This window comes from Celeribacter sp. ULVN23_4 (genome assembly GCF_054788345.1).
In genome coordinates, this window is sequence record NZ_JBTVYO010000001.1 from 284,278 (window position 1) to 339,385 (window position 55,108).

A 55,108-nucleotide genomic window follows, 5' to 3' on the forward strand; every position below is an offset into this window, starting at 1 on the left:
GCTCGATCCGCACCGTGCGAAACCGACGGAAACCGAATTGGCGCGCCGCCGCGCAGCTGGGTTGACCGAACGGCAGAACGCGCTGTTGACGCAATGGGGCTATCCTTACGTGATGGAAGAATTCAAATTCCACCTCACATTGACCGGGAAGCTCACGGAAGACGACGCCGAGGCGGTCAAAGCCGCGCTCAAACCCGTTATTGCCCCGCTCCTTCCGAACCCCTTCCGGGTCGAAGATCTCTGCCTGTTTGGCGAGGCGCATGACGGGCGGTTTCATCTTCTGCACCGTTATACTCTTTCCGGCTGAAGCGCGGCGAGGAAAGCCTCCACGGCGTCCTCAAGCGCCCCGTCGTTGTTGACCCTGCGCACGGGCAGTCCCGGCGCGATGTCATAGCCTGCCCGAGCGAGACGTTTCTCGATCTCTGCCCGGCTCTCGCGCCCGCGCGCTGCCAATCGTTTGGCCAGCACGTCCGGCGATGCGGTGATGAGCAGCACGCCCATATTGGGATAAAGCGCATAGGCATCGGGCAGGATCGCCCGCGAGCCATTGAACAGAACGTCACGCCCTTCGCTCAAGGCCACGTCGATGGAGATCGGCACGCCGTATTTCAGCCCATGCGCCTCCCAGTGAAGTGCAAACTCTCCGGCCTGCAAACGGCGATCGAATTCCTCCACCGTGACGCCTTCAAAATCCTCGCCCCCGGCCTCCGTGGGGCGGGTGATCACGCGTTTCGCAACGGCCAGATCGCCGCGACGCTCCAACGCGGCTTCGATCAACGTGTCCTTGCCCACACCCGATGGGCCGACGATGGCGAAAAGGCGACCGACCATGGCTCAGGCCGCCTTCGCAGGTGTGAAAGCGGAGACATTGATCTCCCGATCCGCCACCCGCTCGCGCGCCGGGGCATCGTGGAAAATCCCGATAATCGCCGCACCGCGCGCTTTCGCTTCTTCAATGAGCGAGAGCACCGTTTCGCGGTTGGTGGCGTCCAAAGAGGCGGTGGGCTCATCTAAGAGCATCGCCGGATAGTCATGCGCAAAGCCGCGTGCGATGTTCACCCGCTGCTGCTCCCCACCAGAGAATGTCGTGGGCGACAGGCCCCAGAGCGTTTCCGGGATGTTGAGGCGGGACAGAAGATCGCGCGCCTTGGCGAAAGCAGCATCTTTGTCGACGCCGACTGTAAGCAGCGGCTCCGCCACCACCTCTATCGTCGGCACCCGCGGTACGACGCGCAGGAACTGGGACACATAGCCCAAGGTGGCGCGTCGCAGGGCGATGATCTCGCGCGGCTCAGCATTCGCGACATCCGTGTCACCGACCCAGATATGGCCAGAAGCCGACAGGTAATTGCCGTAGATCATCCGCATCAGCGTCGATTTGCCCGCGCCCGAATTGCCCGTGAGCGCAACGCATTCACCGGCCGCGACATCAAAGGTCGCCCCCTGCATCACCGGGATCACGGCACTGCCCTGATTGTGCAGGGTGAAGGATTTCGAGACGTCTTCAATACGGATCATCGAGGGCAGCGCCGAAGGCAGCGGATGTGTCATGAGATTACAGCCAGTTTTTCCATTTTGAGAAAAGGTAAGTGCCGAGCGCCGATCCAAACATCAAGGCGGTGGCAATGAGATAACCCAGAGGGCTGTCGAGCCCCGGAATATAGGGGAAGTTCATGCCGTAGACAGAGGCGACCAAAGTCGGCGGCAGGAACAAGACGGCCACCACCGACAGAATACGGCTGGTGTCACTTTGTTCGAGATTGATGAGGCCGAGGGTCACATCGGTGAGCTGCGCGATGCGCCCGGACAGGAAATCGCCGTGGACGGCCAGAGCCTGACAGTCTTTGACCTGTGCTTTCAGGATACCGGTCATGGCTTTGTCCTTGTCATCGACAAGCCCCAGCCCGAAGCTCGACAAGGCCCGCTCGATGGTCAAAAGCGCATGACGATATTTCGCCACCTGCTCGCTTTGACGCCCGAGCGCACGAAGCGTATCCGCCAGTTCGTCGCCACGCGGTTCGGGATCGCGAAACGCGACATGCGACTGTTGATCAAGCGCTTCCCCCACGCCTTCCATAAGGTCGGCGAGGCGCGCAATGATCTCTTCGATCAGCCCCAGAAACACCCGGCGTCGCCCGGCACAGCCCGCACTCGACTGCGCCGCATGCGTCGCGTAGGTCTCGAACGGGCGTGGCGTGTGATAGCGCACGGTGAACAGCCGCTCCGGCGTGATCAGAAACGCAACCGGCCCAAAAGACGGTTCTTTTTCTTTGTTCAAACCCGGCAACACGATGGTGAGCACTTCCGTGTCGCCCTCGCGGTAGAGCCGGTTCGACACCTCGATCTCCTGCATATCCGCCAGCGTCGGGACAGACACGCCAAGCGCCTCCGCCATCTCGATCTGCGCCGGTTGCGGGCTCAGCAGATCGACCCAAAGCGCCTCAGACAGATCGCCGTCAACGGGCAATCTTTCCAAACCGGTCTGGGAGGGACGATAGGCGAAAATCATGTCTCAGACCTGCAAAACAGAAGAGACAAGAAGTTGGGTATAGGCATGTTGCGGGTCATCAAGCACCTGATCGGTCAGGCCATGTTCGACGACATGGCCGGATTTCATTACCATCAGACGATCCGCCAAAAGCCGAACAACAGCAAGGTCATGGGTGACGATGATCGCCGACAGCCCCATCTCCCGCACCAGCCCGCGCAAAAGATCGAGAAGTCGCGCCTGCACCGATACGTCCAAGCCCCCGGTCGGCTCGTCCATGAAGACAAGCCTTGGCCCGGTCACAAGGTTCCGCGCGATTTGCAGACGTTGCTGCATGCCGCCGGAGAAGGCCGAAGGTTTATCATCCACCCGGTCCTCGTTGATCTCGACACGGCCCAGCCAATCGATGGCCTGCGTGCGGATATTCCCGTAATGCCGCGCGCCGACCGCCATAAGCCGCTCGCCCACATTGCCGCCCGCAGACACACCCATGCGCAGCCCGTCGCGGGCATGTTGATGGACAAAGGCCCAATCCGTGCGCGACAACATCCGGCGCTCAGGCTCGGACATGGTCAGCGTATCGACCATGCCGCGATCACGGGTATCGAAAAGAACCTGCCCGCTATCCGGCGGCAAATGCCCGGCCATGCAGTTCAGAAGCGTCGATTTGCCGGAGCCGGACTCGCCCACGATGCCCATCACCTCGCCGGGATAGAGATCGAAAGACACATCCGTGCAGCCGACCCGCCCGCCGTAGGTTTTGCGGATGCCTTTGACGGTAAGAAGCGGTTGGATCGTCATTCTGCAGCCTCCGGGGACAAGCGCCCGCGATGGCCCGCAGCCTGACGCTCAGCGCAATAATCAGTGTCGGAACAGACGAACATCCGCCCGCCCTCATCGTCGATGATCACCTCATCGAGATAGGTATGCTCCGCCCCGCAAAGATCGCAGGGGTGGTTGGCTTTCGAGGCCTCGAACGGGTGATCTTCGAAATCGAGCGACACCACCTTCGTAAAGGGCGGCACGGCGTAGATACGTTGTTCGCGGCCCGCTCCAAACAATTGAATCGCCACCATTTCCATTTTCGGATTGTCGAATTTCGGGATCGGAGACGGGTCCATCACATAACGGCCCTCGACCTTGACCGGATAGGCATAGGAGGTGGCGATATGGCCGTGTTTGGCGATATCCTCGTAAAGCTTCACATGCATCAGCCCGTATTCTTCGAGCGCATGCATCTTGCGCGTCTCGGTCTCGCGCGGCTCAAGAAAGCGCAGCGGCTCCGGGATCGGCACCTGATAGACAAGGATTTGGCCTTCAGTCAGAGGCTCTTCGGGAATGCGGTGCCGGGTCTGAATGACCGTCGCCTCGCGGGTTTTCTCGGTCACCGCGATCTCGGCGGTCTTCTCGAAAAACTTGCGGATTGAGACGGCGTTCGTCGTGTCATCCGCGCCCTGGTCGATCACCTTGAGCACGTCTTCGGGCATCAAACAGGCGGCGGAGACCTGCACGCCGCCGGTGCCCCAGCCGTATGGCATTGGCATTTCGCGCGAGGCGAACGGCACCTGATAGCCCGGCACAGCGATCCCTTTGAGGATCGCGCGACGGATCATCCGCTTGGTTTGCTCGTCGAGATAGGCGAAGTTATAGTCAGACATAGGCGCCTCCCAAACGCGAAGCCGCGTGCTGAGTGTATTTCTGGTCAAGGTATATTTTATGAGCGATCTTCAGGACCAACTTGTCTGTCAGGACCCTAAAATTCTCAGTCAATTCATGTGCGAGCAAATTTACGCGCATCCGAACCTTTTCGTACTTCTGACCGGTTTGGTCTTTGGCCTCATCGGGCTGATCTTTCACAACGCGAGTCACACGCCAAAGTCCCGGAACTCTACGCTTGGAGATTCCGGCATTCACAGCAGCACCGGTTTCGATGGGTTTGATGGTAGCGGTGACGGCGGTTTTGACTGACATCATTCCGCCGCCTCCTTCGCATTTTCTGCGGCGATTTCCGCGCGCATTTTGCGGACCAGCTCCATCTCGGATTGGAAATCCACATAGTGTGGCAATTTGATATGTTCGAGAAATCCGGTCGCCTGAATGTTGTCACAATGATACAGGACGAATTCCTCATCATGTGCCGGGGAGTTCGAAACTTCGACGCCAAGTTCCTTGGAGCGCAGCGAACGGTCGACCAGCGCCATGGAAATCGCCTTGCGTTCCGTTTGACCAAAGGTCAGCCCGTAGCCCCGCGTGAACTGCGGCGGCTCCACTTTAGAGCCCGCGAATTTGTTCACCGTTTCACACTCGGTCAGCTCGACCTCGCCGACCTCAATCGAAAATCCCAGCTCGGGAACATCCATCTCCACCGCCACCTTGCCGATGCGCAACTCGCCCACAAACGCGTGGCTGTTGCCGTAGCCGCGTTGCGTCGAATAGGCCATCGACAGGATGAACCCTTCATCGCCCCGCGTCAGCGCCTGAAGCCGAAGCGCACGGTTGGCGGGAAGTTCCAAAGGTTCGCGGGTCAGGTCGGGCGGGGTGTCCTCACCCTCCGCCTCGGTCTGGATTAGGCCCTCTTTATTGAGGAAAGACGTCACATGCGGTGTCGGTTCGATCCGGGGATCGGCCTCGGCAGCCTCCGGCACCTCGCCCTCCGCCATCAGTTTGAAGTCAAGCAAACGGTGGGTGTAATCGAAGGTCGGGCCAAGCACCTGACCGCCCGGAACGTCCTTGAACGTTGCGGACACACGCCGGTCGCAGGCCATCTTGTCGGTCTCGACCGGATGCGAATGGCCGATGCGCGGCAGGGTCGTCCGATAAGCCCGCATAAGGAAAATCGCTTCAATCAGATCGCCGCGCGATTGCTTGATCGCCAAAGCGGCCAGATCGGGATCATAGAGAGACCCTTCCGTCATCACGCGATTGACGGCCAAAGCCAACTGCTCGCGGATTTGCGGCACAGAAAGCTCCGCAATCGAGGTGTCGCCACGGCGTTCTTCGGCGAGCCAGGCATGCGCATTGTCGATGGCGCGCTCGCCACCTTTTACAGCCACATACATCAGTTGGCCTCCATCATATCAGTCACCTGCGTGCTTCGCGGCAGACCGGCGATCTGCGTGCCGGCAGTGAAATAGAAATCGAGCCCAAGCGGGAAGAGCGCTGCATTCATCTGAAACGGCTCCAGCGCGGGCAAGGACAGGTTTGCCGTGGTTTCAATGCCCGGTCCGGTCAGCTTTGCGCCCTGCTGAGACAGCGCCTCCATCTCAACGATCAAGGTCGTGGAGCGGTCGGGATATTCTGCCGTCCCGATGGGGAAAGCCGTGACGGGCTGCAACGCATCCCAAGTGCCCAGCGCGAACATCGCCTTGGCAGGACCGACGATCGGCGCGCCGATCTGGAACGCAATCCAATCGCGGATTTCCGGCGTGTCATGCGCGCCCATCAGACAGAGCGGCGTCTCCGGATCGCAAAGGGTCAGCAGCAAACTCGCCGCCGCCTCGGACACCGGCGCAGGAGCTTGACCTCCTTTGATGTCATGGATCGTGCCGGGACGCGCGAGCGCTTCCAACGCAGCGCGAAAGGCGCGCGCGGCATCTTGCGGCGGGGATGTGAAGGCCCCGATCAAGCTTTGCTCAGTCATCTGGGGTTTCAGCATCTGGGGTTTCGGCATCAGTCTTCCCCTCTCACCATGGTGAAGAAATCCACTTTCGTTGCGGCGGCTTTCGCGGCACGTGCGGTCCGGGTCGCATCTTGCTCTTTGCCAAGCGGCACCAAGATTGCGCCCCGCATCTCATCAGCCCGCGCGCCCTGCATCAATGCATCCACAAGCGCGGCGTGTTCGGCCTGCTTCTTATCGCGGCCCTGCACATAGCCATGTCCGACCGCGCCGTTGTCCAACCGAAGCGAACAACGGGTGACCGTCATCTCACCGAGATTGAACGGCGCGCCGGAGCCGCCCATGCGCCCTCGCACCATGACACCGCCCACTTCAGGGCGGCGCAGCCAGTCAAACGCGGGAAGGTTCGGCAGTTTGCCAATCAACGCGGCCAATTGCGCCGCGTCGGATTTGGCCAAAAGCCCCATCCACGCCTTGCGGGCCTCCTGTTCAGGGGTGAGTGCTCCGTCCGGCTTTCCCATTGGCGTCCTCTTCATCTAGACAGCTTGCGGAGTTGTCTAAACTCCTATACAACTAGACAAATCATGGCCGATCCAATGCGACTCGGCAAGGGTAAATTCGTGAAACTTTGGTAACGGACCACTCATGCCCCGCACGCCAGTCTGGAAATCCATCGCGGAAACGCTGTCTGAAGAAATCGCCAAGGGCCATTATCGCCCCGGCGACAAGCTCCCGACGGAATCCGAACTCTCCGCACGCTTTGGCGTGAACCGTCACACCATCCGCCATGCCCTGTCCGACCTCACTGAACGCGGCATCACCCGCTCGCGGCGCGGCGCGGGGGTCTTTGTGCAAAGCGCGCCCGTGGATTACCCGATCGGCAAACGGGTCCGGTTTCACCAAAACATCCGCGCCACAGGCCGCCTGCCCCAGAAAAAGGTGCTGCGCCTCGAAACGCGTCCCTGCGACGAGACAGAAGCCGCGACCCTGAATCTGGAACTCGGCGCTTCGGTGCATGTGTATGAGGGCCTTTCCCTCTCCGGTGACGCCCCCGTCGCGCATTTCATCTCGATCTTCCCTGCCGCGCGCCTGCCCGGTCTCGTCGCGGCGTTGGAAGAGATCAGCTCAGTGACAGCGGCCCTCAAATCCATCGGCATCGAAGATTATCTGCGCTCGGAAACCCGCGTCAGCGCCGAACGCGCGACGGCGACACAAGCCTTGCACCTCGGATTGCGCGAGGGCGATCCGCTGCTGCGCACCGTGAGCCTCAACATCACGCCTGAAGGCACCCCCATTGAGCGCGGGATCACTTGGTTTGCCGGAGACCGCGTCACGTTAACTGTCACACCGGACTGATCCAAACGTCATCTGCGCGATACAAAACGCGGGTATTTCAACCTGAAATGGCAAAATGCCACCGTTCGTATTGCAGGTACCACCATGTCCGTTCTTCCTCCGCTGAGCTTTTCAGGCGCCTCCGTTCTCATAGACGGAGCCTTTCAGGCGACCTCGCTCTCCGTCGCCGGAGGTCGGATTCGCGATGAGGCTTTTGCCGAGGTCGATCTGACCGGTTATCTGATCCTACCGGGCATCATCGACCTGCATGGTGATGCGTTTGAACGCCACATCGCCCCGCGCCCGCGCGCCCCTTTCCCGATCCGCTCGGGGCTGGCGTCTGCGGCGCGCGATGCGGCGGCACATGGGGTCACGACCGCTTGGTTTGCACAGTGCTGGTCTTGGGAAGGCGGGCTTCGCGGCCCCGATTATGCCGAAGAACTTCTCGCCGAGATGCAGGCTTTCGAGGCCCATGCGCCCATCGACATTCGTCTGCAAATCCGCTGCGAGACCCATATGATCGACAGCCGCGAACGGCTTCTCGCCGCCATTCGCCGCTTTGGTGTGGATTACGTCGTGTTCAACAACCACCTGCCGGAAGCCATCGAGATCGCCAAGAAGGAACCGATAGAATTCGCCGCATGGGCAAAACGCGGCGGACGCACGTCGGAAGAATTCATTAAAGTGCTGCGCGAGGCCAAGGATCGCAAATCCGAAGTGCCGCGTCATCTCTGGCAACTGGCCGAGGCCTTCGACGCATTGGGCGTGCGCTACGGCAGCCATGACGATCCGGACGCCGAAACCCGTGAAGAATTCCGTCTTCTGGGCGCGCATATCGCGGAATTCCCGATCTCTGAGAAAGCCGCCGCCGCCGCCAAGGCCATGGGTGATCCGGTTTTGATGGGCGCCCCGAACGTCGCGCGCGGCGGCTCGCAGGCGGGCAATATCTCGGCGCAGAAACTGATCGAGCGCGGGCTTTGCGATGCGCTTGTGTCGGATTACCACTACCCCGCCCTGCCCGCTGCGGCTTGGGCGCTTGTGGACAAGAAGGTCAAAACTCTGGCGCAGGCCTGGGCTCTGATCTCAACCCATCCGGCGCAGATCATGGGCCTGAAAGATCGCGGCACCCTCGCGCCCGGCAAACGGGCGGACTTCGTGGTGATCAACGCGGAAACGCGCGAGATCGAAGCCACCATCTCCGGCGGGCGCATCGCCTATCTGACCGGGCGTGCGGGTCAAAGACTTGCAAGCGCGGGCGGCGATCTGCGCCTCGCGGCGGAATAAATCACTCGTATTTTTCGATAAAGGCTTCGGCCTTGAGCGCGCGAAAATCCTCAAGCGCCAGACGCAGACGAGCGTGATCCCAGTCCCACCAGCCAAGCGCCTCCATCCGATCCGCGATCCCATCGGGATAGCGCGAGCGCATCGGAGCGGAAGGCACACCGGCGACGATCATATAGGGCGGCACATCCTTGGTCACGACAGCGCCGGAGGCAACGATGGCCCCGTTCCCAATGGTGACTTCGGGCTTGATGATCGCGCCGTGACCGATCCAAGTGTCATGCCCGATCACCGTGCGCCGCGAAGCGCGTCGCTCAAAAAAAACGGCATCGTCCGCCGCGTCCTCCCAGTAATAGGACGAGCGATAGAGAAAGTGATGCAGCGACGCGTTTTCATAGGGGTGATCGGTCGGCCCGATGCGGGTAAAGGCCGCGATGTTGGAGAATTTGCCAATCGTCGTGTTGGCGATATCCGAATATTGCTCGCAATAGGAATAATCCCCAAGCTCCGAGTTCAGAACCCGCGCGCCCTTGCCGACCTCGCAATAGGCTCCAAAGGTGGAATTCTGCACCTCTGCCTCTTCGTGCAAAAAGGGCTCAGTCGCGCTCAGTTTCGGCATGTCTCACCTGTTTGAAAATCCGGAAGGCCTCCGGCGGGAGTATTTCGACCACAAAGGAAACCCGGTTTCAAACCTTGTTTCCAGCCGCATTTCCTTTGTGCCGAAAATACTCACTCACCCTTGATCAGTTTACGCCGCAGCCAGCTGGAGAAGCTGTCCATCGCCATGACCAGAAGCACCACGAGGACGATGTAATAGGACACCTCTTCCCAGTCCTTTTGAGTGATCATGGCCTGCGTCAGCAAAAGTCCGATCCCGCCCCCGGTGATCGCGCCGATGATGGTCGCGGAACGGGTGTTGGATTCAAGAAAATAGAGCACCTGCGAGAGCAGCACGGGGACGATCTGTGGGATCACGCCAAACCGGTAGCGTTGCAAAGGTTTTGCGCCTGTGGAGGCGACGCCTTCGATCTGTTTCTCGTCGACGTTTTCGAGCGCCTCGGAAAAGAGCTTTCCGAAAGAGCCCGTGTCCGTGAACAGGATCGCCAGCGCGCCGGTCAGAGGACCGGGTCCGAAGGCACGCGACAGGAGGATGGTCCAGATCAGCCCATCAACACCGCGCAGAAAGTCAAAAAGACGCCGCGCCGCCATGCGGACCGCGATGAGCGGCGCGAAATTACGTGCAGCGAGGAAAGCCAGCGGCAGAGCGATAATCGCCGCACCAAAGGTCCCAAGGAAGGCCATGAGAACCGTCTCAAAAAGCGCCCAAGCGGTGTCGCCATGACGCCAGATCGCGTTGTTCCAGAAATCCTGCCATGCGCCCGTGAGGTTCGAGCGTGTCGGATCGATACGTTCACCGAACAGGATGTCAGACAGGCTATGCCCGTAATAGGGGCTTTCCAGCGTGTACCAGAACAGTTCCCAGCCGAAGTCATAGACAAAGACCTCAGTCCGCGCCTTGGTCAGCGACAGTCGCGCGGCGTCGGTCGTCACCATGAGGCGGGTTTTCGACCATGAAATCCAATCCGGGAGCGTCTCCGTGTCCAGATTGATCGTCACCCCCGCGCTGCGGCTTTGCGTCGCCTCAATCACACCGAAGCCCGGCACGTCGTAGCGGACAACATCTCCGGCGATCTCGATGGTGCCGCCATCGTCGAGGGTGATGGTGGCGGCATCCTCACCGACCTTAACCCAACCCGGATAGTTGGAGGCATCATAGGTGCCTTTGCGCTCACCTTCGACGGCGACTTCAATGCCACCGGAACGGTTGTTGCGCTCGACATGGGTCTTGTAGCTGTAAGTGTCGGAGACCAGCGTGACAGCGTTGTCCCAGCGCATCCGCCCGGCAAGCCCCGCAAGGTCGAAAGCAAAGACAATATAGACGAAATAGGCCAGGATCACGACTGGCGCAGCAAAGGCCATGAGACGTTTGCGGGCGATCAGGGATTTGGCGCGTGCATGCATGTCAACGGGCGAGTTGGCGGCGGCAAGGCTCATTGCACGGCTCCTTTTTGCGGCCCTTTCATCGAGCCATGCGTCAGACGATTGCGCACCACGGAGGACATCTGGTCAAAGAACACGATGGTCAGGAACAGAAGGATGAAGACGGCGGCGGCTTCATCGAATTTGCCCTGCCCCCAAGAGATCGCGTTCTTAAGCTCGTAGCCAATGCCGCCCGCGCCCACGAAACCGAGGATCGCGGAGGCGCGGATGTTGATCTCGAAGCGCAAGAGCGCGTAGGAAAACCAGTTCGGCGCGACCTGCGGCACAAGGCCCAGCAACATGCGCTGCGGCCATGTGGCCCCAACGGAAGCGAGCCCTTCGAGTGGCTTTTGATCGGCGTTCTCGTTCACCTCGCAGAACAGCTTGCCCAGCGCACCAACGGTATGAAATGCGATGGCGATGGCGGCAGGCACCGGGCCGCCCCCAAGAACAAAGATCAGCACAAGCGCAATCACAATCTCAGGGATCGCACGCATCAGGTCCATCATGCGGCGAAACAGCGGAATGAGACGCGGCCACGGCGCCAGCCCTTGAGTGGACAGCAAAGAGAGAAGGATCGCCCCAAATGCGCCGGTCAGGGTTGCAACGGCGGCGATATTGACGGTCTCGATCAAAGCGGGCAGCGCATCGCGAAGGTGCTCGGGCAGGTTCGCGCGTTTTTCCCAGGCCTCAGCAATCACATCGGCAGGAAAATCGAAAATATGCGGCAAGCCGGGCAGAAATCCACCGGCGTTGCGGTCATTGGCGATGCCGAAACCGGTCGCCAGAAGAAGGACGAACACCAATAGCATGATCCCGCCATACAGACGGCGCTGACGGGTGAGCGCCATGTAATGGGCGCGGGTCGCGTCCAACGCGGCGCCCGTGGAAGCAGCTGTGAGATCGGCCATGTCGGGAGGTCCTTCAAGAGAAAGACCCCGCGCAAAACGCGGGGTCTGAGATCAGATGCGCTTAGTTGGATTTCGCCAGACGCGCAGCCACGATGGATTTGTAGGCGTCGTGGGAGATCGGATCGAAACCAAGGCTTTCGCCAGCAGCCACACCATAGGCACAGTCCGCATCGGTTTCCTGAAGACCATCAACCAGAGCGGTCATGGTGGCTTTCACGTCGTCCGGCAGAGCTTTGCGCAGAACAACCGGGCCTTCCGGGATCGGCTTGGAGCGCCAGATTTCCACGAGATCGTTCATGTCGATGAGGCCCGCGTCCACAGCTTTGCGCAGCGCGCCGGAGTTGTAGCCATCTTCCCAAGCGCCCTGACCATCGGCCCAGGTCACACCAGCGTCGATGTCACCGTTGTTCACAGCAACGATGGTCTGCTCATGACCGCCGGTGAATTTCACTTCACCGAAGTAGTCGCCGCTTTCCATGGTGATGCCGTCTTTGTACTGCGGGATCTCGATGGAGGGGATCAGGTAGCCGGAGGTGGAGTTCGGGTCACCGAAACCGAAGGTCTTGCCCTTCATGTCGTCGAGGGAGGTGATGCCGCTTTCTTTGCGGGCAAAACCGATGGAGTGGTAACCGTAGGACCCATCCAAGTTGATTTTCACCAGAACCGGCTCAACGGCATCCGGGTCTTGGATGTAAACGCCAGCATAGGAAGACGCGCCGAGCCAAGCCATGTCGATGGTGCCGCCCAGAAGGCCCTGCATCACACCGTTGTAATCAGCCGGGGCGAAAAGTTTCACCGGAACGCCCAGAGCGTCTTCCGCGTATTTGCGCAGACATTCGTTGGAATTCAGACGGTCTTGAGCGTTTTCGCCGCCCAGCAGACCGATGTTGAATTCTTTGATCTCCTGAGCATTGGCGGCACCGGCGAGCACGGTGGTGGCCAGAGCGGCAGCAAGCAGTTTTTTCATCATTCTCTCCAGTTGATAGACCCGCGTGAGTTCGGTTTGTGCGGGTGAAAGGGTCAGACAGTCACTTTCGCGAGGCGGCGTTCGACCTCCTCGACATCCTCGTGATCACGGATTTCGGTCGAGGTCGCAGCCTCGGAAAAGTCAGCGCCAGCCCCGTAGATGTCGCGCGCGACACCGGTGGTGAGCTGGGCGGGCGTGCCATCAAACACCACGCGCCCGTCGCGCATGCCGATGATGCGGTCGCAATAGCGCCGTGCGGTGTCGAGCGTATGAAGGTTCGCGATCACCATGCGCCCGTCTTCGTCATGAATGCGGCGCAGCGCTTCCATAACAGTCTGGGCGTTCATCGGATCGAGCGAGGCAATAGGTTCGTCGGCGAGGATCACTTTGGGGTCTTGCATCAGGGCGCGGGCGATGGCGACGCGTTGCTGCTGACCACCGGAAAGCGCTTCGGCACGTTTTTCGGCATGTTCAGAAATGCCAAGACGACCGAGAATGTCGATCGCCTTGTGAATGTCTTCTTCGGGATAGAGGTTGAACATGGTCGCCAAAGTGGAGCGACGGCCCAAGGTGCCATGCAGCACGTTGGACACAACATCCATGCGCGGGACGAGGTTGAACTGTTGAAAGATCATCGCGCAATCAGATTGCCAATGGCGCTTATCAGCCCCTTTGAGTGCAAGCACATTGCGTCCTTCGAACAGAAGCTCACCCTCGGAGGCATCGGTCAGACGGTTCATCATCCGCAGGAAAGTCGATTTCCCCGCTCCGGACCGCCCAATGATCCCGATCATCATCGACCGGTCGATGCTAAAGCTGACATTGTCTACGGCCGCTTTGGTGCCGAACCGCTTCGTCAGGCTTTTCACTTCGAGCATATTTGCCCCCCTCTTGTTCGCTGGCGGCGATAAAGCACAGGGACTGAATCGCTTCTGTGACAGGGGTGAAAAAGATTTGTGACAGCGCGAATGACGGCTGTTTTGGGACCAATCTGCGAGGCGAGCTGCCTATCTATCACGACGGATGCGCAAGACGTGTGCGCAATTCCCACTGGCGCACACCTTGCTCCGAAACAGGCGCACGTTATGTTGGCGCGACAAAATGTCTTCCATAGGACCCTGCTTTTGATTGCACTGCCCCCCAGAAAACGCCTGTTTCTCATTGGATTGACACTTTTGATCGGCACGGCGGGCGGTGTGGGCTTTCATCTCGCAAACATGCCCCTGCCTTGGATGCTCGGCCCGATGCTGGTGATCTTTGCCTGTGTGATGTCCGGCATCCCTCTGGAGGCACCGAACCAGCTCCGCCCCATCGTCATCCCGGTGATCGGCGTCATGCTGGGATCAAGCTTCGACACGGAGACATTCGCACATCTGAGCCGCTGGGGCCTCTCACTGGCCGGGCTCGCGGTCTACATCGCCATCTCCGCTGCACTTGTGGTTCCGTTCTATATCAAGATCGGTCGGCTCGATCCGATCACCGCGTTTTTCTCGGCCATGCCCGGCGGCCTCAACGAGATGACGGTGATCGGCAGCGCGCTTGGCGGCGATGAAAAGCGGATCATTCTGGCCCATGCCGGTCGGATCGTTGTGACCATCTCGATCATCGCGCTCTATTTCCGGGTCTTTCTCGGCTACGAGGTCACCGGCATTGCCCTCAAAAGCGACGGCCCAGCGATCACACTGTCGAGCGGTGTCATCCTTCTGATTTGCGCCATCGTGGGCGCATGGGGCGGCACCAAGCTCAAACTCCCCGCCCCCGGCCTTTTGGGTCCGATGATCCTGTCCGGCGCTGTTCACATGACCGGCCTCACCCACAGCGCCCCGCCCGCCCTTTTGGTCATCGCGGCACAAATCATCTTGGGCACGAACATGGGCAGCCGTTTTCGCGGCGCACGCCCCGCGCTGGTCTTCGCCACATTGGCGCTCACCTTCGGCGGCACTTTGATCATGATGGCGCTGTCCCTGGGCTTTGCCATCGGATTTCACGGGCTGTTCGGGCAATCCATCGAGCAAGTTCTTCTCGCCTACGCCCCCGGCGGGCTCACCGAGATGTCGCTTGTCGCGCTCGCGATGCATGCCGAGGTGGCCTATATTGCGATCCACCATCTGGTGCGAATCGTGATCCTCGTGGCCGTTGCCCCGACCCTTCTCTCCAAAATCGCCTCTCGGATTGGATATTGACCGCCGCCCGAGGCAAACTTGACTTGTTCAGGTCGGTATGAGACCAAAGTTCTCAGGGAAGAACTGAGTGCGGTCACACAAAGCGCCGCGCGACAGGTAGGTTGAGTTTGAAAACACTCGCAATCACATGCATCCGCGACGAAGCCCCTTGGCTCCTCGACTGGATTGCCCACCATAAAGCGGCTGGCTTTTCCCATTTCCTGATCGCTTCACACGATTGCACCGATGGATCCGACACGCTTTTGGATGCGCTTGATCACGCCGGGATCGTCACACATGTTCCGTTCCGCCCGGAAGGTGAGAAATCCGTGCAATGGCAGGCGCTCAAGCTTCTGTCCAATCATCCGCTCTATAAGAAGGCCGAGCTCGCACTGTTCTTCGACGTCGATGAATATCTCGTGCTCGAAGACGGGGCGACGCTCACCGGGCTTTTGTCCGAGAATGCCGATGCCGTGCCGCTCCGTTGGCATCTGTTCGGCAACAGTGGCATCGGGTCTTGGGACGACCGGCCCGTGACGGAACGGTTCACGATGTCCGCCCCGGACGAGATTGCCCTCCCGCTCGCGCATTTTTTCAAAACGCTGCACCGGCCCGCGGCGTTCAAAGGCCTTGGCGTCCATCGCCCCAAGCCGCACAAAGACCAAACCCCGCGCTGGGTCTCAGCGAACGGCAAAGCGCTTCCCGCCCAGTTCGCCGCGCAAAACAGCCGGATTAACCTGTTCGGCCTGCCGCAAGACGGCACCAAAGCCTGGCTCAATCACTATTCCGTCCGCTCGATTGAGGAATTCGTGCTCAAAGCCGCGCGCGGCCTTCCCAATCACATGCATAAGGCAATCGGTCCGGGCTATTGGGCCGAGCGCAATTTCAACACCGTTGAAGACCTCCGTATCGCGCCCATGCGCTCCGCCGCCGAGGCCGCCCGTGCAGAGCTTGCAGACTTCAACGATCTCCATGCAGCCAGCATCGCCCGTCACCGCGACCGTCTCAAAGCCTTGATCGCACACCGTTCCGTCGTCGAGCTGATGTGGCAACTCACACTTTTGCCCGGCTCGACGCCGCCCGGCCCAACACAATTGGCCGCGCATCTCACGCGCCTCAAAGCCTTGACCCAAGACAGCTGAGACATTCCAAGGACCAGAAATCCCGGTGAGGTGATCAGCGCGCAGCTTCGGCTGCGGCGCGGATCGCGCGGATGTTTTCGCCGTAAGGCACCGGGTTGATCACGGAACCGCCCTTGAACACGGCAGAGCCCGCAACAAGCGCGTCGGCCCCGGCAGCAGCCATCAGCGGTGCCGTGGTCGAGTCGATCCCGCCGTCGATCTCGATGTGAATCGGACGGTCGCCGATCATCGCGCGCAATTCTTTCACCTTCTCGATTTGCGAGTGAATGAATTTCTGCCCACCGAAACCCGGGTTCACGGTCATCACGCAGATCAGATCGACCATGTCCAACAGGTATTCAACGCTTTCCGCCGGGGTGCCCGGATTGAGCGCAACACCGGCTTTCATCCCCGCGCCGCGGATCGCTTGCAGCGTGCGGTGAATATGCGGCCCGGCCTCCACATGCGCGGTCAGGATATCGGCCCCGGCATCGGCAAACGCATCGATATAGGGATCGACAGGGGCGATCATCAGGTGCACGTCCATCACCGTCTTGATATGCGGGCGGATCGCTTTGCACATCGCCGGACCAAAGGTCAGGTTTGGCACGAAATGCCCGTCCATCACATCGACATGGATCCAGTCGGCCCCATGGGCTTCAACGGCCTGAATTTCGCGACCGAAATCGGCGAAATCTGCGGCAAGAATGGAGGGGGCGATTTTGATGCTACGGTCGAAACCCGGAACGGTCATCTGGCGAATCCTTGAACTTGGCGGCGTTGAAGCGAGCATCTACCCGATGCGCCCGCCTCTGTCACGCTGTTGCGACTGCTTTGGAATGCGGCAAACGGACCTTAGCGGCCCATTTTTCTGCTCTCTCTTCAGATAAAACATGCGAAATCGCGAATTTTCCATGCTAGTATGAAGACATGCTTACGACCGCATTGCGACAGGCCGACATCTTATCCAAAGGGGAAGATTTCCATTTTTCCCGCAGCGTCCTGTCCCGGTCGCGCCCGAAATCGCTTCACGATCAGGATTATTACGAACTGTTCTGGCTCCACAACGGCCGCGCGCGCCTTGTGACCGAAGGCGCCCGGCTGTCCCTCTCGGAAGGCGATCTCGTTTTTCTTGCCCCCGGCTTGCCTCATGCGCTTCAGGGGCTGGGCGAGGAAAGCCACATCGTCAATATCATCGTGCGACGCAAACGGATCAAGGAACTGGTCGCGCGCTTTCCCGAGATGCACAGCTATTTCCCAGACCCCGGCTCCATGCCCGTGCAGGTGCATCGCGACATTCGCCAGATGGCCCATCTGTCCACCGCCGCCAAAGCCCTCGAAGCCGCGCCGCGCCAAGCCCTTTATCTCGAAGCCTTCCTGCTGCCCCTTCTGGCCGAATTGATTTCCGAGGCGCACGACAGACCAGAGGCCGTCCCCGTCTGGCTCTCCGACGCCCTGCTCCGCACCGAAGACCCGAACGTGTTTCGCGACGGCGCAGCGGGTCTCGTGGCGCAATGCGGCAAGGCGCATGCCCATGTCGCGCGCACCATGCAAAGCTGCCTTGGCCAAACCCCGTCGGATTACGTCAATCATCTGCGCATGGATTACGCTGCGCGCCGCCTCAAAGGCACGCCAGACAGTTTGGCCGAGATCGCGACAGACATCGGCCTGCACAATATGAGCCATTTTCATCGCCTGTTTCGCGCCCGCTTTGGCATGACGCCACGGCAATATCGCGTAAAATATCAAAAAGGCGTGGTGCAACCAGTTTGACCGAATGGTCAATGATTGCCAAACTCCTCCGTCCATGCCAGCTTGCAGCCCAAGTGAAAACGGAGCTTTTCAATGAGCACAACCGATACATCCGCCACGGCCTCCATCGAGGCCACCGAGACGGCCCATCTGCCGCAACTTCATGAACCGCGCAATCCGGGCATGGAGCTGGATCTCGACATCGTCGAACGGCAACGGGTCAACACCTCCGCCGTCGAGCGCCGCTGCGCGGGATTGCCGGGCCGACGCTCCGTGAAGAAAGACCATCAGGCCGCATGGCTTTTGAAGGCGATCACCATGATCGACCTGACAACGCTTGCGGGCGATGACACCGCTGGCCGCGTGCGCCGCCTTTGCGCCAAAGCCGCCCATCCGGTGCGCGCCGATCTGCTGGACGCCATGGGCATGGGACCGATCACCACCGGCGCTGTCTGCGTCTATCACGACATGGTGGAAACCGCCGTTGAAGCGCTGGACGGCACGGGCATTCCGGTGGCCGCCGTTTCGACCGGCTTCCCGGCAGGTCTTTCACCCTATCACCTGCGGGTCAAAGAGATCGAGGAAAGCGTCAAAGCGGGCGCGAAAGAGATCGACATCGTGATCTCCCGCCGCCACGTCCTGACCGGCAATTGGCAAGCACTTTACGACGAGATGCGCGAGTTCCGCGCCACCTGCGGCGAGGCACATGTGAAAGCCATTCTGGCAACCGGCGAGCTCGGCTCGCTGCGCAATGTCGCGAAGGCATCCCAAGTCTGCATGATGGCGGGCGCGGATTTCATCAAAACCTCGACCGGCAAGGAAAGCGTCAACGCCACCCTGCCCGTCTCGCTGGTGATGATCCGGGCCGTGCGCGACTATTACGCCCGCACAGGCTACCGCATCGGCTACAAACCGGCGGGCGGGATTTCCAAAGCGAAGGACGCTTTGGTCTACCTGTCTCTGATCAAGGAAGAGCTGGGCGATCACTGGCTGTCGCCGCATCTGTTCCGCTTCGGGGCCTCCTCGCTTTTGGGCGACATCGAGCGGCAGTTGGAGCATCATGTGACCGGGCAGTATTCTGCCGCGTGGCGTCACGCCATCGGATGACGACGTACATGAGTATTTTTGCCAAGAAAAAGCAGGGACGCGGGCAATGAGCGTGAAAGAGATCTTCGAGACCATGGACTATGGCGCAGCGCCGGAGAGCGCGACGGAAGCCCTGAACTGGCTGATGGACGGCGGAGACCGCTTCGGGCTGTTCATCGGCGGCAAAATGACTGAGCCGGGCGCGGTGTTTGAGGCAAAGAACCCGGCGACAGGCGAGGTTCTGGCTCATCTGACACAGGCGACTGAGGCCGATGTCGATGCTGCCGTGGCCGCAGCGCGCAAAGCCCAAAGCAAATGGGCCAAGGACGGCAAAGCCCGCGCCAAAGTACTCTATGCGCTTGCGCGTCTGGTGCAAAAACACGCGCGCCTCTTCGCCGTGCTCGAAACTCTCGACAACGGCAAGCCGATCCGCGAAAGCCGCGATATCGACGTGGCTTTGGTGGCCCGGCATTTCTATTACCATGCGGGCATGGCCCAGCTCATGGACGAGGAACTGCCGGGACGTGAGGCGCTTGGCGTCTGCGGCCAGATCATTCCGTGGAACTTCCCGCTTCTGATGCTGGCGTGGAAAGTCGCGCCCGCAATTGCCATGGGCAACACGGTGGTACTCAAACCCGCCGAATACACCTCCCTCACCGCTTTGCTTTTTGCACAGATTTGCCAAGAGGCCGGTGTCCCGAAAGGCGTCGTCAACATCGTGACCGGCGACGGCGCGGTGGGCGAGATGATCGTGACCCATCCGGGCGTGGACAAAATCGCCTTCACCGGCTCCACCGCCGTGGGTCGCCGCATTCGCGAGGCCACCGCAGGGTCGGGCAAATCGCTGACTTTGGAACTGGGCGGCAAGTCGCCTTACATCGTCTTTGAGGACGCCGATATCGACAGCGCCATTGAAGGGCTGGTCGATGCGATTTTCTTCAACCAAGGACAAGTCTGCTGCGCAGGCTCGCGCCTTCTGGTGCAGGAAGGCATTGCCGAGGATTTCCACAAACGCCTCATCGCGCGCATGAACAATCTGCGCATCGGCAACCCGCTCGACAAATGCATCGACGTGGGCGCCATCGTAGATCCCGTGCAGCTTGAGCGGATCGAAAGCCTCGTCGCCAAGGGCGGCTCTGAGGGCACGGTGCATCAGCCGGTGGCCGCGCCGGAAGGCTGTTTCTATCCGCCCACTCTGGTCTCGGGATTGGAGCCGTCTTCCCTGTTGATGCAGGAAGAAATCTTTGGCCCGGTGCTGGTCTCCACCACCTTCCGCACGCCCGCCGAGGCGGCGCAGGTGGCAAACAACACGCGCTATGGCTTGGCGGCGTCCGTGTGGACCGAGAACGTCAATCTGGCGCTCGACATTGCGCCGAAACTGGTCGCCGGTGTCGTCTGGGTCAACGGGTCGAACATGTTCGACGCCGCAGCAGGCTTTGGCGGCGTGCGCGAGAGCGGCTTTGGCCGCGAAGGCGGTTGGGAAGGTCTCATGGCCTACACCAAGCCCAAAGGCAAAGCGACGCCCGTGAAGCCCGCGAAGGCGCATGTCAAACCCGATGACGTCGAGGTTCAGAGCCTCGACCGCACCGCAAAACTCTATATCGGCGGCAAACAGGCGCGGCCAGATGGCGGCTATTCTCAGGCGGTCTACTCCCCTAAGGGCAAGCTTCTGGGTCATAGCTCCATTGCCAGCCGCAAGGACATTCGCAACGCCGTCGAAGCCGCGCAGGGTGCCAAAGGCTGGGCGAAAGCCACCGCCCACAACCGCGCGCAGGTGCTTTATTTCGTGGGCGAGAACCTCTCCGCCCGCACCGATGAATTCGCCACACGCATCCGCGACCTGACTGGCACCACCGAGGCGAAAGCACAGGCGGAAGTGGCGGAGGCCATCGACACGCTCTTCACCTTTGCCGCATGGTGCGACAAGCTCGACGGCGCTGCGAAACCCGTGCCGATGCGCGGTGTCGCCCTCGCCATGAACGAACCTGTCGGTGTGATCGGCGCGTTTTGCGATGACCGCCCGCTGGCCGGGCTGATCGACGTGATCGCCCCGGCCATCGCCATGGGCAACCGTGTGATCGCCGTGGCTTCCGAAGCCTATCCTTTGGCCGCCACGGATTTCTATCAAGTGCTCGATACTTCGGATGTACCCGCAGGCGTCGTCAACATCTTGACCGGCCCGCATGGCGATCTGGCGAAAACCATGGCCGGGCATATGGATGTGGAGGCGGTCTGGAGCTTCTCCTCCGCTGAGATTTCCGCTGTGATCGAGAAAGAAAGCACTGGAAACCTGAAGCGCACTTGGGTCAACAACGGGTTGAGCCGGGCATATCCCGCGCGGGATTGGTTGGCGCAGGCGACCGAAGTCAAGACGATCTGGGTGCCTTACGGGGAATGACCAGGCGGAGAATAAGGAAAGGGGCCGAAAGGCCCCTTTTTAAATGCGCCAAATCCAGCGCGGCGTTTTCTCGGAATAGCGTCGCCAATCGGCATTCTGGCCCAGAACGACCTCTTCGGAACGCACCTGCATCACAGCAGAGAAGGTCATGATCACGGCGGCGGCCGCCATAGGCAGGCCCACAAGCGGGGTCAGAAACCAGCTCAGCGCGATTTGCCCGACAAAGACCGGATTGCGGGAAAGCCGAAACGGCCCGCCGGTAACGATCTCGCCGATCGCGCCCTCCTTGGTACCGATGCGCCAAGAGCGGCCCATATAGGCCTGCGCATAGAGCGCGAAAACGGCAGAGACAGCCGAAGGTACGATCCAGATCGGCGCGCCGCCTGCCCGTGTCACCACGGGCCAGAGGACAAGGATCGCGAACGCGATGCGAAAGCCCCAGGCCGCCCCGGCTTGGCCCGCGTCAAACAGCCAAAGCTTTTGCCCGCTCCTGCGCGCTAGTGCAGCGGTCAGCGCCAAAAAACCGGCGACATAGCCCGCACTGAGCAACCAGACTGCAAAAGTCATTTGCGGAACCAGCCTTTCACCTTGTCCACCGCGCTGTCCTTTTTCTCGTCCGCAAGTTCCAGCACGTCCTCGACATCCTCGACCAAGGGTTCAATCGTGCGTTGGCGGAACTGTTGCCAGATCCGGTAGAGCGTGACGACGAACAGGAACAAAAACGTCAGGATGATGATATTCGCCCAAGGGATGATCCGCACGTCCGGCCCAGACACCGGTTTGATGCCCATCGCATTCGGGAAAATCGACAAAAGCTCTGAGCGCCAACCGTAATGGGTTACCGAGACCCATTCGGGATTGGCCTTGGTAGAGATTGCGTCATTGGCCTCCGTATAGAGGTTCGCCGTGTCGAACTTGAAATAGGGCGGCCAGCCCCAGCCCGTGTCCTCATTGCGATAGACGATGGATTTGCCGTTCGTGCGCACCGCCTGAATGAATTGCACGTCGCGGGTTTGATCCCCCGTGGTCGAGCCATTGTCTGTCGCTTGCCAGAACATCGTCGTCCAGCCGGACAAATCCTGTCGCTCTTCATAGGTATTCACGATCCGCACGATGTCATGCTGCGGCAGGGTGTAATGAAAGAACCCTCCGACAAAGAGCACGATCAGGGCGATCAGAGTCCATTTCACATAGCGCATCGAAGGGCCTCACATAAAATTCGTCACGTAGAAGATCGCGACAAAGGCGATCAGCGGCAGAATGTAGACCAAAAGCAAGAGCTTCGGCCGGAAAGAGCGCTCGTAGTCGCGCATTCCCTTCTCCACATAAGCCCCTCTGTCGCCAATGGAACCCTCTTCTTCCCATTCGTTTTCCAGCCGCTCGCGCGTGACGGAACGTAGATAGACGCCGAGGAGCAGATATAGCCCCGTCAGCAAGATGAAACCGATGATGAGAAAACGCAGGAAACCGAGCATAGCTCTCCCCATGAGGCAGGTGCCAACAAACTGACTGAGGAGAGTGTAGCCGCGCAGACGGAGCAGCGTCGAGACGCTTTCATGCATCCCCACGGCCTCCACAAGCAACAAGAAAGTAATTTATTTCCGAATATTGCGCAAACATACAAATTTTCTTTCGCGCAATATTGTTTCTTTCTGGATTTCGCTTTATGCTGCGATGCAACATGAGGAAGGAATCGGAGACCATGTTGGACAATCAGCCGCGCGGAACCATCTGCATCGAGGATATCGAGATCGGCATGACGCGGTCTTTGCGCAAGACCATCACCGATCGTGACATTGAACTGTTCGGAGAAGTGTCCACCGACCACAACCCGGTGCATTTCGATGACGCCTATGCCAAGGATACGATTTTCGAGGGCCGGATCGCCCATGGCATGCTCACCGCCGGATTGATTTCCGCCGTGATCGGCGAGCAGCTTCCGGGCCATGGCACGATTTACATGGGACAGACCCTGAAATTCCTCGCGCCGGTGCGTCCGGGCGACACAGTGCTCGCAGAAGTGACAGTGACCGATATCGTGCACGGGAAACGCCGGGTTGCCCTTGATTGTCGCTGCACCGTGGGCGATACCGTGGTCTTGAAAGGCGAAGCCATGGTGCTTGCGCCGAGCCGCAAATTCGATTGACGACGCGGGGGGCTGCCTCGCGAGGAGCCCCATGCAGATCTACACGCACTGGACCGACATTCCCGAAGAGGCCAAAGGCTGTTCTGCGGCGATTGGAAATTTCGACGGCGTCCATCGCGGCCACCGCCATGTGATCGACCTTGCACGCGCCCACGGGCCGCTGGGCATCGTCACTTTCGAGCCGCATCCGCGTGAGTTCTTTGCTCCGGGCGCCCCGCCCTTCCGCCTCATGAATGCCGAGTCCAAGGCCAACCGTTTGGCGAAACTCGGTGTCGAGCATCTGTTTCAGTTGCCGTTCAACGCAGACCTTGCCGCCAAGACGCCCGAAGAGTTCGCCCGTGAGATCATTGTCGAGGGGCTTGGCCTCAAACATATCGTGGTCGGCGCGGATTTCTGTTTCGGGTCAAAACGCGCGGGCACTGTCGAAGACCTGAAACGGTTCGGCGACGAGATGGGCTTTGGCGTCACCGTTGCCGACCTGCTCAAAACCGACAGCGGCGTGTCCTCCTCTTCCGCAATCCGGGCCGCTCTGGCCGAAGGGCAGCCCCGCAAGGCTCATGAAATGCTGGGCCACTGGCACCGCATCGAAGGCAAGGTGAACCACGGGGACAAGCGCGGTCGCGATCTTGGTTTTCCGACGGCGAACATGTCCATCGACGGCCTTCATGCACCAAAATTCGGCGTTTACGCGGTTCTGCTCGATGTGCTGACCGGTCCGCACAAAGGCCATTATCAGGGCGCCGCCTCTCTGGGCGTCAAACCGACCTTCGGCGCGAACATGCCCTGCCTTGAGACGTTCATCTTCGATTTCAAAGGCAGCCTTTACGACGAACACCTCTCCGTGGCCTTCGTCGAGTATCTCCGCCCGGAACTCGTGTTCAGCGGCGTCGAAGGCCTGATCAACCAAATGAACGCTGATTGCGATCAGGCGCGGGAGATTCTCGGGGCCTTGGAATGAGCAAGCGTCCCCGTTTTTGGGAGACCGTTCCGCTCACCAAGATGACCGATGAGGAATGGGAAGCGCTTTGCGATGGCTGCGGCAAATGCTGCCTCAACAAGATCGAAGACGCGGACACTGGTGAGGTCTTTCTGACCCGTGTCGCCTGCCGCCTCTTGGACGATTATTCCTGCCAATGCGGTCAATATGAGATTCGCAAGAAACTCGTGCCCGAATGCATCCGGCTTTCCCCGGAAAATATCGAAAGCCACGCCTACTGGATGCCCACCACCTGCGCTTATCGCCTTTTGTGGCAGGGTCGCCCCCTCCCCGATTGGCACCCGCTTCTGACCGGCGATCCCGAGAGCGTCCATGCCGCCGGGATTTCCGTGCGCGGTATGACCGTGCCGGAATTCGAGGTCGATGAGGAAGATTGGGAAGACCATATCATTGAGGAGCCCAACTGATGTTTTTCGGATCCGACAACACCTCCGGCGTGCACCCGAAGATCATGGAAGCGCTCGCCAAGGCGAATGACGGTTACGCAGCCCCCTATGCGGGCGACCGTTGGACGGCGGAACTGACCGAGCGGCTGCGCGACATGTTTCAGGCTCCCGATGCGCTGGTCTATCCGATGACCTCCGGCACCGGGACGAATGCCGCGCTTCTGGCGGCGATGACCCCGCCTTGGGGCATCATCTATTGCCACAAGACCGCACATATCGAAGTCGATGAACGCAATTCGGTGCCCTTCTATTCAGGTGGCGCGAAGCTCAAGCTTCTGACCGGCGAAGGCAGCCGTATGACACCGGATGAGCTGCGCGATGCCGTGATTGGCGACACCGCGAAAGACGATGTACATGCCAGCCCACCTGCCGCCGTGTCCCTGACCAACCTCACCGAGTTCGGGGAGCTTTACCGACCCACGGATATAGCCGCTCTCGCAGAGGCCTCTCGCCTGCCGCTGCATTTCGACGGCGCACGTTTCGCCAACGCCATGGCGGCCAGTGGTGCAACACCTTGGGAGATGACCCGCGAACTCGCAACTTTGTCTTTGGGCGCGACCAAAACCGGCGCGATGGGGGCGGAAGCCGCAGTGCTATTCGATCCGTCCTACAAAGACGCCTTCGAGAGCCAGCGCATGCGCGGCGGACACAACCTGTCAAAAGCTCGCTATATTTCGGCGCAGATGCTGGCGTGGCTTGAGGGTGACCTCTGGCTCGAATTGGCGACGCAGGCCAATGCCATGGGCGCGCGTCTGGCACGGGGCCTTTCGGAGATCGGTGGAGAGCTGGCCTATAAGGTCGAGGGCAATCTCGTCTTCGCCCGCCTGCCTCGCAAGATGCATGTAAAGGCCAAAGCCAAAGGCGCGGTCTATAATATGTGGGGCGCGGGAACGGCGCTGGCCGGTGATCCGGAAGAGCCTCTGCTCGCCCGTTTCGTCGCAAGCTGGTCCACGGTTGAAGCTGATGTAGACGCGCTCCTCGCGGCTTTTGCAGACTGAACGCCTGACTTCGTCCCCCATATTTCTTCGTCTCTCTTAACCTCGCATTAAGGTTAATCTGATTAAGCTTAATGCGAGGTAAAAGGGGCGAAACCGCTGTGGCGCAAAGGGGCTAGTTTGCGCGGCCCGGTCGTGAAACCAGTCCTGAAAACGGGCACCAAACCGGACGCGAAGCCGGGATCGATCACAACGTCCCGAGATGCTCGTCCAGCATGTCCAGCCGGTCCTGCCCCCAGAACCGCTCATCCGTGTCCGTGACGATATAGAAAGGCGAGCCGAAAATCCCGGCCTTCAGCCCCTCCTCCAAGTTCTGCGTATAAATCTCGGCGCCCTTGAGCATGCCGGTCATCGACAGCATGGGATCAAACCCGGACGCCTTCAAAGCCTCCGTGACCACCGCATCCTCGGCAATGTTGCGATCCTCTTCCCAAACCGCTTTCAACAGCCGCTGCACCAACCCGTCGAGATCTCCACCGCCCGCCTCTTGCGCGGCGATCACGGCGTAGGACGCAGGCGCCGCATTGGTCGGCCAGAAGGCGGGTTGAAACTTCATCGGCTTGTCCAGCTTCGCAGCAAAGCGTTTGAGTTCCTGCAACCGATAAAGCTTGCGCGCATCTGATCTTTGGGCCGGACGCGGCGCTCCGACACGATCAAACATGGTCAGAATATCAAAAGGCTTGTAACGCACCGTCGCACCGTGTTTCGCCGCGATCTCGGCAAAACGGTCCCCTGCGAGATAGGTGAAAGACGACAGAAGCGAAAAATAATAGTCTATATGTGCCATTTGGTCTCTCCCAACGCCTCCTGATGTTTGCAAGACCGTAGCGGGGTGGTAAGCGGTGTCAACGTTACGATTCCGTGACGCTCAGGCCGAAAACACCCCGGGAAAAGCTGCTATGCCCATGACTCACGAGCCCAAACTCATCGCCGGTAATGCCAACCGAACTCTCGCCAACTCCATCGCGCGCCGCCTCTCCATGCATCGCGGCATGTCGATTGACCTCTGCGACGCGCGGGTCGAACGCTTCAACGATGGCGAGATCTTCGTCGAAGTCTACGAGAACGTGCGTGGCGAAGACATGTTCGTGGTTCAGCCGACCTCGAACCCGGCCAATGACAACCTCATGGAACTGCTGATCATCACCGACGCGCTGCGCCGATCCTCTGCTGGCCGCATCACCGCCGTGGTGCCCTATTTCGGCTACGCCCGTCAGGACCGCCGCACCAAGGCGCGCACGCCGATCTCCGCCAAGCTCGTCGCCAACATGATGGTTGAAGCGGGTATTGAGCGCGTTCTGACCCTCGACCTGCACGCCACGCAGATTCAGGGCTTCTTCGACATTCCGGTGGACAACCTCTACGCCTCCCCGGTCTTCGCGCTCGACATCAAGCATAACTTCAAAGATGACATGCAAGACATCATGATCGTCTCCCCGGACGTTGGCGGTGTGGCCCGTGCCCGTGAGCTTGCCAAACGCATCGATGCGCCGCTCTCCATCGTCGACAAACGCCGCGAAAAGCCGGGCGAAGTCGCCGAGATGACCGTGATCGGTTCCGTTGAGGGCAAGAAATGTATCATCGTCGATGACCTTGTGGACACCGCCGGCACGCTTTGCAAAGCCGCCGATTTGCTTATGGATCACGGTGCTGCCGAGGTGCATGCCTATATCTCCCACGGCGTTCTCTCTGGTCCTGCCGTGGAGCGTGTGACCAACTCGAAGCTGTCGTCTCTGGTCATCACCGACTCCATCGAGGCCAATGACGCTGTCGCCAAGTGCAAAAACATTCGCATCGTCCCGACCGCGCCGCTGTTCGCGCAGGCGATCATCAACACTTGGAACGGCACCTCTGTGTCGTCCCTGTTCGAAGACAAAACGCTGATCCCGCTTTACGAAGGTGTGTATCACCCCTGATCTTCGACCAGCAGGAATAATAAAAGGCGCGCGGGACCACCCGACGCGCCTTTTTTCATGCCCGGATGGGACCGTTCACAGATCCCAGTCATCCTCATTCTGAACCGGGCCAAAGGCGATCCAATCCGCACGCACCCGCGCGATTTTCGTGTCACCCCAAGTGCGGAAGACGATCACGAAGCCCTCCTCCGTCACCATCTCTGCGGAAATATCAACGCGGTGATTGGTGCTCTGGTCGATATCCAGCATCGACAGGCTCACCTGTACCTTCGGCGCGCGCAGAAAACTGTCATCGAATTCCACAACCCGGCGCAACTCCCGTGGCCCCTTCCCGGTCCACATGGCCCCGCCGTCCTGAAAATCGGAAAATAGCACAAACGACCCTTGTGCGATCCCGAGTTGATGGTTCTCAATTCTCAGCATTGATCTTTTCTTGTCCCCCGAAGGCAGATTGCCCCGAAACGGTCGACAAAGGGAAGAGGAAAAGAGTTAACGCCTCAGTAGCCTATCGTACCTCCGGCACCCTGCTGGCCGTTTCTTCTGGAGCATCTGGAGCATTTTCATATGCAAGCCCCGGCCATACATGGCTGATAAAAAAGAAGCCCCCCACACAGATCGGCACCATGATCTGCACGTTGGAAGGCATCTCACCAAAGAGAGAGCGAAAGACGTAGGATCGAAAACACGATAAGACGATAAGCCCCCAGACCCAAAGACAAAGAGCCAAAGCTATACGCATCAGCCAAAAGTGAAAAAGACGCTCGAACCAATCGAGCCCTTTCAGCCGCAAGAGCGAAAAGGCGAAAACTGCAACAACTATTGCAATACCGCCGCCGAGAAGAGCTGCGGAAAAATTTCCAGATAAAAGATGACGGCCGCTTATACCCAACGACATAGAGGCCGCCAAGAGGCTGACAAGCCCGGTCAACCAAGCGGAAATATCGCTGAATACACGTCGCCAAAGCATCTGTCGTTTAAAATCCCTTATATCTATCCCTCCGAAATTACCGAGAGATTTCGACATAAAGATGGCTGACGTGATGGGTGCCCTCAGAGCTTCGGCTTGCCCGCATGTTTGGCGCGGATTTTGGCGATCACATCGGGGGCGTCGATACGGTCGAGCTCCTTATGAGCCTCCCCGTCCATGTCGATCCCATGGGTCGCACAGAGCGAGGCCAGCGTCACCATAACGCCGCCCACTTCCTGCGGGGCGTCGCCTTCTTCTCGTGAAAACACATAGTCCACAAGCTCATGCGCGAATGTGCGGCTCGCGCCGAGGGACTGTACCAGTTCAAGCGCCTCTTCCAAAAAGCGCCGATTGCGCTCTGCCGCGTCCATGGCCACCGATTCACCGAAACAGGTCACGACCCACTCCTGAACGCGCGTTTGAAATGTCTTATCCATCTTAAAGTCTTTCCTCTTCACAAAAGAAAAGGCCCCGCATCTGCAGGGCCTTTCGAAAGTCTTTGTCCCAACCTCAGAGGTTGGTGTGGAACCCGAGGTCCTCGGCGATATGGATCAGGTCAGCGAGGAAAGAATGCGTTTCCGCCTGCTCTTCCACCGACGCCTTGTCATGCTCGGCGCGGGCTTTCGTGATCATATCCGACACGATCTCCTGAGACATTTCCCCACGCGGCAGAGCAACCTCGGCCAGAACGGAAACATTGTCAGCAGACAGCTCGGCAAAACCGCCCGTCACGATGAACTCCATCTCACCTTCCGGCCCGGTTGCGATCAGACGACCGGGACGCAGGGTGAGGATGGTGGGCTCATGGCCCGCCATCGCAGTAAGACGACCTTCGGAACCCGGGATCTGGACCTGATCTGCTGCGAGAGACGCAAGTTTGCGCTCCGGAGAGACAAGATCAAATTGGACTGTAGCCATGAGAGGCCTCCTTCCGGGTTACGATTAAGCCGCTTCCGCAGCCAGTTTTTCGGCTTTCTCAAGCACTTCGCCGATGCCGCCAACCATGTAGAAGGCTGCTTCCGGTAGGTGGTCATATTCGCCAGCCACAACCGCCTTGAAGGACGAGATCGTGTCTTCGAGCGGCACCTGAACGCCGTCGGCGCCGGTGAACACTTTCGCCACGTCGAACGGCTGGGAGAGGAAACGCTGGATCTTACGGGCGCGGGCCACGGTCAGCTTATCTTCTTCCGAGAGTTCGTCCATGCCGAGGATGGCGATGATGTCCTGCAGCGACTTGTAGCGCTGAAGGATACCCTGAACTTCGCGCGCAACCTGGTAGTGCTCTTCGCCAACGATCTGCGGATCGAGGATACGCGAGGAGCTATCGAGCGGGTCCACAGCCGGGTAGATCCCGAGCTCGGAGATCGCACGGTTGAGAACGGTGGTTGCGTCGAGGTGGGCGAAGGTCGTTGCCGGAGCCGGGTCGGTAAGGTCATCGGCGGGCACGTACACAGCCTGGATCGAGGTGATCGAGCCGTTTTTGGTGGAGGTAATACGTTCCTGCATCGCACCCATGTCGGTGGCCAGCGTCGGCTGGTAGCCCACAGCGGAGGGGATACGGCCGAGAAGTGCGGACACCTCGGAACCGGCCTGCGTGAAGCGGAAGATGTTGTCCACGAAGAACAGAACGTCGGTACCGGACTGGTCACGGAACTGCTCAGCCAGCGTCAGGCCGGTGAGAGCAACGCGCGCACGGGCTCCCGGAGGCTCGTTCATCTGACCGTAAACCAGAGCCACTTGGGACTCGGAGAGGTTGTCCGGTTTGATAACGTTGGATTCGATCATCTCGTGGTAAAGGTCGTTCCCTTCACGGGTCCGCTCACCCACACCAGCGAACACGGAGAAGCCCGAGTGCACTTTTGCGATGTTGTTGATGAGTTCCATGATGAGAACGGTTTTACCAACGCCTGCACCACCGAAGAGACCGATCTTACCACCTTTGGAGTAAGGTGCGAGAAGGTCGATCACCTTGATGCCGGTGACGAGGATTTCGGTGTCGGTTGCCTGAGCTGCGAATTCCGGAGCTTCAGCGTGGATCGGGCGACGTTCGTCGGATTCAACCGGGCCTTTTTCGTCGACGGGCTCGCCGACGACGTTGAGGATACGGCCGAGGGTCGCGTTGCCCACCGGAATGGTGATCGGACCTTCTGTGTCGATCACTTCCTGACCGCGCACGAGACCTTCGGTCGCGTCCATTGCGATGGTGCGGACAGTGTTTTCGCCGAGGTGCTGAGCCACTTCGAGGATCAGACGGTTGCCGTTGTTGCTGGTCTCAAGCGCGTTGAGAATTTCAGGAAGCGCATCTTCGAACTGCACGTCCACAACGGCGCCAATCACCTGCGTGATTTTGCCTTTTGCGTTTGCCATGTTTCGTTACTCCGGGTGTCTTAGAGCGCTTCAGCGCCCGAAATGATTTCGATAAGCTCGTTGGTGATCGCAGCCTGACGGGAACGGTTATATTCCACGGTCAGCTTGTCGATCATGTCGCCCGCGTTGCGCGTCGCGTTGTCCATAGCGGACATCCGCGCGCCCTGTTCGGAGGCAGCATTTTCCAGCAGAGCCGAGAAGATCTGCGTGGCCACGCCACGCGGCAGAAGTTCAGCCAGAACACCTTCTTCAGAAGGCTCGTAGCTGTAGACGGAACCATCCGCCCCCTCTTCGACCTCGTAGGCCGCCGGGATAATCTGCTGCGCGGTCGGAACCTGCGTCACAACATTCTGGAACTGCGCGAAGAAGATCGTCGCGACGTCAAATTCCTCGGCGTCAAAACGAGCGAGAAGATCTTTGGCGATCTCTTGCGCGTTCAAGTAACCGATTTTCTTGACCTCGGAGAGATCCACATGCGCGACGAACAGGTCGCCATAGTCCCGCTTGAGCTGCTCACGACCTTTCTTGCCGACGGTGAGAATTTTCACCGTCTTGCCAGCGGCCTGAAGCTCTTTGATGCGGGTCCGGGCCAACTTCACGATATTCGTGTTGAAGCCGCCGCAGAGACCTTTTTCAGACGTCATGACGACGAGCAGTTGCACATCGTCCTTGCCGGTCCCGGCGAGAAGCCGGGGCGCGGAAGCGGAGCCACCAACCGAAGCCGACAGCGCACCCATGACAGCGTTGAATCGCTCTGCATAGGGGCGCGAGGCCTCAGCCGCATCCTGTGCCCGCCGCAGTTTCGCGGCGGCCACCATCTGCATGGCCTTGGTGATCTTGCGGGTCGATTTAACCGACGAGATCCTGTTTTTGAGATCCTTGAGGCTGGGCATCTAAGCGTCCTTCAGGATTAAGCGTAGGTTTTGGCGAATTCGTCCAGAACCGCTTTGAGCTTGTCAGCCGGTTCGCCTTTGATCTTCGGATCCTCATCGGTGATCCACTGAAGAACGTCAGCTTTCTGGTTGCGCAGGAACTCGAGCAGCTTGGCTTCGTATTTACCAACCTCAGTCACCGGGATGTTGTCCAGGTAGCCATTGGTGCCAGCGAAGATCACGCAAACGATCTCAGCATTGGTCAGCGGAGCGTATTGCGGCTGTTTCATCAGCTCGGTCAGACGTGCACCGCGGTTCAGAAGTTTCTGAGTTGCGGCGTCGAGATCGGAACCGAACTGAGCGAACGCTGCCATCTCACGGTACTGAGCGAGGGACAGTTTCACAGGACCAGCCACGGAGGACATGGCTTTGGTCTGAGCCGAGGAACCAACGCGGGACACGGAGAGACCGGTGTTCACAGCCGGGCGGATACCCTGGTAGAACAGTTCGGTTTCGAGGAAGATCTGACCGTCGGTGATGGAGATCACGTTGGTCGGAATAAACGCAGACACGTCACCGCCCTGGGTTTCGATGATCGGCAGAGCCGTCAGCGAGCCAGCGCCGAAATCTTCGTTCAGCTTCGCGGAACGCTCCAGCAGGCGCGAGTGGAGGTAGAACACGTCACCCGGGTAAGCTTCACGCCCCGGCGGACGACGCAGAAGCAGGGACATCTGACGATAGGACACAGCCTGTTTGGACAGGTCATCGTAGATGATCAGAGCGTGACGACCATTGTCACGGAAATACTCGGCCATCGCGGTCGCGGTATACGGTGCAAGGTACTGCATCGGAGCCGGATCGGATGCGGTTGCGGCCACCACGGTGGTGTATTCGATCGCGCCGGACTCTTCGAGTTTCTTCACGAGCTGAGCCACGGTGGAACGTTTCTGACCCACAGCAACGTAGATGCAGTAGAGTTTCTTGCTCTCGTCGTCGCCAGCAGCCTCGTTGTAGGACTTCTGGTTCAGGATCGCGTCGAGCGCCACAGCGGTTTTACCGGTCTGACGGTCGCCGATGATCAGCTCACGCTGGCCACGGCCGATCGGGATCATAGCGTCCACGGACTTGAGGCCGGTGGCCATCGGTTCGTGCACGGATTTACGCGGGATGATGCCCGGTGCTTTGACGTCGGCGATGCGACGCTCGGACGCGTCGATCGCGCCTTTGCCGTCGATCGGGTTGCCGAGGCCGTCAACAACGCGGCCCAGCAGGGCGTCGCCAGCCGGCACGTCCACGATGGACTTGGTACGGGTGACGGTGTCGCCTTCTTTAATGTCACGGTCGGAACCGAAGATCACGACGCCGACGTTGTCGGCTTCGAGGTTGAGCGCCATGCCCATGATCCCGCCCGGGAACTGGACCATTTCGCCAGCCTGGACGTTATCGAGGCCGTACACACGTGCGATCCCGTCACCGACGGAGAGCACGCGGCCCACTTCAGCAACCTCGGCCTCCTGGCCGAAGTTTTTAATCTGCTCCTTTAGGATCGCAGAAATTTCAGCTGCCTGGATTCCCATTATCCGACCTCTTTCATTGCATTCTGGAGGGAGTTGAGCTTGGAGGCGATCGAGGTGTCGATCATCTTCGAGCCCACCTTAACGATAAGACCGCCGATGAGGGCTTCATCCACGGTCGCATTGATGTTGACGGTCTTGCCGAATTTCTCGGAAAGCGTCTTGGAGAGTTTCGTGACCTGCGTCTTGGTCATCGGTTTGGCCGAAGTCACCTCTGCGGTCACTTCACCGCGCTCTTCAGCCAGCAGGTCGCTCAGTTTGGCGACCAGCTGCGGCAGAACGAACAGACGACGGTTTTGCGCCATCAGCCCGAGCGTGCCGGAAACGATGCCGGACAGACCGGCTTTTGCAGCAATCGCCTTGATCGCGCCTTCGAGCTCTTCGCGCGTGTAAACCGGCGAAGTGATCAAAGTCTTGAGATCGTCGCTCTCGGAAAGCGCGGTGGTCAGCGTCGCCACGTCCCCTTCGAGAGCCGCAATGGCGTTGCTTTCCTTGGCCAGTTCAAAAACGGCCGTTGCATAACGTGCGGCAATGCCGCCGGAGATCGAAGCTGGTTCGGACACGTCCACCCTTCCGATGTCTTAGGGCCCGCCCCCGTCCGCCCCTTGTGAGGGATCTCGCACCGGGAAAGGGCAGCTTGGTTGACCTACACGTCGTGCGTAGGCAACAAAATCAGCGTGGATGTATCAGAGGCTTAGCCTTGCCGCAACCTTGTTAGACCACTTTAGCGCCAACAGAGACAAACTGCCTTCCTTGAAATTTCAGGCATTTAGAAAGATCGCGGCGTTGTGACGCAAAAAAATTTCACGCTGAGCGCACGAACCGCTCACGGATTCGTGTGATTCCCTCACTTTCGTCGCCTCTTCGCGCCTCAAAACGCCGCACATTCTGCGGTTCGCCGCCGCCAAGCCGCGAAAAACAAGCGACAAATTTGTGTGATTCACGGGCTAGGATCGCGTGAAATATTTGGTCGCGCGCGCCCGGTTGCCCCCGATTGGATCAAACCGGCTTCGCTTCGGGCACAGGTCTCAACCCCTCCAAAACGCCGCCTTTTCGGCGCGCCGCTTCCGGCGTGCCCGATCCGGTCTGCGCGTAGACCTGTTTCGACACTTCGACCACCAGAACACCGCCCACCAAAGCCGATGGCATCTGCCGTCCGACTTTCTCCCAAACCGCACCCCAGCGCTTCCAAAAGCGTTTGTGCGACGGGGGTTGATAGAGCACGGCCGCATGGCGCTCCGGCATGAACCGTGCACGGCGCAGCTGACCTTCCAATTGGCTCAAGCTGTAAGGACGACCATAGCCGAACGGCGTGTTGTCAGAACGCGACCAAAGCCCGCCCCGGTTCGGCACCACAAGCATCATGCGCCCGCCGGGCCCGAGCACCCGCCAGCATTCCTCCAGCAAAGCGTCCGGCGCGTCGGACATTTCCAGACCGTGCATCACGAGAAGCTTGTCGACGATCCCTGTCTGTAGCGGCCAACGGGTTTCCGGGCAAAGCGCAGAGACATTCGGCATGCCTGCGGGCCAATGCATCACCCCTTGCTGATCCGGCATCAGCCCGACGACGCGGCGCGCGTCCGCAAGGAAAGGCCGGAGGAGAGGCACGGCAAAGCCGAACCCCGCAACCGTCTGGCGCGACGCATCCGGCCAAAAGGCCACAACCTGATCCCGGATCGCCCGCTGCGCTGCGCGGCCCAATCCGGTCCGGTAGTAGAAATTTCTCAGCTCAACGACGTCGAGATGCATTGCAATCCCCGGGACTTCCCCGAATGCTGGCCTAAATGTCAGTGTCACCATAAACGCAAGAGACCGGAGAACGCCATGCTAGAGATCGTCACCGTTGCCGCCCTGTCCGACAATTACGATTTTCTCGTCCATGATCCGGTCAGCGGACGCACCGCTTTGGTCGATGCCGCCGATCCCGCCCCCCTTCTCGACGCCCTGACGGAGCGCGGCTGGACGCTTGATGAGATTTGGCTCACCCATCACCATTGGGACCATATTGATGGAGCCGCTGGGGTGTTCGAAGCCACCGGCGCCACGATCACCGGCGCGAAAGCCGATCAGCATCGACTGCCGCCGCTCACCCGCGTGGTGGAGCCGGGTCAAAGTTTTGATTTCGCGGGCCATGAGGTCCAGGTTCTAGGCGCGGACGGTCACACCGTCGGGCACATCGCTTATTACATCCCCGATGCCAAAGCGCTCTTCTCCGCCGACAGCTTGATGGCTCTGGGCTGCGGCCGCTTGTTCGAAGGCACGCCGGAACAGATGTGGGAAACCCTGTCTCGCTTTGCCGCCCTGCCAGACGACACCATGGTCTATTCCGGCCACGAATACACCGCGTCGAATGCGCGGTTTGCCCTCACGATTGAGCCGGAAAACACAGCACTCCGCAACCGTGCCAAAGCCATCGAGACAGCGCGTTCTGAAGGCGAAGCCACAGTGCCATCCCTGTTGTCTTTGGAGCTTGCGACCAATCCGTTCCTCCGCGCCAATCTTGCCCCTGTGAAACAGGCTCTGGGCATGGCAGACGCCAGCGATGTCGCCGTTTTCGCCGAAATTCGAGCCCGCAAAGACAGGTTCTGAATCTCCTGAGCCCCCTTGTTTTCCTGTCAAGTCGTCATAGATGATTTTCTATCAATAGGGGAAACTCGCGACCCAAAGCGCACAAAACTTGGCGTCTCAGAAAAATTTACCAGTGTTAACGAACTTTTTCCTTGAAGCTCGCGCGTATCAATCGAACTTTAAGAGTATGAGGCCACGGTTAGGTGCGGGACCAGTCCCCCTCCAGACCCCGAATGCGAAGGAGCACAGAACGACGTGCCGTCATTTTCGAACACCCTTGAGCAAGCCATTCACGCAGCTCTGGCGCTGGCAAATGCCCGCCGCCACGAACTCGCCACACTGGAACATCTTCTGCTGGCGCTGATCGATGAACCCGACGCAGCCCGCGTTATGCAGGCCTGCAATGTCGATCTCGAGGAGCTTCGCAAAACCCTTCTGGATTATATCGAGGACGATCTTTCGACGCTGGTCACCGATGTCGAAGGCTCCGAAGCGGTGCCCACCGCTTCGTTCCAGCGCGTGATCCAACGCGCCGCGATCCACGTGCAATCCTCCGGCCGGACCGAAGTGACCGGGGCCAACGTGCTGGTTGCGATCTTCGCGGAACGCGAGTCGAACGCCGCCTACTTCCTGCAAGAACAGGACATGACGCGTTATGATGCGGTGAACTTCATCGCGCATGGCGTCGCCAAAGATCCGTCCTTCGGCGAACAGCGCCCGATCACCGGCGCCGACCAGAACGATGAGGACGACTCCGCCCAAACGCAACAGGCTCAGCCTGCCGCCGAGGACAAGGAAAGCGCCCTCGCGAAATACTGTGTCGATCTGAACAAGAAAGCGATGCTGGGCGATGTCGATCCGCTGATCGGCCGTGCCCATGAGGTCGAGCGCTGCATTCAGGTGCTCTGCCGCCGCCGCAAGAACAACCCGCTTCTCGTGGGTGATCCCGGCGTCGGCAAAACCGCCATCGCCGAAGGCCTCGCCAAGAAAATCGTCGATGGCGAGACCCCCGATGTGCTGGCCAATTCGACGATCTACTCGCTCGACATGGGCGCGCTTCTCGCGGGCACCCGGTATCGCGGCGATTTTGAAGAACGCCTGAAAGCGGTCGTCAAAGAGCTCGAAGAACACCCGGACGCGGTTCTCTTCATCGACGAAATTCACACCGTGATCGGTGCGGGCGCCACGTCAGGCGGCGCGATGGATGCCTCGAACCTGCTGAAACCTGCTCTGCAGGGCGGCAAGCTGCGCTGCATGGGCTCGACGACTTACAAAGAGTTCCGCCAGCATTTCGAAAAAGACCGCGCCCTGTCCCGTCGTTTCCAGAAAATCGACGTGAACGAGCCCTCTGTCGATGATGCCGTGAAAATCCTTCAGGGCCTCAAACCCTATTTCGAAGAACACCACGACATCCGCTACACCGCCGATGCGATCAAGACCGCCGTGGAATTGTCCGCGCGCTACATCCATGACCGCAAACTGCCCGACAAAGCGATCGACGTGATCGACGAAGCCGGTGCCGCGCAACATCTCGTCGCTGAGAGCAAACGTCGCAAAACGATCTCCCCGAAAGAGATCGAAGCGGTCGTGGCCAAGATCGCCCGTATCCCGCCGAAAAACGTCTCCAAAGACGACGCGGAGGTGCTCAAAGATCTCGAATCGACCCTCAAGCGCGTGGTCTTCGGTCAGGACAAGGCCATCGAAACCCTGTCCTCCGCGATCAAACTCGCCCGTGCGGGTCTGCGCGAGCCGGAAAAACCCATCGGCAACTACCTCTTCGCCGGCCCGACCGGTGTGGGTAAAACCGAGGTCGCGAAACAGCTTGCGGACACGCTTGGCGTGGAACTGCTGCGCTTCGACATGTCGGAATACATGGAGAAACACGCGGTCTCCCGCCTGATCGGTGCGCCTCCGGGCTATGTCGGCTTTGACCAGGGCGGCCTTCTGACCGACAGCGTGGACCAGCACCCGCACTGTGTGCTTCTGCTCGACGAGATCGAAAAAGCGCACCCGGATGTCTACAACATCCTGCTTCAGGTGATGGACAACGGCAAACTGACCGATCACAACGGCCGCACCGTCGATTTCCGCAACGTGATCCTGATCATGACCTCGAACGCAGGCGCGTCCGAGCAGGCGAAAGAGGCCATCGGCTTTGGCCGCGACCGTCGCGAGGGCGAAGACACCGCCGCGATCGAGCGGACCTTCACACCGGAATTCCGCAACCGTCTGGACGCGGTGGTTTCCTTCGGCCCGCTGCCGAAAGAGGTCATCCTGCAAGTCGTCGAGAAATTCGTGCTACAGCTTGAGGCCCAGCTCATGGACCGCAATGTGCATATCGAACTCACCCGCCCGGCCGCAGAATGGCTCGCCGAGAAGGGCTACGACGACAAGATGGGCGCGCGTCCTCTGGGCCGTGTCATCCAAGAGCACATCAAGAAACCGCTCGCCGAAGAGCTGCTCTTTGGCAAGCTCTCGAAAGGTGGAGAGGTCAAGGTCGGTGTCAAAGACGGCGAGATCGAACTGCGTGTCGAAGAGCCGGGCAATCCCCGCATCGGTCGCTCGAAGAAGCCGCCATTGCTCACCGCTGACTGATCCGGCGCAGCGTAAATCACATCGAACAAAGCCCCGTCACCTTGACGGGGCTTTTTCATCACGCGACGTTGCCCCCGACCTGTTATGAGATATGCGTATGCGTGCCCTGATTGCTTTTCTGCTCCTCGCCTCCCCGGCCCTCGCCCGTGACCCGGTGTTGGCCCCGCCCATCGACTGCGTGCTGGGGCAGACCTGCTATATCCAGAATTACGTCGATACAGATCCCGGCCCAGGAGCCGCCGATTTCACATGTGGCACGCTGAGTTACGACGGGCACACAGGGACGGATTTCGCCCTCCCGACCCTCTTAGACATGCAGCAAGGCGTCGATGTCCTCGCCTCCGCCCCCGGCACGGTGAAGGCCATTCGCGACGGAATGGCGGATATCGCGCAAAACACCGAAGGCGCGCCCGACATCACCGGCAGAGAATGCGGAAACGGCGTCGTGATCGATCATGGCGACGGGTGGAGATCCCAGTATTGCCACATGAAGCAAGGCTCCATCGCCGTTCAGAAAGGCCAAAGAGTTGGCGCCAGCACCGTGCTCGGACAGGTCGGCCTGTCCGGCCAAACCGAGTTTCCGCATGTCCATCTTGCCCTGCGCCACAACGGCAAACTTGTCGATCCGTTCAACCCGAGCGGTCTGATTTTCTGCGGCGAAGACGCGATGCAGAACGGCACGCTCTGGGACCGCGACATGCTCTATCACGTGGGCGGGCTGCTGACCCTTGGCCTCGCCACGGAAATTCCAACCTATGACGACGTCACCTCAGGCACGGTGGGCATTGAGGGCGGGGCGCATCTGACCTCCGAAAGCCCGGCCCTCGTGGTCTTCGGCTTTGGCTATGGGGCACTCAAGAGCGACATTGTCCGGCTGAGCATCTTCGGCCCCGACGGCGAAGTGATCAGCCATGACGCCATCCTGGAAGACAATCAGGCCCGGATGTATCGCGCTGTCGGGCGCAAAAATCCCGGCACATGGGCTTTGGGTGGCTACACGGCGACGGTGCAACTCATGCGGAACGGCATCGAAATCGACCGCCGCGAAGAGCGGTTTCGCATCGATAAGTGAGCGTTACTTCTCAGTCAGCTTCAGCTCGATCCGGCGGTTCTGCGCCAGCGCCTCCGGGCCGTCGCCCTCCGCAATCGGTTGATATTCCCCGAAGCCCGCCGCCACGAGACGCGACGGATCGAAGCCCAAATCATTCACCATATAGCGCACCACGGCCAGCGCGCGGGCCTGCGACAATTCCCAGTTGTCGCGATACTTGCCCGTGCCCGCGAGTGGCGTTTTGTCGGTATGCCCATCGACACGGATCACCCAGTCGATCTCCGGCGGAATCTCTGCGGCGACTTCCGAGAGAATGCGCGCGACACGCGCGATCTGCGTCTTGCCCTGTGGCCCGAGATCGGCGGAGGCCGGCTCGAACAGGATTTCTGAGGAAAACACGAACCGGTCACCAACGATCTTGACCCCTTCCCGATCCCCGAGGATTTCGCGCATCCGCCCGAAAAACTCGGATCGGTAATTCTGGAGAGATTTCGCTTCTTCTTCCAAACGCTTGCGTTCGGCTTCCTCTAGCGTGGCACGGGCCTTTTCTTCCGCCGCCACCTGCGCCAAAGCGGAGTTCAGGCGTTGTGTCAGACTGTCGATCTGGACCTGATTTTCCGTGTCCTGCGCCGTCCGCACATCGAGGGTCGATTGCAGCGAAGAAAGCTGCTCACGCATCTGCGCCACCTGCGCGTTCAGGAGCGCGAGCTTGCGCTGTCCTTCCGCAGATTTGGCCTGTTCCGTCTCAAGCGCCACCTGCGCCGTGGCCAAAAGCGCCGCCTGTTTGTCCCGATCCGACACGTCCTGATCAAGCTGGGCCTGCAACTTGTCCCGCGCCGTTCGAGCCGCCGCCAACAGGGTCAAAGTCTCTTCGGCCTGTTTGCGCGCCTCTTCCAGCGCCAGTGTCATCGCGGTCAGCTCGTCGCCCGAACCTGCAATCTTGTCCTGCAACGCCTTCAAGGCCGCGGCATCGGCCAGACGATCTTTTTCCGATTGCGAGAGCTCATCCTGCGCCTGTTCAAGCGCGGATTGCCGCTCGTTCGCCTCGGTCTTGAGCTGCGCGACGAGGGCATCGAGCGCCTCTCGCCGAGCCGCCGCCAAACGCGCTTCTTCCGTGGCTGCATCGATCTCATCGCGGGCTTTTGCGAGCGCCAGCTGCGCGGCTTCCTGATCTGAAATCAATTGCGCTTTGGCCGCTTCCAAATCCTCGATTTGCGCGGCCAATTGCGCACCTTCGGTCAGAGCCGCATCGCGCTCCGACATCAGGCTTGCCACCTGCTGCTCAAACGATGCGATCCGCCCTGTCAGCGCGGCATTCTGGCCCTCCAAATCGGCGATGGTCTTGGCCTGATTTTCCGCCTTGGCCCGCGCATCCGACAGCGTCGCCTGCAAGGTTCCGATCTGGGTCTCAAGCCCGAGGTTCTTTTGCTGTTCCAACCCCAAAGCATCCGCCAAAGCGTTCAATTCGCCCGTCAGCGCATCGAGCTCATGTTCCTGCCCGGAAATCTGGTCGCGGAGCATGGATTGGACGACCATGAAAATCGTCAAAACGAACATCAGCACAAGCAAAAGCGCCGTCATCGCATCGACGAACCCCGGCCAAATTGAGCCGGACATGCGATGGGAAGAACGGCGCAGAACGGCCATGCTATTCGCCCTGTGCGCCCAGATCGCGCAGCGTCCGGGTCAACCCGGCAATCTCCGCGCGCAGTTCCGAGAGGCTTTCCTGACGACCGGCGGAAAGCTCTTCGAGAATCCTGAGAAGCTGCACATCGATGGAACGAAGGCGCATCCGGGCCTCCGCATCAAATGCCTCGCCTTCGGGGGCCTCAGAAGCACGTTCCTGCATCACGCCAATGAGGCGGTCCTGCCCCTCCGCAATCCGCGCCAACAAGGGCGCCGCGCCGATATCGACATCCATTTGCAGAACCAGACGGTCAATCGAGGAGGCCAGTTGTTCAAGACGGCTGTCGACCTGAGAGCGCAGCGCATCGGATCGGGTGAACATGTCCTGAAGCTGCTGCATCTGGTGGCTCATGTGATCAAGGACGGCCACCGCCCCCGACACTTCACCCTCCCCCGCGTCAGACGCGAAGCCGATCCGCGTGATGGTCGACATCCATTCTTCGAGTTCGCGGAAGAAGCGGTTTTGCCCATGCGTTGCGAAGAGTTCGAGCATGCCCACCACGAGCGACCCGGCGAGGCCCAAGAGCGAGGAGGCAAAGGCCGTGCCCATGCCGCCGAGCTGACTTTCAAGCCCGCCCATGAGCTGCCCCAACACGTCGCTCGCGCCCTCGCCTTCCGACGGGGACAAAGATTTAATGGTATCGACCAGAGCCGGAACTGTGGTCGCAAGACCATAGAATGTGCCCAGAAGACCAAGGAAGATCAGCAGGTTGGCAATATAACGCGTGATATCGCGCGCCTCGTCAATACGAGTCGCGACCGAGTCGAGGATGGAGCGCGACGAGCTCGCCGAGATTTGCGAATGTGCGCTACGACCGCGCAAAAGCGCCGCGAGAGGCGCGAGAAGACGCGGGGCGGTTTTGCCCGGCACTTTCGGGCGCTGACCGGTGAACCGCTCGATCCAATTGACCGAGGCCACAAGTTGCGCGACCTGCCAGAAACACGACAGGATGCCGATGATGAAGACCACGGCGATAAAGCCGTTGAGATAGAGGTTGGCGAAGAACACCGGCCCGACCCGAGGCAGCGCCATGACCAATCCGGCCACGACCAAGCCCAGCACGATGATCATCAAAGTGATCTGCCGCACGGGTTGGGAAAAGAATTTCAGTTCAGCCTGTCGCTCTGGCGTGTGATCGGGTTGGTCCATTGACGTCCTGACCCTGTCTGTCGGTTCGAGGTCACGATAGGGGCTCTCTGCCCCGCTGCCAACACGCGATTTCGTGTAATCACGCTTTGAGGCGATGTCGCACCATTTCAGAGAGTTGCGACAGTTCCAGATCCTCCATACCAAGCTCGGCCAGATGCTCTGCGGTGGAGAAAAGATACTCGCAATTCGGCCCGCGCCCGCCGCAAGCCCCGGCGATCACCTCCGCCTGCCGCTCAAGGCTCAGCGGGCCGGTATATTGGACATGGTTCGGGTCGACGATATAGGCCAGCGCGATCACGTCACGCCCGTCGGACAGCCGCAGAGTGACTTGTCGTTCGAGGTAGGCGGAAGACACCAGTTCGCGCTCGCGCAGATCGGCCAAAGCCTGCGTCGCCTCCTCCGGCCCGATCCGAAAAGCCAGCCCCTGACAGGCCGCGCCAGCTTCGGCATCGAGCGCCAGAACAAGCCCCGGCGCCTCGGGAGAGCCGCGGTGGTGGATCGACCACATGCAGAAAGAGCGCGCATAATCGGTCAGAACCGCAGGGAGACGCTCCATGAAGTCGAACTCCGGATTCCACATCAGGGAGCCATACCCAAACACCCAGAACCCGTCCCGCATCAACGCGTCATCTGATTGGTGCACAAGCCTGTGATCGGTCTGCATCCCCGCGTCCGTCCTCTTTCCTGTCGCCTATGCTCCGGTTAAACACGGCTGAGGCAGGAATGAAAAGGCAGGGACCCGAAGATGCGCAAACTGATCTGGATCGTGCTGGCCGCGTTCATCGTTTATTCCGGCTATTGGATGGTCGGCGCGAGAGGCACGGAACGTGCGATCTCCGCCTGGATGGCGGCACGGGCCTCCGATGGCTGGCAAGCCGAATCCGTCGAGATCAAGACACGCGGCTTCCCCACCCGGTTCGACACTGCGATCATGGACCCGCGTCTGGCTGACCCGCGCACCGGCGTCGCTTTTTCGACGCCCAAGATTGAAATCCTGAGCCAAAGCCACCGCCCGACGCGGTTCACCCTGCATATGGCGCCGGAAATGTCGCTCGCGTCCCCCTATCAGAAGATCGACATCACGCAGGATTCGGCCGAAGCGCAACTCTTCGTCGATCCCGGCCCCAGCCTCACGCTTGATCATGCCTCGCTCGCGATCAACGGGCTGAAGCTTGCTTCGAACGCAGATTGGGGACTGACCCTCGACACAACGCAGATCGCCACACAGCGCAACGCCGACAACGACCTGACCCAAGACATCACCGTGAACGCGCAGGGCTTTGCGCCCACCGGCGGTTTGATTGAAGAGCTGGACCCGGAGGGGCTTTTGTCCGACCGGTTTGAGGAGCTGGACCTGAAAATGTCCGCGACCTTTGATGGACCCTGGAACATTCATTCCCTCGAAGGGCCGCGCCCACAGCCGACCCATATCGACATCGACACGTTCTCTGCCCATTGGGGCGAGCTGAACCTCAAGCTCACCGGCGCGTTCGATGTGGACAAGCGCGGCTATCCGGTCGGCAAAGTCGCGGTGAAGGCGGAGAACTGGCGTGAGATGGTGGAACTTGCGATTGCGACGGGCGCGATCCCGAAGGATTTGAGCGGGCTCGCCCTGCGCGCCGGAGAAATGCTGGCCGGACTATCGGGGCGCAAAGACACGATTGATGCGGAGCTGAACCTGAAAGACGGGATGATCACACTGGGCTTCATTCCCCTCGGTCCTGCCCCGCGTCTGGTCATTCGCTGACATCGGGCCTTAAGGCTATACGGGGGCAATACGGTCGCCTAGAACGGCGATCCGGCTAGCGGCAATAGCTGCCAGACCTGTATCTCGCCGTATCGAAATGAAAGTGATCCTTGTGATACTGATCGCTTTCCGGGCCAAGCACCGTGCCGAAAGGCCCACAGGCTGACTTATGCAATTTGCGCAGGATTTTGCCCTGCACCTTATCGTTCCAACCATCCCGAACCGTGATCACCATACCGTTTTTCAAACGCAGCGCGGAAACGTCGATTGCATGCCCAAGACCATGTTCGGAGATTTTCGCACCAGCTTGATTGTTGCGCGGGCGACAGACATAGCTCGCCGCCACATCAAGCTGCGCGAGCCCGCCGCCCAAGCGTCCGATGACGGGGTCGGCGCCTTTGTTAATCCAAGTCCGCAAAGCTTTTGCGGTGGTGCAATCGACGACGGCGGGGGTCGACAGGCGCACCCCTGCGACCTCGGTGATCTGCACCGGCTCTTTCACACCACAGCCTGAAACCGCGCCGACAATCGGGCTCATACGTTGACCGCGAATGTCTTTTACACCACAGACAGCCCCGCTTCGCCCATAGGTTACGGATTGCGCGGGAGGTGCAGACGTTGCGACACGAGACGTTGGGCGCAGCTTGGGCAGAGGCGAAGCAAAACCGGTTGCAATGATCTGCGGCGCAGACACCACACGAGAGCCGGGACGCAAGATTGGGCGATGACTGGAGATGGCGTGCGGCGCTTGGATGATCGGAACCGCAGCGGGCTGTGATCCCGGACGCAGGAGCGGGATCGGTGAGCGATCAAGCGCAACAGCCGGGGCCACGACAGAGAGGCTCAGGGCAAGGGCTATGACGCCCCGCCCGATCATGAGCCTTTTTTCACACGACCGAAGTCCGGAGCCTCCGTATCTTGGCCCGCCTCGATGATGCCGCGACGGATCGCGCGGGTGCGGGTGAAATAATCGTGGAGCGTATCGCCATCACCGGTGCGGATCGCACGTTGCAGCGCGAACAGCTCTTCGGTGAAACGCCCGAGGATTTCGAGCGCCGCATCCTTGTTGGTCAGAAACACGTCCCGCCACATGGTCGGGTCCGACGCAGCAATCCGGGTAAAGTCCCGGAAACCGGCGGCGGAGAATTTGATGACCTCCTGATCGGTCACCCGGCGCAGGTCATCGGCGACCCCCACCATGGTATAAGCGATCAGGTGCGGCACGTGAGACACAACGGCACAGACCGTGTCATGGTGGTCCGGTTCCATCCGTTCGGTGTTCGCGCCCAAAAGCGACCAGAAGTCTTCGAGCTTCTTGACTTCGCTCTCGTCCGCCCCTTCGGGCGGCACGATCAGGCACCAGCGGTTGTCGAAAAGCTCTGCAAAACCGGAGCGCGGGCCGGAATGTTCCGTCCCCGCCATCGGGTGCGTGCCGATGAAATGCACCCCCTCTGGAATATGCGGCATAACGGCTTCGAGCACGGATTTCTTGACCGAGCCCACATCCGTCACAACTGCGCCGGGCTTAAGGGTGCTTTCGATCTCTTCCATGACCGGTCCCATCGCCCCAACCGGCACGGCGAGAACGATCAGATCCGCGTCTTTGACCGCCTTAGCAGCGGTCTCGCAAACCCGGTCCACCAGTCCGATTTCCCGCGCCGTATCGCGGGTCGCCTGCGAGCGGGCATAGCCCGTGATCTCGCCCGCCACACCGGCACGACGCATCGCAAGCGACATGGAACCCGCAATCAAGCCGAGGCCGATCAGCGCGACACGGTTGTAGATTACCTTCGTGACAGGATCAGACACTGGCCTGTTCCCCTTTGAACTGGCCGATCACATGGGCCACGCGGCGACAGGACGCTTCGTCGCCGACCGTGATCCGCAGGCAGTTCGGCAGACCATAGCCCCCGACACGGCGCACGATGATCCCATTGGATTTCAGGAAGTCGTCGCAGGCTTCCGCTTCGGCCTCATCCGTAAACCGCGCCAAAACGAAGTTCGCGCAGGAGGTGTCCGAAGGAATGCCAAGCTCCATCAGCGCTTCGGCCAACCAAGCGCGCAGGCGTGTGTTGTCATCGCGGCATTTCTCGACCCAGTCGCGATCCTTGACCGCGGCCTCTGCCGCCGCCAGTTGCATTTCCGAGAGATTGAACGGGCCACGCACACGGTTCAGCACGTCGATGATCTCTTGCGGACCATAGCCCCAGCCGACACGAATGCCGCCGAGACCGTAGATCTTGGAGAACGTCCGGGTCATCACCACATTGTCGCGTGCTTCCACGAGGGCCGCGCCGCCGTCGAAGCCTTCGACGAATTCGGCATAGGCACCATCGAGCACCAAAAGCGTATGCGACGGCAGGTTCGTCGCCAAATACGCGATGTCACGCTGGCCGATCATCGTACCGGTCGGGTTCGCAGGGTTGGCGATGAACACGAGCTTGGTTTTCTCGGTGCAGGCTTCGAGAATGGCGTCGATATCGACGACACGCTCGCGCTCAGGCACGCAAACCGGCGTCGCCCCCGCGGCCCGCGCGGAGATTTTATACATGGAGAAGCCATGCTCGGTGTAGATCACCTCATCACCCACACCGGCATAGGCCTGGCACAGGAAGTGGATGATCTCGTCCGATCCCACACCGCAAATGATGCGTTCGGCATCAAGGCCGTGCACATCCGCGATCGCCTTGCGCAGGCTGGCGTGGTCGGTGTTGGGATAACGATGCAGATTATGCGCCGCCTTGGCAAAAGCTGCCTTCGCGCTTTCCGGCGCCCCGAACGGGTTTTCGTTCGAGGACAGCTTGATCACATTTTCGACGCCGGCCACATGGCTTGCTCCGCTCTGATACAGAGCGATGTCAAGGATGCCGGGCTGCGGTTCGATCAAACGGGTCATATGTCCACTCGCTTATAAGGTCTCGCCCCTCTTAGCGCTGGACGCCGGGCATTGCCAGCAGGATGAACACCCTGTCGGGAGTTGTTGCTTTGACGCGTCGGTTTACATCGCATTTCCGGGGCGGATTTAGGTCACCTCAAACCAACGCAGCCTCTGCCGGTTTCCATTTGAACCCCGCACGCAGAATGCCGTGGTCATTGGTTCCCGTGACCTTGTGGTCCTCGACATTCAGGTGATCATTGTCGACCGTCATTTCGTCAAACGCCCAGAGCCTACGCTTGGAATGATCGTAGAACTCCTGTGAGAACAGGATGTGATCGAGGCTCTCACGCTCTTTCTTATAGACATGGGTATAATACACGTCCCGCGTCGAGCGATATTCCTGAAGCGTTTGCGCGGTATAAAGCGCATTGTCACCGCCGCCCGCGGACAGTCCCGTCAGATATTGCGGCTGCTCGGTCAGGATATTGAGCGTGTTCGACGCCTTGCCGTCATTCATATCCCCGATCACCACCACGGGCGTGTTCGTGCGTTTGGTCAATTTGGTGATGAGAACCCGCAATGCCGCCGCCTCCGCCGTACGCCTGATGGTTGAAACGGCATAGCCCAGAGCATTGAGGTGGTTCTGATGCGCATCCCGGTTGTACCAGCCTTCACGCCACAGCTCTGTCGGTCGGCGGGATTTGAAATGGCATACGAACACATGGATGTCGGGCGTCTCCGGGTGCGGCCGCACTTTGAAATGCAGGACCGGGCGCGAGAATGACGTGAGCGCGACGGCGATAAAGTCCTGTTGCGGATCGTCTCCGCCCGAGGAGAGCATCATTTCATCCGGGAAATCCACAATCCATTTGGGCTCGCCGACCAAAATGTCTTTGCGCACCGCCCCCGCACAAACAATCCGCGTGCCGGTATGATCTGGCGGCACCAGAGCTTGGTGGCTCTCCGACATGCCCGCCATGTCCAAAGCCGCGTCCAGCGCCTCACCGGCCCATAGCTCCTGAAAGCCGATGACATCCGCCGCAAGGCGTTTGATCACGGCACCGGTGTAGAAAATCTTCGCGTCGTATTCTTCCTCGGTCCAACTGGACCCTGAATACATGGCCGCCCCGGCCTGCTGCAGATTGTAGAGATTGAAAGATGCAAACGAAACATCACGTATGGCCATCACAAAGCCCCCCCATAAAAAACACTGGCGGCAGCATAGCGCAAAACAGGATTCGGATCAGGTCAGGTTTTCCAGAGCAAAAAATCGCCCAAAAGCAAAAGGCCGCCCCAAGGGACGGCCTTTCGGAACTCTTTCGAATGTCGGCTCAGATTAGTTCTGAGCGTAGAATTCGATGACGAGGTTCGGTTCCATCTGCACAGCGTAGGGCACGTCAGACAGGCCCGGAGCGCGCACGAAGGTCGCGGTCATTTTGGAGTGGTCGGCGTCGATGTAATCCGGAACGTCACGCTCGGCGAGAGCAACAGCTTCGAGCACGAGAGCCATTTGTTTGGATTTGTCGCGCACTTCGATCACGTCACCCTCTTTCACACGGTAGGAGGGGATGTTCACGCGCTGGCCGTTCACGAGCACGTGGCCGTGGTTCACGAACTGACGGGCAGCAAAGACGGTCGGAACGAATTTCGCGCGGTACACGACAGCGTCGAGACGGGATTCGAGCAGACCGATGAGGTTTTCACCGGTGTCGCCTTTGAGACGCTCGGCGTCAGCGAAGATGCGACGGAATTGTTTCTCGGTCAGGTCGCCGTAGTAGCCTTTCAGCTTCTGCTTGGCGCGGAGCTGCAGACCGAAGTCGGACAGTTTGCCTTTGCGGCGCTGACCGTGCTGGCCCGGGCCGTATTCACGGCGGTTGACCGGGGACTTCGGACGGCCCCAGATGTTTTCGCCCATGCGGCGGTCGATTTTGTACTTGGCAGACGTGCGTTTGGTCACGGCTGATCTCCTTCATAAAGTTTCGAAGGGCGTTGTCCTCTCCCCGGACGGTCCAAGCCGCTCCCCGGGTTGACAGGGTTCCTCTTGCGAGGGCCACCAACACCAATGAATAACCCGGCGCACATCGCTGCACACCGGATGGCGGGCTTATACAGCCGGTTTGGCCGGAGTCAAGCGTTACTCAAGCGTTTCAGGCCACCTTATGCAAAAGGATCGCCGCCTCAGCCGCCGTCAGTGTCCGACGCGCGGCGGGACCGTAGTCTTCGGGTTGCTCCGCGAGATGCGGGAAGCGCTCCAAAAGACAAACACGCTGACGGTCCTCTATGGCGTCAAGATCCGCAAACCCCGGATGGTAGCTCTCCGTCTCCACCCCGTTCGCGAAGATCACCTCATGGGCGTCGAACAATAGATGTATATAGTCGATCCCATACATATTGCGCTCTGTCACGATCGAACGATCATTGATCAGATCTTTCGCGGCCACCAAGACCTCGTCGACATTGAACAGCTCCCGCGCCGCAGGGCCGCTCAGGAGCACCCGGTGATCGGGAGAGACAATCAAATCATCGTCCGGCAGCCCCTGCCCAAGCGTACCCGCCCGAAACCGGATCGGACGAAGGTGCGGCATGGCATAGAGGCGCGCACCAGACATATGGCGCCGCCCGATCCAACGCAGCGCTTGCACGCCATTGTCCTTGGTCTGCACGGCATCGCCTTCTTGCAGGTCTTCAACCGCGCGCAGCCCATCAGGCGTCAGAATTTTCGTCCCCGGCGTAAAACAGATGACCCCGCCCGGTTTGCTACCCTCGATCTCACAGGGATTGGCGACATGCACAGACACCACCCAGAGATCCGTCTCCGCTGGCGGCATATCTCCGACAAACATAAGAAGAGGGCTGCCAAGAACCGGCGTATCGATCAGGGTGACCTCATAGCGCTTGATGCCATCAGTGAGATCGAAGCCTCCGCTCATCAGGCGTGTGCGGGGCATTTTCCCTCGCGCGAAAGGAACGCCCTCAAGCGCTACCCCAATCAGTCGTCGCACAGATTGAGACGCGCGCCGATGCAGTTCTTCGCGACCGATTGCGCCTTCAAGAACATAAACGTCCCGCGCACCATCGATGCAGACGGCCTCCCCTGTCCAACGCCATGACGCGCCAACAGTCAACGCCGACAGAGGCGCATTGGACAGCCCATCAAGCTCACCCTGCGCCCACGCAACGACAAACGTGCCGGAATAGCCCGCTCCCATAACCTGTATGCCTGCCTAATTCTTTTTATTAACGGCAAGCTAACATAGGTGATTCGCTCTGTTAACTTTTTTCTGAGCGTCCAACGCATTCTGCAAAAATGCCGCAAGTCCGGGGCGGTTCAGACCGCACAGACCTCCGCAACCGCCGCCCTCAATGCGGCAATCGCAGACTCAGGCACCAGACAGACCATCAAACCACGCTTGCCGCCGTTGATCACCACCGGCGCCTCGACCATGAGAATAGAGGCATCAAACACGATCGGGACGCGCTTTTTCTGGCCAAAAGGGCTAATCCCCCCGGTATGAAAGCCCGTCAGGCGCTCAGCCTTGGGCGCCTCCATCATCTTAGCGGATTTGCCTTTGAGCGCGGCAGCCATTTTCTTCATAGACAGAGAACGATCAGAAGGGATCACGGCACAGGCGGGCTGTCCGTCCAGCTCAACCATGAGAGTCTTGAAGACCCGTTCAGGCAGCCATCCGATGGCATCCGCAGCCTGAAGGCCAATCGGCCCTTCCCCGCCGCCATACTCATATTCGAACACGTCATAAGAGAGCCCCGCCTTGTCGAGAAACCGTGTTGCCGGGGTCGCAGTGCTCATCAGTCCTCTCCTTTTGTGTGCCCTCGTTTCATAAGGACTCCGCCGCCCCAAGCCAACAGATCGGCGGGGCCGATCGCGACAGCCATGCCCCAATCGCATGGCAGGACTGTCATACCGACATTTGTCTTCATAAATCGCCCACCATATATGCGTGTCAGAATATTTAGCGCACATTTTTGGGGCGCTTTGAAAACTTTCGCCTACAAGGACCGACAACCATGACGACCATGTCCCACACCCTCGCTCCGAGCATCTCCTCGGGCCTCAAAGGGTTCGGCGCCAGCCTGTTCGGCAAGCTTGCCGCGCACCGTCACGCCGCCAAAACGCTCAAAGCGCTCGACGCGCTCTCCGACCGCGAACTCGCCGACATCGGCCTGCAGCGCGATGACATCTATGATGTCGCCTACGGCCGCATGACCCGCGCCTGAGCTTTACGCATAACACGCTAGAAACGACGCCCGCCGATGTCTTTCGGCGGGCGTCGTCATTTGTGCGACAGGTCTCCCATCGCAAATCTTGACAGTTTAACTCAACCATTGTAGCTAAACGCAAAAAGCAAGCGCCGCCCGGCTGCCAGCAGGATTTTCATCACCTGATCTCGGAGAAACTGGCCTGCTGATGCTGTTTTCATCCTTCCGTCACGCAAACACGCCGCGTCTCGCCCCTGAGGCCGCTCTGTTGTCGACGATTGAAGACCATCGCCCCCATTCCTCCGCTCCAGTTGCCAAGGTCACTTGACCCAAGCCAGCGCGCGGGGTGTTCCTTCGTGTCCCGCGCGCGTCCGCATCCATTCCCCGCGAGGCCCTTGCCATGAACAAACCCCTCACAGCAGCAGATATTCGCGCCGCGAAATCGGCCAACACCGACAAACGTGATCGCGATCTTGCAGATAGCCTCGGCATTTCCGAGGCCGAACTCCTCGCCGCACATGTCGGACAAACTCCGGACATGACCGTCATCAGGATCAAAGCGCATCCGGACGAAGTTATGCCGCGCCTCACCGCACTCGGCAACGTCATGGCGCTGACCCGCAACGCCTCCTGCGTGCATGAGCGCGTCGGCACGTTTGAGACCTACAAATCGGGACCGCATGCCTCGATGGTGCTCGGCAAGGAAATCGACACGCGGATTTTCCCGAAGTTCTGGACTTTCGGCTTCGCCATTGAAAACACGAGCGACAAGGGTATCCGCCGCACGCTGCAATTCTTTGACGCCTCTGGCGATGCCCTTCAGAAAGTCTTTCTGCGCGACACGTCGAACCACGACGCCTGGCAACCGCTCGTCGATGTTCTGAAACTTGAAGATCAATCGACCGACATCTCCGTCGTGCCACGCCAACCCACCGAAGGCGCGAAGATCAACGCAGACAAGCGCGACATTCTCGTCGAGGAATGGCAGCGCATGACGGACACGCACCAGTTCAACCGGATTTCCACAAAGCTCGGGATGAACCGTCTGGGTGCTTATCGCCTCGCTGGCGAACCTTTCGTGCGGGCCATCAAGCCGGAGGCCGTCGCCGGTTTCCTGGAGGCTGTGTCCGCAGCCCATCAGAAAGTCATTCTCTTCGTCGGCAATCGCGGTAACATCCAGATTCACTGGGGCACCCTCGACACCATCAAACCGATGGGGCCTTGGCTCAACGTGCTTGATCCAAACTTCAACCTCCATCTGCGCGGCGATCATCTGGCCGAGGTCTATGTCGTCGACAAGCCGACGAAGCGCGGCCCGGCCGTGTCTCTGGAGGCTTTCGACGCCGAGGGCGGCTTGATCTTCCAATGTTTCGGCCAGCGCGAAGATGACACGGACGATCTCGCCCAGTGGCATCAAATTCTCACCGATCTGCCGGGGGCATAAATGAAACACCTTTTTCTGAGCGCCGCGCTCTTCCTCCCCCTCTCGGCCCATGCGGACAACTACCCGGAGGCCAACTCCATCGTCGCCATTGGCGGGCCGGTCACGGAGATCATCTATGCTCTCGGCGAAGAGGGTCGGCTCGTCGCCCGCGACACCACTTCGCAATTCCCGGAGGCCGCCAACGCCCTGCCCGATGTCGGCTATATGCGCCAATTGTCGGCGGAAGGCGTCCTGTCCGTCGGCCCCGACCTGATCATCACCCGCGACACCGCAGGCCCGCCCGAAGTTCTTGATCAACTCCGCGCCGCGTCGATCCCATTGGTTCCGGTCAAAGACGGGTTCTCCGAGGATTCCGTGATTGTCGCGATCCACACGGTTGGAGACGCGCTCGGGGTACCGGAGAAAGCCGACACCTTGGCGAGCCAGGTCGCGGCACAATTCTCGGATTTGAGGACAGCCCGGACGGAAGCAGGCGACGCGCCGCACGTCCTCTTCATCCTGTCCAACCAAGGCGGACGCCTCAACGTGGCGGGCGGCGGCACCGGCGCAAACGGCATCATCGCACTTGCAGGCGGCGAGAACGTCATGGCAGACGCATTCCAAGGCTACAAGATCATGAGCGACGAGGCGATCATTGCCGCCGCGCCCGATGTGGTCCTCATGATGGAAAGCACAGGCCAAACCGAGCATGACGTCAACAAAAGCGACATCCTCAGCCTGCCCGCCCTGTCACAGACCCCAGCGGGACAAAACGGCGCTTTCGTTCAGATCAGCCCTGCGGCTCTGGGCTTTGGCCCACGCACCGCCGAGTTCGCCACGGAATTGCACAAAGCACTCTGGGCGGCAGCGGGGGACTAACACATGGCCATCGCCGAGACCGGTTCTCATAGCCTGACCGGAGATCGCCGCGACAAGGCGCGCGCCTTGCGCATTGTCCTGATCTTCGGCTTGGGCCTGACCATGCTTTTGGGCCTCGGCTGGGGTGCGGCTGGCGATACGGACGTGATCGGTGCGCTTATGGCCAAGGCCGGGATCGGCGACGCCAGCCTGCGCGATATGACCATCGTCTGGGACATCCGCATGCCGCGTGTCCTCACGGGCGCTCTGGTCGGCGCGGCCCTCGCCGTCGCAGGCGCGGTGATGCAGGGTCTGTTCCGCAATCCGCTCGCTGATCCGGGGCTCGTCGGGGTCTCGGCAGGCGCAGGCTTCGGTGCGGTGGCGGCGATCGTGCTTGGCGGGCTCTTGCCCATTGCCCTGCAAAATCTGGTCGGCGCGTATCTCGTCCCTGTCGCCGCCTTCCTCGGCGGCTGGCTCTCCACAATCGTGCTCTACAAAATCGCCACGCGAGGCGGGCGCACATCTGTCGCAACAATGCTCCTCGCGGGGATCGCCCTTGGCGCCCTGACCGGCGCTCTGACGGGTTTCATCGTCTACAAAGCCACTGACGATCAGCTCCGCGATCTGACCTTCTGGGGCATGGGCTCCGTCGCGGGGGCGACATGGGCGAAGCTCCTGACCGCTGGCCCGATCATCGCACTGGCGCTTCTCACCGCCCCGTTCCTCGCCCGCGCGCTCGACGCCTTGGCCTTGGGCGAAGCGGTCGCCAGCCATATGGGCATCGACACGCAGCGCATGAAGCGCATCGCCATCCTCTCGGTCGCCGGATCGGTCGGAGCCTCTGTCGCCATCACAGGCGGCATCGGCTTCATCGGCATCGTCGTCCCGCACCTTCTGCGCCTGCTGCAAGGGCCGGAACATCGCAATCTTCTGCCCAATGCGGCGCTTCTCGGCGCGATCACTCTTTTGCTCGCCGATATGATCTCCCGCGTCGCCGTCGCCCCTGCCGAACTGCCGATTGGCATCGTCACCGCCTGTCTCGGCGGGCCGTTCTTCCTTTGGATCTTGTTGAAAAACCGCGCCCTTCTGGAAAGCTGAGATGATCACCGCCACCGATATCACCGTCCGCTTCGGCTCTCGCACCGTGCTCGACCAGGTCAATTTCTCCGCTGCGGCTGGCGAAGTGACCGCCATTGTCGGCCCGAACGGCTCCGGCAAGACCACACTCCTGCGGACCCTGACAGGCGAGCAGGATTTCGAGGGTGAAGTTGCCCTCGATGGCATCCCCCTCTCGCATCTCTCGCCCCTCGATCTGGCACAACGCCGCGCGGTCCTGCCGCAATCCGGCAGCATTGCCTTTCCGTTCACCGTTCTCGAACTCGTCCGCCTTGGTCTCACCGCAGGTCTCGCCACCGGGCGCGCGGAAGGGCTTGAACATCTACCGCGCGCAGCCTTGGCCCGCGTGGGGCTCGAAGGTTTTGAAGGCCGCATGGTGCA

The 55,108-nt window shown here is 60.0% G+C and carries 60 protein-coding genes (2 of these 60 running past the window's edge); 22 read left to right on the forward strand and 38 right to left on the reverse strand.

Annotated elements, in window-relative coordinates; all coding sequences use genetic code 11:
- Positions 1-307, forward strand: the final stretch of a protein-coding gene (locus ACYBHZ_RS01325) for a DUF1045 domain-containing protein (protein ID WP_460272377.1). 377 nt of this gene lie to the left of the window's left edge; the window shows 307 of its 684 coding nt (coding positions 378-684); its start codon lies beyond the left edge, outside the window; it ends in the stop codon at positions 305-307.
- On the opposite strand, the gene phnN is transcribed toward ACYBHZ_RS01325, so the two are convergent.
- The 9 genes from phnN to phnG are packed head-to-tail and all read right to left on the reverse strand — an operon-like array spanning position 289 to position 6,625.
- Positions 289-831 (reverse strand): phosphonate metabolism protein/1,5-bisphosphokinase (PRPP-forming) PhnN, encoded by a 543-nt coding sequence (gene phnN, locus ACYBHZ_RS01330; protein WP_460272378.1) that lies wholly within the window; start codon positions 829-831, stop codon positions 289-291. The two genes, ACYBHZ_RS01325 and phnN, sit on opposite strands and share 19 nt — an antisense overlap.
- Before the next feature lie 3 nt (positions 832-834).
- Positions 835-1,518, reverse strand: coding sequence for a phosphonate C-P lyase system protein PhnL (gene phnL / locus ACYBHZ_RS01335; protein WP_460273172.1), 684 nt, complete (start codon positions 1,516-1,518; stop codon positions 835-837).
- A gap of 37 nt (positions 1,519-1,555) precedes the next feature.
- Positions 1,556-2,509 carry a CorA family divalent cation transporter gene (locus tag ACYBHZ_RS01340; protein ID WP_460272379.1) on the reverse strand — a complete coding sequence of 318 codons (954 nt, stop codon included), beginning with the start codon at positions 2,507-2,509 and terminating at the stop codon, positions 1,556-1,558.
- Positions 2,510-2,512: 3 nt separating this feature from the next.
- Positions 2,513-3,283, reverse strand: coding sequence for a phosphonate C-P lyase system protein PhnK (phnK, locus tag ACYBHZ_RS01345; protein WP_460273173.1), 771 nt, complete (start codon positions 3,281-3,283; stop codon positions 2,513-2,515).
- A gap of 2 nt (positions 3,284-3,285) precedes the next feature.
- The gene (locus ACYBHZ_RS01350) at positions 3,286-4,146 is read right to left on the reverse strand and encodes an alpha-D-ribose 1-methylphosphonate 5-phosphate C-P-lyase PhnJ (protein WP_460272380.1); all 861 of its coding nucleotides are present in this window, start codon (positions 4,144-4,146) and stop codon (positions 3,286-3,288) included.
- Positions 4,139-4,462: a hypothetical protein gene (locus tag ACYBHZ_RS01355; protein ID WP_460272381.1), complete on the reverse strand. Its 324-nt coding sequence runs from the start codon at positions 4,460-4,462 to the stop codon at positions 4,139-4,141. Before ACYBHZ_RS01355 ends, ACYBHZ_RS01350 begins: the two co-directional genes overlap by 8 nt.
- Positions 4,459-5,547, reverse strand: coding sequence for a carbon-phosphorus lyase complex subunit (locus tag ACYBHZ_RS01360; protein WP_460272382.1), 1,089 nt, complete (start codon positions 5,545-5,547; stop codon positions 4,459-4,461). The genes ACYBHZ_RS01355 and ACYBHZ_RS01360 overlap by 4 nt, the downstream gene beginning before the upstream one ends.
- Entirely contained in the window at positions 5,547-6,128 is a 582-nt protein-coding gene (gene phnH, locus ACYBHZ_RS01365; RefSeq protein ID WP_460273174.1) for a phosphonate C-P lyase system protein PhnH, read from the reverse strand. Before phnH ends, ACYBHZ_RS01360 begins: the two co-directional genes overlap by 1 nt.
- Positions 6,129-6,157: 29 nt before the next feature.
- A complete protein-coding gene (gene phnG / locus ACYBHZ_RS01370; protein WP_460272383.1) occupies positions 6,158-6,625 on the reverse strand; it encodes a phosphonate C-P lyase system protein PhnG in 468 nt (155 codons plus the stop codon).
- Positions 6,626-6,749: 124 nt separating this feature from the next.
- On the opposite strand from phnG, the gene phnF reads away from it, so the two are divergent.
- On the forward strand, positions 6,750-7,460 hold the full coding sequence (phnF, locus tag ACYBHZ_RS01375; RefSeq protein ID WP_460272384.1) for a phosphonate metabolism transcriptional regulator PhnF: 711 nt from the start codon (positions 6,750-6,752) through the stop codon (positions 7,458-7,460).
- Positions 7,461-7,544: 84 nt separating this feature from the next.
- Positions 7,545-8,723 (forward strand): alpha-D-ribose 1-methylphosphonate 5-triphosphate diphosphatase, encoded by a 1,179-nt coding sequence (locus tag ACYBHZ_RS01380; protein ID WP_460272385.1) that lies wholly within the window; start codon positions 7,545-7,547, stop codon positions 8,721-8,723.
- 1 nt (position 8,724) lies between these two features.
- Here the strand turns inward: ACYBHZ_RS01380 and ACYBHZ_RS01385 are convergent, their stop codons facing one another.
- The 5 genes from ACYBHZ_RS01385 to phnC form a co-directional block, all read right to left on the reverse strand.
- Positions 8,725-9,339 (reverse strand): LbetaH domain-containing protein, encoded by a 615-nt coding sequence (locus ACYBHZ_RS01385; protein ID WP_460272386.1) that lies wholly within the window; start codon positions 9,337-9,339, stop codon positions 8,725-8,727.
- A gap of 110 nt (positions 9,340-9,449) precedes the next feature.
- Positions 9,450-10,775: a phosphonate ABC transporter, permease protein PhnE gene (gene phnE, locus ACYBHZ_RS01390; protein ID WP_460272387.1), complete on the reverse strand. Its 1,326-nt coding sequence runs from the start codon at positions 10,773-10,775 to the stop codon at positions 9,450-9,452.
- Positions 10,772-11,671, reverse strand: coding sequence for a phosphonate ABC transporter, permease protein PhnE (gene phnE / locus ACYBHZ_RS01395; RefSeq protein WP_460272388.1), 900 nt, complete (start codon positions 11,669-11,671; stop codon positions 10,772-10,774). The genes phnE (ACYBHZ_RS01390) and phnE (ACYBHZ_RS01395) overlap by 4 nt, the downstream gene beginning before the upstream one ends.
- Before the next feature lie 61 nt (positions 11,672-11,732).
- Positions 11,733-12,638, reverse strand: a complete 906-nt coding sequence (phnD, locus tag ACYBHZ_RS01400; RefSeq protein ID WP_460272389.1) for a phosphonate ABC transporter substrate-binding protein — start codon at positions 12,636-12,638, stop codon at positions 11,733-11,735.
- 53 nt (positions 12,639-12,691) lie between these two features.
- Entirely contained in the window at positions 12,692-13,516 is an 825-nt protein-coding gene (phnC, locus tag ACYBHZ_RS01405) for a phosphonate ABC transporter ATP-binding protein (protein ID WP_460272390.1), read from the reverse strand.
- Positions 13,517-13,762: 246 nt separating this feature from the next.
- On the opposite strand from phnC, the gene ACYBHZ_RS01410 reads away from it, so the two are divergent.
- Positions 13,763-14,821 (forward strand): AbrB family transcriptional regulator, encoded by a 1,059-nt coding sequence (locus tag ACYBHZ_RS01410; protein ID WP_460272391.1) that lies wholly within the window; start codon positions 13,763-13,765, stop codon positions 14,819-14,821.
- A 107-nt stretch (positions 14,822-14,928) separates the two neighbouring features.
- Entirely contained in the window at positions 14,929-15,942 is a 1,014-nt protein-coding gene (locus ACYBHZ_RS01415) for a glycosyltransferase family 2 protein (RefSeq protein ID WP_460272392.1), read from the forward strand.
- Positions 15,943-15,976: 34 nt separating this feature from the next.
- Here the strand turns inward: ACYBHZ_RS01415 and rpe are convergent, their stop codons facing one another.
- Entirely contained in the window at positions 15,977-16,675 is a 699-nt protein-coding gene (rpe, locus tag ACYBHZ_RS01420; RefSeq protein ID WP_460272393.1) for a ribulose-phosphate 3-epimerase, read from the reverse strand.
- 176 nt (positions 16,676-16,851) lie between these two features.
- Here rpe and ACYBHZ_RS01425 point away from each other — a divergent pair, with 176 nt between their 5' ends.
- From ACYBHZ_RS01425 to ACYBHZ_RS01435, 3 genes are all read left to right on the forward strand, one after another.
- A complete protein-coding gene (locus ACYBHZ_RS01425) occupies positions 16,852-17,694 on the forward strand; it encodes a helix-turn-helix domain-containing protein (RefSeq protein WP_460272394.1) in 843 nt (280 codons plus the stop codon).
- 72 nt (positions 17,695-17,766) lie between these two features.
- Positions 17,767-18,780: a deoxyribose-phosphate aldolase gene (gene deoC, locus ACYBHZ_RS01430; protein WP_460272395.1), complete on the forward strand. Its 1,014-nt coding sequence runs from the start codon at positions 17,767-17,769 to the stop codon at positions 18,778-18,780.
- Positions 18,781-18,826: 46 nt separating this feature from the next.
- Entirely contained in the window at positions 18,827-21,157 is a 2,331-nt protein-coding gene (locus ACYBHZ_RS01435) for an aldehyde dehydrogenase family protein (protein ID WP_460272396.1), read from the forward strand.
- A 39-nt stretch (positions 21,158-21,196) separates the two neighbouring features.
- Here ACYBHZ_RS01435 and ACYBHZ_RS01440 read toward each other — a convergent pair whose 3' ends face one another.
- Genes ACYBHZ_RS01440 through ACYBHZ_RS01450 form a run of 3 tightly spaced genes read right to left on the reverse strand, consistent with a single transcriptional unit; the run spans position 21,197 to position 22,719 of the window.
- Positions 21,197-21,724 (reverse strand): methyltransferase family protein, encoded by a 528-nt coding sequence (locus tag ACYBHZ_RS01440; RefSeq protein WP_460272397.1) that lies wholly within the window; start codon positions 21,722-21,724, stop codon positions 21,197-21,199.
- Complete coding sequence (locus ACYBHZ_RS01445; protein WP_460272398.1) at positions 21,721-22,356, reverse strand: DUF1523 family protein; 636 nt, start codon at positions 22,354-22,356, stop codon at positions 21,721-21,723. Before ACYBHZ_RS01445 ends, ACYBHZ_RS01440 begins: the two co-directional genes overlap by 4 nt.
- A 9-nt stretch (positions 22,357-22,365) precedes the next feature.
- Positions 22,366-22,719 carry a hypothetical protein gene (locus ACYBHZ_RS01450; RefSeq protein ID WP_460272399.1) on the reverse strand — a complete coding sequence of 118 codons (354 nt, stop codon included), beginning with the start codon at positions 22,717-22,719 and terminating at the stop codon, positions 22,366-22,368.
- 140 nt (positions 22,720-22,859) lie between these two features.
- On the opposite strand from ACYBHZ_RS01450, the gene ACYBHZ_RS01455 reads away from it, so the two are divergent.
- The 4 genes from ACYBHZ_RS01455 to ACYBHZ_RS01470 are packed head-to-tail and all read left to right on the forward strand — an operon-like array spanning position 22,860 to position 25,744.
- Positions 22,860-23,303: a MaoC family dehydratase gene (locus tag ACYBHZ_RS01455; RefSeq protein ID WP_460272400.1), complete on the forward strand. Its 444-nt coding sequence runs from the start codon at positions 22,860-22,862 to the stop codon at positions 23,301-23,303.
- 31 nt (positions 23,304-23,334) lie between these two features.
- Entirely contained in the window at positions 23,335-24,261 is a 927-nt protein-coding gene (locus ACYBHZ_RS01460) for a bifunctional riboflavin kinase/FAD synthetase (RefSeq protein ID WP_460272401.1), read from the forward strand.
- The gene (locus ACYBHZ_RS01465; protein ID WP_460272402.1) at positions 24,258-24,707 is read left to right on the forward strand and encodes a YcgN family cysteine cluster protein; all 450 of its coding nucleotides are present in this window, start codon (positions 24,258-24,260) and stop codon (positions 24,705-24,707) included. The genes ACYBHZ_RS01460 and ACYBHZ_RS01465 overlap by 4 nt, the downstream gene beginning before the upstream one ends.
- Complete coding sequence (locus ACYBHZ_RS01470; protein WP_460272403.1) at positions 24,707-25,744, forward strand: threonine aldolase family protein; 1,038 nt, start codon at positions 24,707-24,709, stop codon at positions 25,742-25,744. The genes ACYBHZ_RS01465 and ACYBHZ_RS01470 overlap by 1 nt, the downstream gene beginning before the upstream one ends.
- Before the next feature lie 184 nt (positions 25,745-25,928).
- Here the strand turns inward: ACYBHZ_RS01470 and ACYBHZ_RS01475 are convergent, their stop codons facing one another.
- A complete protein-coding gene (locus ACYBHZ_RS01475) occupies positions 25,929-26,528 on the reverse strand; it encodes a DsbA family protein (RefSeq protein WP_460272404.1) in 600 nt (199 codons plus the stop codon).
- Between the two features lie 112 nt (positions 26,529-26,640).
- On the opposite strand from ACYBHZ_RS01475, the gene ACYBHZ_RS01480 reads away from it, so the two are divergent.
- Entirely contained in the window at positions 26,641-27,657 is a 1,017-nt protein-coding gene (locus tag ACYBHZ_RS01480) for a ribose-phosphate pyrophosphokinase (RefSeq protein WP_460272405.1), read from the forward strand.
- 75 nt (positions 27,658-27,732) lie between these two features.
- On the opposite strand, the gene ACYBHZ_RS01485 is transcribed toward ACYBHZ_RS01480, so the two are convergent.
- The 9 genes from ACYBHZ_RS01485 to ACYBHZ_RS01525 all read right to left on the reverse strand — a co-directional run bounded on the left by ACYBHZ_RS01485 (position 27,733) and on the right by ACYBHZ_RS01525 (position 35,186).
- Positions 27,733-28,080, reverse strand: coding sequence for an H-type lectin domain-containing protein (locus ACYBHZ_RS01485; RefSeq protein ID WP_460272406.1), 348 nt, complete (start codon positions 28,078-28,080; stop codon positions 27,733-27,735).
- Between the two features lie 82 nt (positions 28,081-28,162).
- Complete coding sequence (locus ACYBHZ_RS01490; protein WP_460272407.1) at positions 28,163-28,681, reverse strand: hypothetical protein; 519 nt, start codon at positions 28,679-28,681, stop codon at positions 28,163-28,165.
- A 26-nt stretch (positions 28,682-28,707) separates the two neighbouring features.
- Positions 28,708-29,061, reverse strand: a complete 354-nt coding sequence (locus ACYBHZ_RS01495; RefSeq protein ID WP_460272408.1) for a hypothetical protein — start codon at positions 29,059-29,061, stop codon at positions 28,708-28,710.
- Positions 29,062-29,134: 73 nt separating this feature from the next.
- On the reverse strand, positions 29,135-29,542 hold the full coding sequence (locus tag ACYBHZ_RS01500; RefSeq protein WP_460272409.1) for a F0F1 ATP synthase subunit epsilon: 408 nt from the start codon (positions 29,540-29,542) through the stop codon (positions 29,135-29,137).
- Between the two features lie 24 nt (positions 29,543-29,566).
- Positions 29,567-30,991, reverse strand: coding sequence for a F0F1 ATP synthase subunit beta (gene atpD / locus ACYBHZ_RS01505; RefSeq protein WP_460272410.1), 1,425 nt, complete (start codon positions 30,989-30,991; stop codon positions 29,567-29,569).
- A 20-nt stretch (positions 30,992-31,011) separates the two neighbouring features.
- Positions 31,012-31,884, reverse strand: coding sequence for a F0F1 ATP synthase subunit gamma (locus tag ACYBHZ_RS01510; protein ID WP_460272411.1), 873 nt, complete (start codon positions 31,882-31,884; stop codon positions 31,012-31,014).
- A gap of 17 nt (positions 31,885-31,901) precedes the next feature.
- Complete coding sequence (atpA, locus tag ACYBHZ_RS01515; RefSeq protein WP_460272412.1) at positions 31,902-33,440, reverse strand: F0F1 ATP synthase subunit alpha; 1,539 nt, start codon at positions 33,438-33,440, stop codon at positions 31,902-31,904.
- Positions 33,440-34,000 carry a F0F1 ATP synthase subunit delta gene (locus tag ACYBHZ_RS01520; RefSeq protein WP_460272413.1) on the reverse strand — a complete coding sequence of 187 codons (561 nt, stop codon included), beginning with the start codon at positions 33,998-34,000 and terminating at the stop codon, positions 33,440-33,442. Before ACYBHZ_RS01520 ends, atpA begins: the two co-directional genes overlap by 1 nt.
- Before the next feature lie 436 nt (positions 34,001-34,436).
- A complete protein-coding gene (locus tag ACYBHZ_RS01525) occupies positions 34,437-35,186 on the reverse strand; it encodes a class I SAM-dependent methyltransferase (RefSeq protein WP_460272414.1) in 750 nt (249 codons plus the stop codon).
- A 75-nt stretch (positions 35,187-35,261) separates the two neighbouring features.
- On the opposite strand from ACYBHZ_RS01525, the gene gloB reads away from it, so the two are divergent.
- The 3 genes from gloB (at position 35,262) to ACYBHZ_RS01540 (ending at position 39,672) form a co-directional block, all read left to right on the forward strand.
- A complete protein-coding gene (gene gloB / locus ACYBHZ_RS01530) occupies positions 35,262-36,026 on the forward strand; it encodes a hydroxyacylglutathione hydrolase (RefSeq protein WP_460272415.1) in 765 nt (254 codons plus the stop codon).
- A 234-nt stretch (positions 36,027-36,260) separates the two neighbouring features.
- Positions 36,261-38,600: an ATP-dependent Clp protease ATP-binding subunit ClpA gene (gene clpA / locus ACYBHZ_RS01535; RefSeq protein WP_460272416.1), complete on the forward strand. Its 2,340-nt coding sequence runs from the start codon at positions 36,261-36,263 to the stop codon at positions 38,598-38,600.
- A 97-nt stretch (positions 38,601-38,697) separates the two neighbouring features.
- On the forward strand, positions 38,698-39,672 hold the full coding sequence (locus ACYBHZ_RS01540; RefSeq protein WP_460272417.1) for a M23 family metallopeptidase: 975 nt from the start codon (positions 38,698-38,700) through the stop codon (positions 39,670-39,672).
- Positions 39,673-39,675: 3 nt separating this feature from the next.
- Here the strand turns inward: ACYBHZ_RS01540 and ACYBHZ_RS01545 are convergent, their stop codons facing one another.
- The 3 genes from ACYBHZ_RS01545 to ACYBHZ_RS01555 all read right to left on the reverse strand — a co-directional run bounded on the left by ACYBHZ_RS01545 (position 39,676) and on the right by ACYBHZ_RS01555 (position 43,151).
- Complete coding sequence (locus ACYBHZ_RS01545; protein WP_460272418.1) at positions 39,676-41,298, reverse strand: peptidoglycan -binding protein; 1,623 nt, start codon at positions 41,296-41,298, stop codon at positions 39,676-39,678.
- A 1-nt stretch (position 41,299) separates the two neighbouring features.
- The gene (locus ACYBHZ_RS01550) at positions 41,300-42,487 is read right to left on the reverse strand and encodes a biopolymer transporter ExbB (RefSeq protein ID WP_460272419.1); all 1,188 of its coding nucleotides are present in this window, start codon (positions 42,485-42,487) and stop codon (positions 41,300-41,302) included.
- A gap of 79 nt (positions 42,488-42,566) precedes the next feature.
- Positions 42,567-43,151: a gamma-glutamylcyclotransferase gene (locus ACYBHZ_RS01555; protein WP_460272420.1), complete on the reverse strand. Its 585-nt coding sequence runs from the start codon at positions 43,149-43,151 to the stop codon at positions 42,567-42,569.
- Positions 43,152-43,232: 81 nt separating this feature from the next.
- Between ACYBHZ_RS01555 and ACYBHZ_RS01560 the strand changes: the two genes are divergently transcribed.
- Positions 43,233-44,234, forward strand: a complete 1,002-nt coding sequence (locus ACYBHZ_RS01560; RefSeq protein WP_460272421.1) for a DUF2125 domain-containing protein — start codon at positions 43,233-43,235, stop codon at positions 44,232-44,234.
- Positions 44,235-44,289: 55 nt separating this feature from the next.
- Here ACYBHZ_RS01560 and ACYBHZ_RS01565 read toward each other — a convergent pair whose 3' ends face one another.
- The 7 genes from ACYBHZ_RS01565 to ACYBHZ_RS01595 all read right to left on the reverse strand — a co-directional run bounded on the left by ACYBHZ_RS01565 (position 44,290) and on the right by ACYBHZ_RS01595 (position 50,920).
- On the reverse strand, positions 44,290-45,111 hold the full coding sequence (locus tag ACYBHZ_RS01565) for an extensin-like domain-containing protein (RefSeq protein ID WP_460272422.1): 822 nt from the start codon (positions 45,109-45,111) through the stop codon (positions 44,290-44,292).
- A complete protein-coding gene (locus ACYBHZ_RS01570; RefSeq protein ID WP_460272423.1) occupies positions 45,108-46,043 on the reverse strand; it encodes a prephenate/arogenate dehydrogenase family protein in 936 nt (311 codons plus the stop codon). Before ACYBHZ_RS01570 ends, ACYBHZ_RS01565 begins: the two co-directional genes overlap by 4 nt.
- On the reverse strand, positions 46,036-47,130 hold the full coding sequence (gene hisC, locus ACYBHZ_RS01575; RefSeq protein WP_460272424.1) for a histidinol-phosphate transaminase: 1,095 nt from the start codon (positions 47,128-47,130) through the stop codon (positions 46,036-46,038). Before hisC ends, ACYBHZ_RS01570 begins: the two co-directional genes overlap by 8 nt.
- A gap of 136 nt (positions 47,131-47,266) precedes the next feature.
- Complete coding sequence (locus ACYBHZ_RS01580) at positions 47,267-48,298, reverse strand: endonuclease/exonuclease/phosphatase family protein (protein ID WP_460272425.1); 1,032 nt, start codon at positions 48,296-48,298, stop codon at positions 47,267-47,269.
- Positions 48,299-48,448: 150 nt separating this feature from the next.
- Positions 48,449-49,069 (reverse strand): 30S ribosomal protein S4, encoded by a 621-nt coding sequence (gene rpsD, locus ACYBHZ_RS01585; RefSeq protein ID WP_460272426.1) that lies wholly within the window; start codon positions 49,067-49,069, stop codon positions 48,449-48,451.
- 190 nt (positions 49,070-49,259) lie between these two features.
- The gene (locus ACYBHZ_RS01590; protein WP_460272427.1) at positions 49,260-50,060 is read right to left on the reverse strand and encodes a Hint domain-containing protein; all 801 of its coding nucleotides are present in this window, start codon (positions 50,058-50,060) and stop codon (positions 49,260-49,262) included.
- Between the two features lie 380 nt (positions 50,061-50,440).
- The gene (locus ACYBHZ_RS01595) at positions 50,441-50,920 is read right to left on the reverse strand and encodes an aminoacyl-tRNA deacylase (RefSeq protein ID WP_460272428.1); all 480 of its coding nucleotides are present in this window, start codon (positions 50,918-50,920) and stop codon (positions 50,441-50,443) included.
- Between the two features lie 218 nt (positions 50,921-51,138).
- Here ACYBHZ_RS01595 and ACYBHZ_RS01600 point away from each other — a divergent pair, with 218 nt between their 5' ends.
- From ACYBHZ_RS01600 to ACYBHZ_RS01620, 5 genes are all read left to right on the forward strand, one after another.
- Complete coding sequence (locus ACYBHZ_RS01600) at positions 51,139-51,348, forward strand: DUF1127 domain-containing protein (RefSeq protein ID WP_460272429.1); 210 nt, start codon at positions 51,139-51,141, stop codon at positions 51,346-51,348.
- A gap of 382 nt (positions 51,349-51,730) precedes the next feature.
- A complete protein-coding gene (locus ACYBHZ_RS01605) occupies positions 51,731-52,774 on the forward strand; it encodes a hemin-degrading factor (RefSeq protein WP_460272430.1) in 1,044 nt (347 codons plus the stop codon).
- Positions 52,775-53,632: a heme/hemin ABC transporter substrate-binding protein gene (locus ACYBHZ_RS01610; protein WP_460272431.1), complete on the forward strand. Its 858-nt coding sequence runs from the start codon at positions 52,775-52,777 to the stop codon at positions 53,630-53,632.
- A 3-nt stretch (positions 53,633-53,635) separates the two neighbouring features.
- Positions 53,636-54,709 carry a FecCD family ABC transporter permease gene (locus tag ACYBHZ_RS01615; protein ID WP_460272432.1) on the forward strand — a complete coding sequence of 358 codons (1,074 nt, stop codon included), beginning with the start codon at positions 53,636-53,638 and terminating at the stop codon, positions 54,707-54,709.
- A 1-nt stretch (position 54,710) separates the two neighbouring features.
- Positions 54,711-55,108: the start of a heme ABC transporter ATP-binding protein gene (locus tag ACYBHZ_RS01620; RefSeq protein WP_460272433.1), read on the forward strand. 406 nt of this gene lie beyond the right edge of the window; only the first 398 of its 804 coding nucleotides appear in the window; its start codon is at positions 54,711-54,713; its stop codon lies off the right edge, out of view.

Bases quoted from the DNA above. Each gene is read 5' to 3' on its own strand.
- ACYBHZ_RS01450 (WP_460272399.1), bottom strand. From the start codon at position 22,719: ATGCATGAAAGCGTCTCGACGCTGCTCCGTCTGCGCGGCTACACTCTC.
- hisC (WP_460272424.1), bottom strand. From the start codon at position 47,130: ATGACCCGTTTGATCGAACCGCAGCCCGGCATCCTTGACATCGCTCTG.
- atpD (WP_460272410.1), bottom strand. From the start codon at position 30,991: ATGGCAAACGCAAAAGGCAAAATCACGCAGGTGATTGGCGCCGTTGTG.
- ACYBHZ_RS01360 (WP_460272382.1), bottom strand. From the start codon at position 5,547: ATGTATGTGGCTGTAAAAGGTGGCGAGCGCGCCATCGACAATGCGCAT.
- ACYBHZ_RS01495 (WP_460272408.1), bottom strand. From the start codon at position 29,061: ATGGATAAGACATTTCAAACGCGCGTTCAGGAGTGGGTCGTGACCTGT.
- ACYBHZ_RS01460 (WP_460272401.1), top strand. From the start codon at position 23,335: ATGCAGATCTACACGCACTGGACCGACATTCCCGAAGAGGCCAAAGGC.
- phnG (WP_460272383.1), bottom strand. From the start codon at position 6,625: ATGGGAAAGCCGGACGGAGCACTCACCCCTGAACAGGAGGCCCGCAAG.
- ACYBHZ_RS01605 (WP_460272430.1), top strand. From the start codon at position 51,731: ATGAACAAACCCCTCACAGCAGCAGATATTCGCGCCGCGAAATCGGCC.
- ACYBHZ_RS01600 (WP_460272429.1), top strand. From the start codon at position 51,139: ATGACGACCATGTCCCACACCCTCGCTCCGAGCATCTCCTCGGGCCTC.
- deoC (WP_460272395.1), top strand. From the start codon at position 17,767: ATGAGCACAACCGATACATCCGCCACGGCCTCCATCGAGGCCACCGAG.
- ACYBHZ_RS01380 (WP_460272385.1), top strand. From the start codon at position 7,545: ATGTCCGTTCTTCCTCCGCTGAGCTTTTCAGGCGCCTCCGTTCTCATA.
- ACYBHZ_RS01500 (WP_460272409.1), bottom strand. From the start codon at position 29,542: ATGGCTACAGTCCAATTTGATCTTGTCTCTCCGGAGCGCAAACTTGCG.
- ACYBHZ_RS01465 (WP_460272402.1), top strand. From the start codon at position 24,258: ATGAGCAAGCGTCCCCGTTTTTGGGAGACCGTTCCGCTCACCAAGATG.
- rpe (WP_460272393.1), bottom strand. From the start codon at position 16,675: ATGACCGTTCCGGGTTTCGACCGTAGCATCAAAATCGCCCCCTCCATT.
- atpA (WP_460272412.1), bottom strand. From the start codon at position 33,440: ATGGGAATCCAGGCAGCTGAAATTTCTGCGATCCTAAAGGAGCAGATT.
- ACYBHZ_RS01590 (WP_460272427.1), bottom strand. From the start codon at position 50,060: ATGCCCCGCACACGCCTGATGAGCGGAGGCTTCGATCTCACTGATGGC.
- ACYBHZ_RS01350 (WP_460272380.1), bottom strand. From the start codon at position 4,146: ATGTCTGACTATAACTTCGCCTATCTCGACGAGCAAACCAAGCGGATG.
- phnN (WP_460272378.1), bottom strand. From the start codon at position 831: ATGGTCGGTCGCCTTTTCGCCATCGTCGGCCCATCGGGTGTGGGCAAG.
- ACYBHZ_RS01510 (WP_460272411.1), bottom strand. From the start codon at position 31,884: ATGCCCAGCCTCAAGGATCTCAAAAACAGGATCTCGTCGGTTAAATCG.
- ACYBHZ_RS01355 (WP_460272381.1), bottom strand. From the start codon at position 4,462: ATGATGTCAGTCAAAACCGCCGTCACCGCTACCATCAAACCCATCGAA.
- ACYBHZ_RS01485 (WP_460272406.1), bottom strand. From the start codon at position 28,080: ATGCTGAGAATTGAGAACCATCAACTCGGGATCGCACAAGGGTCGTTT.
- ACYBHZ_RS01445 (WP_460272398.1), bottom strand. From the start codon at position 22,356: ATGCGCTATGTGAAATGGACTCTGATCGCCCTGATCGTGCTCTTTGTC.
- phnC (WP_460272390.1), bottom strand. From the start codon at position 13,516: ATGCTCGAAGTGAAAAGCCTGACGAAGCGGTTCGGCACCAAAGCGGCC.
- ACYBHZ_RS01525 (WP_460272414.1), bottom strand. From the start codon at position 35,186: ATGCATCTCGACGTCGTTGAGCTGAGAAATTTCTACTACCGGACCGGA.
- ACYBHZ_RS01545 (WP_460272418.1), bottom strand. From the start codon at position 41,298: ATGGCCGTTCTGCGCCGTTCTTCCCATCGCATGTCCGGCTCAATTTGG.
- ACYBHZ_RS01555 (WP_460272420.1), bottom strand. From the start codon at position 43,151: ATGCAGACCGATCACAGGCTTGTGCACCAATCAGATGACGCGTTGATG.
- ACYBHZ_RS01435 (WP_460272396.1), top strand. From the start codon at position 18,827: ATGAGCGTGAAAGAGATCTTCGAGACCATGGACTATGGCGCAGCGCCG.
- phnE (WP_460272388.1), bottom strand. From the start codon at position 11,671: ATGGCCGATCTCACAGCTGCTTCCACGGGCGCCGCGTTGGACGCGACC.
- ACYBHZ_RS01455 (WP_460272400.1), top strand. From the start codon at position 22,860: ATGTTGGACAATCAGCCGCGCGGAACCATCTGCATCGAGGATATCGAG.
- ACYBHZ_RS01480 (WP_460272405.1), top strand. From the start codon at position 26,641: ATGCCCATGACTCACGAGCCCAAACTCATCGCCGGTAATGCCAACCGA.
- phnH (WP_460273174.1), bottom strand. From the start codon at position 6,128: ATGACTGAGCAAAGCTTGATCGGGGCCTTCACATCCCCGCCGCAAGAT.
- ACYBHZ_RS01550 (WP_460272419.1), bottom strand. From the start codon at position 42,487: ATGGACCAACCCGATCACACGCCAGAGCGACAGGCTGAACTGAAATTC.
- gloB (WP_460272415.1), top strand. From the start codon at position 35,262: ATGCTAGAGATCGTCACCGTTGCCGCCCTGTCCGACAATTACGATTTT.
- ACYBHZ_RS01475 (WP_460272404.1), bottom strand. From the start codon at position 26,528: ATGGCACATATAGACTATTATTTTTCGCTTCTGTCGTCTTTCACCTAT.
- ACYBHZ_RS01340 (WP_460272379.1), bottom strand. From the start codon at position 2,509: ATGATTTTCGCCTATCGTCCCTCCCAGACCGGTTTGGAAAGATTGCCC.
- ACYBHZ_RS01580 (WP_460272425.1), bottom strand. From the start codon at position 48,298: ATGGCCATACGTGATGTTTCGTTTGCATCTTTCAATCTCTACAATCTG.
- ACYBHZ_RS01425 (WP_460272394.1), top strand. From the start codon at position 16,852: ATGCTTACGACCGCATTGCGACAGGCCGACATCTTATCCAAAGGGGAA.
- ACYBHZ_RS01560 (WP_460272421.1), top strand. From the start codon at position 43,233: ATGCGCAAACTGATCTGGATCGTGCTGGCCGCGTTCATCGTTTATTCC.
- phnE (WP_460272387.1), bottom strand. From the start codon at position 10,775: ATGAGCCTTGCCGCCGCCAACTCGCCCGTTGACATGCATGCACGCGCC.
- phnL (WP_460273172.1), bottom strand. From the start codon at position 1,518: ATGATCCGTATTGAAGACGTCTCGAAATCCTTCACCCTGCACAATCAG.
- ACYBHZ_RS01610 (WP_460272431.1), top strand. From the start codon at position 52,775: ATGAAACACCTTTTTCTGAGCGCCGCGCTCTTCCTCCCCCTCTCGGCC.
- ACYBHZ_RS01540 (WP_460272417.1), top strand. From the start codon at position 38,698: ATGCGTGCCCTGATTGCTTTTCTGCTCCTCGCCTCCCCGGCCCTCGCC.
- ACYBHZ_RS01440 (WP_460272397.1), bottom strand. From the start codon at position 21,724: ATGACTTTTGCAGTCTGGTTGCTCAGTGCGGGCTATGTCGCCGGTTTT.
- ACYBHZ_RS01615 (WP_460272432.1), top strand. From the start codon at position 53,636: ATGGCCATCGCCGAGACCGGTTCTCATAGCCTGACCGGAGATCGCCGC.
- ACYBHZ_RS01385 (WP_460272386.1), bottom strand. From the start codon at position 9,339: ATGCCGAAACTGAGCGCGACTGAGCCCTTTTTGCACGAAGAGGCAGAG.
- ACYBHZ_RS01470 (WP_460272403.1), top strand. From the start codon at position 24,707: ATGTTTTTCGGATCCGACAACACCTCCGGCGTGCACCCGAAGATCATG.
- phnF (WP_460272384.1), top strand. From the start codon at position 6,750: ATGCCCCGCACGCCAGTCTGGAAATCCATCGCGGAAACGCTGTCTGAA.
- ACYBHZ_RS01595 (WP_460272428.1), bottom strand. From the start codon at position 50,920: ATGAGCACTGCGACCCCGGCAACACGGTTTCTCGACAAGGCGGGGCTC.
- phnD (WP_460272389.1), bottom strand. From the start codon at position 12,638: ATGAAAAAACTGCTTGCTGCCGCTCTGGCCACCACCGTGCTCGCCGGT.
- ACYBHZ_RS01490 (WP_460272407.1), bottom strand. From the start codon at position 28,681: ATGTCGAAATCTCTCGGTAATTTCGGAGGGATAGATATAAGGGATTTT.
- ACYBHZ_RS01565 (WP_460272422.1), bottom strand. From the start codon at position 45,111: ATGATCGGGCGGGGCGTCATAGCCCTTGCCCTGAGCCTCTCTGTCGTG.